This window comes from Streptomyces sp. NPDC059906 (assembly GCF_042730645.1).
Lineage (GTDB): Bacteria > Actinomycetota > Actinomycetes > Streptomycetales > Streptomycetaceae > Streptomyces > Streptomyces rubrogriseus.
The window spans coordinates 111,231-154,163 of the sequence record NZ_JBHWKU010000001.1; the positions used below are offsets into that span (position 1 = coordinate 111,231).

Genomic DNA, 42,933 nt, shown 5'->3' on the forward strand with positions numbered 1-42,933 from the left:
CCGTCCCGGCGGTGCCGTCCTTCGCGGCGCCGGCATCCAGTACCGCCCGGATCGCCGCACACAGGGCGTCGTCGTCGCGGACGGCTCGCCGGCCGTCGTGATGCACCGGGCGTTCGTCGGCGCCGAGGAGGGCGTGCAGGGCCGGTACGACCCGGGCGACGGACGCCGGGGCGGCGGCGCCCACTTCGGCGAGGAGACGCAAGGGGTCGAGGACCGTGGGGGCGGCGCTCCCGGGGGGCGGGCAGATCCGGACGAGTTCGGCCAGGGCCGGGACGACCTGCCGGGGGTCCGAGGTCAGCCGCCACAGGCTCCGGACCGCCCGCATCGCGTCGAAGCGGTTGTCGTGCGTGATCCGTGCCGTGGCGGTGGCACGCAGCCGGCCCGCGACGCGTTCCGCGACGGGAGGGTGCGTCGCGGCGACCTCGGCGAGCAGCTCCAGGGCTGCGACGCCTCCCGGGGTCTGGTAGACGTCCATCGCGCTGTGCGCCGTCAACTCCAGCAGCCCGGGCAGGACGTCGTCGGCGTCCCCCGTGACCCGCCACAGCGCCCGGGCCCGTTCCACGGCGCCGTTCGGCGCGTCCGACCAGCGAGCCGGCTTCCTGCTCAGCGCCGCGTGGAACATCTCGCGCAGCCGGCCGGCCCCCGGCGCCCCGACCTCTCCGCCGAGCGTGGCACACGCGTGGAGGAAGACGGACTCGGGGAGCCGAGGACCCGGTACCGGGAAGCCACCGCCGTTGGGAAGGCGCCGAAGCAGGGCGCGCACGGGCTCGTCGTCCCCGGTGATCACGAGGTGGTCGAACGGGCTGATGTGCGCCAGGTCCTTGGTGTGCGGGCCGGCCGGGAGTTCGACCCGTTCGCGCAGCCGTTCGCGGTGGGCCGCGGCGACGGCACCGCTCTCCGACCGGAGCAGGGCGTACGCGGCGATCATCAACGTCTCCTCGGCGTCGAGGAGTTCGATCATCCGTGGGACGATCCGGGCTCCGTCCCGATGCCATCGGCGCAGGACCGACCAGTACGGGTGCCATCGGTCCCCCGCCTTCTTCAGGTGGGCCAGCAGCGGGTCCAGGAGGGTGCCGCTGTGCGCGGCGAAGGAGGCGAGCGCCTCGGTGAAGCAGACGTCGTCGCGGTCGCTGCGGCCGTCGGCCGAACCCGTGGGGCGGTGAGCGAAACCGCCCTGGACGGCCAGCAGTTCGGTGAGATGCGGCACACAGCGGTCGTCGCCCATCCGGCTCAGCGCCCGCACGGCGTACTCCCGGGCGGGTCCGTGGGGCTCGTCCGCCGCCGTGAGGCGCGTGGCGACGAGGCCGGCCCAGGGACGCGCGGCGGTCCCGCACATGGCGAGAACCCGCAGCGCGAGGACACGGTTCTCCGGGCACCGGTCGTCCACGAGCCCGGCCACGGCGGGGAGAAGGGCGGGTACGGCGGACCGCCAGCGGGACATCAGGGACGCGGCGACCTCGAGGCCGCCTTCGCGCTCGGCGGGGCCGACGTGGTGCAGCAGCGTGTGGGCGAGGGCGAGCCGTCCGGGCAGGTCGGCTCCGAGCCGCCGGTCGGCCTCGGTGATGACGCCGACCCGCGAGGAGCGGTACTCCGCGGGCGGACAGTCCGACGTGGTCCGCGAGGCGAGCAGCGCGTCGGTGGTGACTCGGGCATAGCGGGGATCCGCGTACCCCGGCAGCGCTCGGCGCAGCGCCTCCACGGCTTCGAGCCGGACGTCGTGGCGGATCTCCTCGTCCCATGCGATCCAGGCGTCGACGTCCTCACAGACATCGGGTTCCTCGTCGTCCTTCCCGCTCACCGTCATACGGTGCCGCAGCCACGCGAGTGCCTCCTCGCGGTGCCCGGCCGCGTGGCGGGCGAGCTCTCCGACACCCAGCACCAGGCGCTGCGCCACCCACCGGACGGGTTCGTCGTCGAAACGGGTCGCGAACCGGGTGACCAGGGAGTCCGCGTGAGCGGCGGCCTGCGCGAGTGCGTCGACGGCGCCGGCCCGGACCATGTCGTCGTCGGCGTCGAGCAGCGGCAGCAGCCCTGCGGAGGCTCGCTCCCACGCGTCCGGCCACGTCGCGTCCACGGTGGGCCGCCACCTGCCTTCGAGCAACGGCTCGACCTTCGCGGTCGGGGCGGTGTTGCCCGTGCGGGCGACGCCGGCGATCGTCCGCAGAATCGCGAAACGCACCGTCACCTCCGCATCCCGGGCCGCCGCGACGAGGAACGGCAGCATCTCGGCCGCCGCCCCCCGCACCGAACTGCCGTCGCCGACGGCCACGTAGTGCAGCGTCTCGCAGGTTCTCCCGGCCGTGGCCGGATCGGCCGCCCAGAGCCCGTGCGGCATCTCGGGGCCGTACCGCTCACCGGTGTAGGGATCGACCACCTTCGACCAGTCGACCTGTGCGGCGAGCCGCGCCAGCCGTCGTGCCCTCGCGTCCCGCGCGGACATCACGCCGCGCCCGCCGCCCGCCGCTCGCCGTCCCCCGTCAGCTCGTCGGGTCGAGGCCCAGCAGGGGCAGAACAAGGGGGCGGTTGCCCCTGCGCTCGTCCCACGCTTCGTAGGCCAGACCCTGCGGGGAGGCGATCCGCAGGCCGTCGCGCAGTCCGGTCACCGTCATCCGCGCCAGCTCGCGGTAGGCGCCCGAAGGCGACGGCCACGCCACTCCGGCCTGCCAGTTGTGGCCGTAGACAGTGTCCTCGGGCAGCTCCCAGCCCGCCTCCGCGATCAGCCTGCTGCCCGTCTCCCCGGCGCGCAGCGCGGGGTCGAGACCGTGATCACCGACCAGCTCGGCCCGCAGGATCTCGTCGCTCTGCGCGAACTGCGCGTATCGGCCCGTCCGCCCGCCCTCCCGGATGATCAGTACCGATCCGGCGGCCAGCGTGGCCAGCTGTCGCGCGAGCCCTTCACCGAACCCGTCCCATGCCGTCACAGCAGCCCCTCCTCGTCCATGCGCAGCAACTCGTCGTCGAGGTGCAGCCGATGGTTGGTGACCAGCTCCAGGTACACCGAGTCCCCCGTGGACTCGAGGACCAGGGTGGTGTCGGAACCGGCCCAGTGGATCGCGGCGCTGCTGCCCGGCCTGCGCTCCGTCGGCTCACCCAGCGACGTGTGCAGCGCGGCGGCCATCCCGGCGAACGCGTCCACGGCCTGGTCCCACTTCTGCGCGTAGTCGGTCAGGCGCAGCCGGACGCGCTCGGCCATCCTCTGGTCCTGCGCGCGCGCCCGGCGGGACGAGACGGTGCGGACCCTCTCGAACCCGGTGTCGAGCAGGTCCCAACGCGGCCAGATCATCAGGGCCCGACGGGTGAACTGCGACGACCGCCTCGCACTCGGCGTGGCCCCCAGCTCCCACGTGCATTCCAACGACCGCAGTCGTGCGGCGAATTCGACGACCTCGGTATCACTCAACGCATGCCACGGCGCCATATCCCTCCGGGGGCGCGCCCTCACCGGACCCGTCCCCCGCCCCCTTCCTCCCCGCGCGGCAACCCCGCACCCGATCCGGATCAGCGCCGATCATGACACACCGGTCGCTTTGGCCTTCCGTTCCTGTGATCCTCGTCTCCGGTTGGGGATGGTGTGGACAGCCCGTCACCTGGGTGCGGTAGAAACATCCCCGCGAGCCGACCGGGCTCGTGGCGGTGGGGGGCGCCTGCGGGGTGTGACGTGCCGTGCTGTTCTACGACGTTCAGCGGGGGACCACGACATGCCGTATCCGCAGCCTTCTTCCGCGCGGGGACCGTCGTCCCCGCGCCGCCGTGCGCGCTGGGAGCGCTATCGGGTGACGGGACCGTTCTCTCCCGCCGATCTCGCGAAACTCTGGGGCCTGATGGCCGCCGTGGTGGGCGTCGCACTGCTCTGCGGCTGGGCGCTGGACATGAAGGGCGGCACGGTCGTCGTGCTGGCCGCGCCGTACGTCTTCCTGTGGTTCGACGAGCGGCGCGTCCTCTTCCGGTTCGACCCCTCCGGCGTGCGTATCGGCAACGTCCAGCTGCCGTGGGCCGACGTCACCGCCTTCGTCTACGCCGACTCACCCGATCTCGGGCCGCAGGTGCTCCTCGGCACGCGGCTGCGCGACGGCACGCCCGTACCCGCGGGGGCCGACGTGCGGCCGGCCGATCCCGCGATGCCCGCGCAGCTCCATGTGGCGGTGGAGCGGCGGAAGTTCGATCTCGCGAAGCTCACCGCGAAGGCACGGCGGTACGCGCCGCCGCAGGTGCGGATCGTCGACGCTGCGGCCGGGGCCTTCGGCGGGTCCGGGGCCGACCCGGTCGCGGCAGGCGATCCGCACCCGGGCACCGTCAACCCGTACCAGGGCGGGCAGCCGGCGGCCGGCCATCCGTACACGGGTGGTGGTCCGTACCCGACGGGCCGTCCCGTCGTCGGCGACCACGATGCGGCGGCGAACACCGCCCCGACCGCGCTGCCCGACGCGTACGGGCCTCGCTGGGGCATCGTCGTGGCCGCGGTGCTGACGTGCGTCGCGGTCGGGGCGGTGTTCGCCGCCGCACTGTCCCGGACGGCCATGGTCTTCCCGTACGTGGGTGCGGGTGCGACGGGCGGCATCGCACTGGGGACGGAGGACGTCCTCGCGCTGTCCGACCTCCCGCCCGGCGGTCCTCTGGTCGGGCTGGTGACCTGGCCGGCGCTGCTCTTCCTCCTGGCCGCACTCACCCTCGCCTGCCGCGCCCTCGGGCCGCACCTGCCCTCGGGCGCGCTCAGGACCGCGGGCCTCCTGTGCGCCGTCGCCTTTCCGCTGGTACTCCTCGCGAACGACGCCTTCGACGGTCATCCCCTCGGGAACTACGAGAGCGGCTGGTGGCTGCTGCACCTCGGCGCGTTCCCGGGGCTGGCGGCGTACGTCGCCATGGATCTGATACTCGCCCGGGGCGGGGGCCGCGCGGCCGGGCCCGACCGGCCCGGCCCGGGCAAGTCCGGCCCCCACCAGCCCGACACCCGCCCGTACTGACCACCACACCACCTCCAGGGGGAGCCTTGAACACCCGTACCGCATCCGCCGTACTCACCAACACCGTTGCCGTCGCCGTCGCCGCGCTCGCACTCACCGGGTGCTCCGGCGACACCCAGGAGCTGTCCTTCGGCGACAAGGCCGAGAAGGACAACCTGGAGGTCAGCGTGGTGCGCGTGGACGCCGGAACCTCGGGCGACTTGTCCGTGCTCGAGGACGCCGCCAAGTACCAGGGCCGTACGCCGTACTACGTCCACTACCGGGTGACCAAGACCGAGGCCGGGGAGGTCGACGGGCCCTCCTTCGACGTCACGGCGGACGGGGACCTGCTGACACGGCTGAACATCATGAGCGCCTTCCCGAAGCCGGTCGTGGGCGAGGACGGACAGCTCAGCTACGAGGAGGCGCCGAAATTCGACAAGTGCCTCGACGAGCACGACTCGGGCAAGTTCGAGAAGGCCGCCGCGGGCGAGAGCTACGAGGCCTGCGCCGTCTACCTCTCCGAGTCGGGCTCCGGTGCGGAGCCCGAGAAGGTCGAGTGGGTCAAGGGCGGCCTGCTGCGCAGCAGCGACGACGAGGCGTACGCCGTCTGGAAGTGAGCCCGCCGAGGAGGCGGGCCTTAGTACGGCTTGGTGCCCCGCCTCGTGCAGCAGGTTGGCCGAATCCCGCCACTCGGGCAACCGGCACCGGCAGTGATCACCTGGCGGTGGGTGCGGTCGACGAGACGACCGCTGTCGCACTCCGGCACGCTGCCGCCAGGGACGCCCTGGACGACTTCGTCGAGGACAGACGTGAATCCTGCGTCGCGGCGCAGAGCGGCCCGAGGGAATGTCCGTGCGGTCGTGATGAGCCTGCTCCGCGTGGTGGTGCCACGCGTCGCCGCGCCTTGGTGGAGGAGGTCAGGAGTAGAGGTAGAGGAGGGTCTGGCCGCCGCCGAGTCGTCTCCACGGCCCCGGCACGGACGCGCTCCGCGCGTCCAGGTCGTCGATCGCCCGTTGCCGGACCGGTGCGGGGCCCTTGCGGTACGAAGTGATCATCGCATCGACGATGGCGTCCCGTTCATGGGGAGGGGGATGGCGCAGATAGCCGTCGAAGCGGCTGTCCTTGAGGCGGGACACGGGTACGGGCGGGGCCTCGGGGCCCCGCCCCCGTCGGAACGGCGGCGGCTCAGGGCCACACCAGGCAGTACGGCTGGTGTCCCGCCTCGTGCAGGCGGTGGGAGAAGTCCTGCCACTCGTGGAGCAGCTGGTACACGTTGAACGCGTCCCGCGGGCCGCCGCGGTCCGGGACCGTGGACCATATGAAGGCCGCCGCGCCGACCGCCTCCTCGCCGATGCCGCGCAGGGGGTCGACCACGGTCATCGGGAGTTTGACGACCGCGTAGTCGGGGTGCAGGACGACCAGTTCCAGCGGGGGCACCTTGTGCAGGGGGACGCCCTCGATGCCGGTGAGGACCATGGCGGCCATGGTCTCCGGCTTGATCTTGGTGAACATGCCGTTCATCCCGAGCTCGTCGCCGCCCAGCTCCTCGGGGCGCATCGAGATCGGGACGCGGGCCGCGGTCGCGCCGTCGGGCGCGCCGAAGTACTTGTAGGTCACCCCCACCCGACCACCTTTCCCGCTCCCCGCCCCCAGCCGGTCGGCCCGCCGGTCGAGCCGGTCGGGCTCGCCCGGGGTGCCGTGTGTCTGACGTGCTTCGGACGCTTCCTCCGCCTCGCGTCGGTGCCTTCCCCGCCGGGCACGTCGAGGACCCAGGTCATCGGTCCCCTCGCCCAGTCCGCCACCGCGATGCATATCTCCACCCGACTGCTTTTCTAGGACGCGTGGCCCCCGCCGCGCAACCCGATCATCGTGTCAGTGACCTCCCCCACGGCCGCCCGCCGAAACGTGCGGTGGGACATATGCCCGCCGGACGGTCGGCAGCCCCGTCCGCGTCGCCCCGGTGAGCTGCGTGGATGAGTTCCAGTCTGGCAGACGGCACGGCACTGGGGGCGGTTGTCTACCCTTGACGAAGTCACCCTGGGCAACCAGCGGCCGAGCGGGACCCATGCCGGGTCCGATACGTCGGAGAAGGTCGAGAAGGTCGGAGAAGTCGCAGGTCATGAGCGAACTGGCATATCCATACGAAGCACCGGCCTCGCAGGCTCTGTTCGACCGCGCCGCGGCCGTCACGCCCGGCGGTGTGAACTCCCCGGTGCGCGCCTTCCGCGCCGTCGGCGGCACCCCCCGGTTCATGGTGTCCGGCACCGGGCCGTACCTGACCGACGCCGACGGGCGTGAGTACGTCGACCTCGTCTGCTCCTGGGGGCCGATGATCCTCGGGCACGCGCACCCCGAGGTGATCGCCGCCGTGCAGGAGGCCGTGGCGCGCGGCACGTCCTTCGGCACGCCCGCCGAGGGCGAGGTCGCGCTGGCCGAGGCGATGGTCGAGCGGGTCGCGCCGCTGGAGGAGGTCCGGCTCGTGTCGAGCGGGACCGAGGCCACGATGTCCGCCATCCGGCTCGCCCGCGGGTTCACGCAGCGCACCAAGGTGATCAAGTTCGCCGGGTGCTACCACGGTCACGTCGACTCGCTGCTCGCCGCCGCGGGCTCCGGCGTCGCCACCTTCGCGCTGCCCGACACCCCCGGCGTCACCGGTGCCCAGGCGAGCGACACGATCGTGCTGCCGTACAACGACCTCGACGCCGTGCACGCCGCCTTCGCCGCCCACCCCGGCGAGATCGCCTGCGTGATCACGGAGGCCTCGCCCGGCAACATGGGCGTCGTGCCGCCGCTGCCCGGGTTCAACCAGGGGCTCAAGGACGCCTGCGCCGCGGGCGGTGCGCTGTTCGTGTCGGACGAGGTCATGACCGGGTTCCGGACCAGCCGCGCCGGGTGGTACGGGGTGGAGGGGGTCGTTCCCGATCTCATGACCTTCGGGAAGGTGATGGGGGGTGGGTTCCCCGCCGCCGCGTTCGGGGGGCGGGCGGACGTCATGGCGCACCTCGCGCCGGCCGGGCCCGTCTACCAGGCCGGCACCCTCTCCGGGAACCCGGTCGCCACCGCCGCCGGGCTCGCCCAGCTGCGGCTCCTCGACGACGCGGCGTACGCCACCGTCGACGCCGTGTCCGCGCAGATCCAGTCACTCGTGACCGAGGCGCTCACCAAGGAGGGCGTCGCGCACACGCTCCAGAACGCCTCCAACATGTTCTCCGTGTTCTTCACCGACCGCCCGGTCGTCGACTACGAGGGCGCGAAGGCGCAGGAGTCCTTCCGGTTCACCGCCTTCTTCCACTCCCTCCTCGCGAACGGCGTCTACCTGCCGCCGTCCTCCTTCGAGTCCTGGTTCGTGTCCACCGCCCACGACGAGCGGGCCGTCCAGCGCATCGCCGACGCCCTCCCGGCGGCGGCCCGCGCGGCCGCGGAGGCGACGGCATGAGCAACGGCGACCACGAGAAGAACGAAGAGCTGACCGTCGTCCACGTCATGCGGCACGGCGAGGTCGAGAACCCCACCGGTGTCCTGTACGGACGGCTTCCCGGCTACCACCTCTCCGAGCTGGGCCGGCGGATGGCCGAGCGGGTCGCCGAGCACCTCGCGCCCCGCGACGTGACGTACGTCGTGGCCTCCCCGCTGGAGCGGGCGCAGGAGACGGCGACCCCGATCGCCAAGACGCACGGGCTCGACCTCGACACCGACGCCCGTCTCATCGAGGCGGAGAACGTCTTCCAGGGCAAGACCTTCGGCATCGGTGACGGCGCGCTGCGCAGGCCCGCCAACTGGAAGCACGTGGTCAACCCGTTCAAGCCGTCCTGGGGCGAGCCGTACGTCGACCAGGTCGTCCGGATGAAGGGCGCGATCGACGCCGCACGGGACCGGGCGCGCGGGCACGAGGCCGTGGTCGTCAGCCACCAGCTGCCGATCTGGATCCTGCGGTCGTACGTCGAGCGGCGGCGGCTGTGGCACGACCCGCGCAACCGGCAGTGCACGCTGGCGTCCCTGACCACGTTCACCTACCGGGGCGACCGGATCGTCTCCGTCGGCTACACCGAGCCCGCCCGCGACCTCGTCCCGGCCCACCTCCTCGCGGGAGCCAAGCCGGTGAAGGGGCAGGGGAAGGCGTACGGGGCCTGACGGTCGCGCCGGCTCCACTCCCGGCCCCAGCTCCACTCCCGGCCCCAGCCCCAGGCCCGGCCCCGGGCCCTTTCTGTGCGTCCGCTGTCCACTGTTACCCAACCCGCACAAATATCCGGAACCCGCTCGTTCGTCGCGTCCTCTCACCTAGTGACCACCAAGGACGCGACGAACGAGGTTGCGATGCGCACTTCCAACCGCACTCTCACCCGCAGGGGAATGCTCGGACTCGGCGCGGGGGCCGCGGCGGCGGTCGGGCTCGCGGGCTGCGGCACCGGTTCCCACCCCTCGTCGGACGGCTCGCACCAGGCCGGGGACGCCGGGAAACCGTCGCCCTCCGGCAGCGGCAAGGCCCCGGCGAAGCCCATCGGCGACGGCTCCACGTCGTACACCGGCAAGCAGCCGCACCAGCCGGACGCCCCCGTGCCGCTGGAACCGGGCCAGACGCCGCCGCAGTTCGTCGTCTTCTCCTGGGACGGCGCGGGCGAGGTCGGCAACGGGCTCTTCCCCCGCTTCCTGGACCTGGCCCAGGAGCACGGCGCGCACATGACGTTCTTCCTCTCGGGCCTGTACCTGCTGCCCGAGTCGAAGAAGCGCCTCTACGACCCGCCGAACAACCCGCGCGGCGCCTCCGACATCGGCTACCTCACCGACGAGCACATCAAGGCGACGCTCACCAACGTCCGCCGGGCGTGGCTCGACGGGCACGAGATCGGCACCCACTTCAACGGCCACTTCTGCGGGGGCGGCGGCAGCGTCGGCAACTGGACGTCCGCGCAGTGGCGCAGCGAGATCGACCAGGCGAAGTCCTTCGTCAAGGAGTGGAAGACCAACAGCGGCTGGACCGACCTGCCGTCCCTGCCCTTCGACTACGACAAGGAACTCGTCGGCGGCCGCACGCCCTGTCTGCTCGGCCAGGACAAGCTGCTGCCCACCGCCCGCGAGCTGGGCTGGCGCTACGACGCCTCCTCGCCCGGCGGCCGCCAGGTGTGGCCGGTGAAGAAGGACGGGATCTGGGACCTGCCGCTGCAGCAGATACCGTTCCCCGGCCACTCCTTCGAGGTCCTCTCGATGGACTACAACATCCTCGCCAACCAGTCGGTCAACTCCACCAAGGCGCCCGCGCACAACTACCCGGGCTGGCGCGAACAGGCCACGAAATCGTACATATCCGGCTTCAAGCGGGCGTACGAGTCGAACCGGGCGCCCTTCTTCATCGGCAACCACTTCGAGGAGTGGAACGGCGGCATCTACATGGACGCCGTGGAGAACGCCCTCAAGCACATCGCGCGGGAGAAGGAGAAGGGCGAGGACATCCGGCTGGTCTCCTTCCGCCAGTTCACCGACTGGCTGGACGTGCAGAAGCCCGAGGTGCTCGCCAGGCTGCGGACCGTCGAGGTGGGGCAGCAGCCGGCCGGGGGCTGGAACGCCTTCCTCAAGGACGCCTCCTCCCCGGGCTCGACACCCAGCGGGAACGCCGCCTGAAATGCGGGTTTCCGGCCGTGAGGGGGGTGCGCAAGATCCTCGGAACGGACATGCGAAACTTTTCACATGAGTGCCGCCAGCCGCGCCCCCCTGCGCTCGAACCGCTCGAACCGCACCACCGAGCGCACCGTCGAGCGCTTCACCGAGCGCACCGCCGACGCCCGCGCCCGCGTCCGTAGCCGGGCCGCCCGGGCCGCCGTCGGCGCGGCCGCCGCGGCGCTCCTCGTGTCCGCGTGCAGCTCCGGCGGCACCTCGGGCGGCGGCGGCCAGACCGGCTTCATCACCGGCTCCGACGGCATCGCCACCGCGAAGAAGGGCGAGCGCGCCGACGCCCCCGAGCTGTCCGGCGAGACCGTCGACGGGGGACAGGTCGACGTCGCCGACTACAAGGGCAAGGTCGTCGTCCTCAACGTCTGGGGCTCGTGGTGCCCGCCCTGCCGCGCCGAGGCCAAGAACTTCGAGAAGGTCTACCAGGACGTCAAGGACCAGGGCGTCCAGTTCGTCGGCATCAACACCCGCGACACCTCCACCGGCCCGGCCCGCGCCTTCGAGAAGGACTACGGCGTCACCTACCCGAGCCTGTACGACCCGGCGGGCAGACTGATGCTCCGCTTCGAGAAGGGCACCCTCAACCCGCAGGCCGTCCCCTCCACGCTCATCATCGACCGGGAGGGCAAGGTCGCCGCGCGCACCCTCCAGGCACTCAGCGAGGAGAAGCTGCGCAAGATGCTCGCCCCGTACCTCGCCGACGACTCGGCCGACTCCGGCAAGCCGGAGAAGTGACGTGTCCGCAGCGATCACCCTCGCGGCCGAGGGCTACAACGGCACGGTGCTGAACGGCGCCCTGCTCGTGGCCCTCCCCATCGCCCTGCTCGGCGGCCTGGTCTCCTTCTTCTCGCCCTGCGTCCTACCGCTCGTCCCCGGCTACCTCTCCTACGTGACCGGCGTCACCGGCACGGACCTCGGCGAGGCCCGGCGCGGCCGGATGGTCGCCGGAGCCTCCCTCTTCGTCCTCGGCTTCACCGCCGTCTTCGTCTCCAGCGGGGCGCTCTTCGGCTACTTCGGCTCCACGCTCCAGGAGGAACGCGGCACCCTGACCAAGGTGCTCGGCGTGCTCATGATCCTCATGGGCGTCTTCTTCGTCGGCCTCATGCCCTGGTTCACCCAGCGCGAGTTCCGCTTCCACAAGCGCCCCGTGACCGGCCTGGTCGGCGCGCCGCTGCTGGGCGCGCTGTTCGGCATCGGCTGGACGCCCTGCATCGGTCCGACCCTCGCGTCCGTCCTCGCGCTCTCCGCCGACCAGGGCACCGCAGGCCGCGGCGCCATACTGACCGTCGCGTACTGCGTCGGCCTCGGCGTGCCCTTCGTGCTCGCCGCGGTCGCCTTCCGCAAGGCGCTCGGCGCATTCGGCTGGATCAAGCGCCACTATGTCTGGGTGATGCGGATCGGCGGCGCCATGATGATCGCGACCGGCGTGCTGCTGCTGACCGGCGCGTGGGACAGCATCGTCCAGGACATGCAGACCTGGTCCAACGGCTTCACTGTGGGGATCTGACCGATGAGCAACACCACGACGGGCAAGACCCCGACGGACAAGTCGACCGACGAGGAACAGGACCTCGGCGCCGCCGGCTCCCAGCTGTCCACCGCCCCCAAGGAGGAGGCGCCCAGCCTCCCCTCCCTCGGCGTCATCGGCTGGGCCCGCTGGTTCTGGCGCCAGCTCACCTCCATGCGCGTCGCGCTGCTCCTGCTCCTGCTGCTGTCCCTGGGCGCGATCCCCGGGTCGCTGATCCCGCAGGACGGCGTCGACGCGATGAAGGTCGAGGAGTTCCGGGACAACCACGACATCCTGGGGCCGGTCTACGACAAGCTCGGCCTCTTCCACGTCTACAGCTCGGTGTGGTTCTCCGCGATCTACATCCTGCTGTTCGTCTCCCTCATCGGCTGCATCGTCCCGCGCACCTGGCAGTTCGTCGGCCAGCTCCGCGGACGTCCGCCGCGCGCGCCCCGGCGCCTGGACCGGCTGCCCGCCTACACCACCTGGCGCACCGGGGCCGAGCCCGAGGAGGTCCGCGAGGCCGCCCTGAAGCTGCTGAAGAAGCGCCGCTTCCGCGCGGACGCGGACGCCGCCGGTGACGCCGTCGCGGCCGAGAAGGGCTACCTGCGGGAGGTCGGCAACCTCGCCTTCCACATCGCGCTGATCGTGATGCTGATCGCCTTCGCCTGGGGCCAGCTGTTCAAGTACGAGGGCAACAAGCTGATCCTGGAGGGCGACGGCTTCTCCAACACGCTCACCCAGTACGACGACTTCAAGTCCGGGAACCTCTTCGACGCGGCCCACGACCTGGCCCCCTTCAGCTTCACCCTGAAGGACTTCCGCGGCACCTACGAGGCGACCGGCCCCAACCGCGGCACCCCGCGCGTCTACGAGGCCAAGGTCACCTACAGCGAGGGCGCCCACGGCGCCGAGAAGTCGAAGACCATCGAGGTCAACAAGCCGCTGGAGATCGACGGCTCCAAGGTCTACCTCGTCAGCCACGGCTACGCCCCCATCCTCACCGTCAAGGACGCCAAGGGCGACGTCGTGATGGACAAGCAGGCGGTGTCCCTGCTGCCGCTGGACGCCAACGTCACCTCCTCCGGCGCCGTCAAGGTCATGGACGGCTACCGCAACGCCAAGGGCGAGAAGGAGCAGCTCGGCTTCAACGCGTTCTTCCTGCCGACGTACGGCGGCAAGGGCAGCACGATGCTCTCCAGCTTCCCGGCGCTGATCAACCCGATGCTCGCGCTCTCCGCCTACCACGGGGACCTCGGCGTCGACGCGGGCATCCCGCAGAGCATCTACCAGCTCGACAAGACCAACCTGGAGGAGTTCAAGGGCTCCGACGGCAAGCTGTTCAAGCAGCAGCTCAAGGTCGGCGACACCATGACCCTTCCGAACGGCGCCGGCTCGGTCACCTTCAACGGCGTCCAGGAGTGGGCCGGCTTCCAGGTCACGCAGCAGCCCGGCAGCGGCTGGGCCCTCGGCGGCGCCGTCGTCGCCATCCTCGGCCTGGCCGGCTCGCTGTTCATCCAGCGCCGCCGGGTCTGGGTGCGGGCCGTCCGCGGCGCCGACGGCGTCACGGTCGTGGAGATGGCCGGCCTCGGCCGCAGCGAGTCCGCGAAGGTCCCGGAGGAACTGGGCGACCTCGCCGGCGCCCTGTACGACCGGGCAGCACCCGAAGCGTCCGCCACACCCGAAGCGTCCGCCACACCCGAAGCGTCCGAGGCACCCGAAGCGCCCGACGGGCCCGAGAACGACGACACCCCCGATTCCCCCGACACCCACGTCGTACCTGCCGAAGGGTCTGAGACGAAGTGACTCTCGCCGCCGCAACCGAGTTGGCCGCCGCGACCAACGAGAATCTCGCGAACGTCAGCAACACGCTGATCTACTCCTCGATGGCCGTCTACACGCTGGCCTTCTTCGCGTACATCGCCGAGTGGCTCTTCGGCAGCCGCAGCAAGGTCGGCCGTACCGCCGCCGCGCTCACCAGCGCCACGGCCGGTGCCAAGGCGAACGCCGCCGCCAGGTCCGGTCCGGCCGTCACCGTGAAGAAGGCCGGCGGCACCGCCGTACTGGAGCGCCCCGAGGTCGTCGTACGGACCGCGTCCGGCACCCGTGACGTGCCCGACGGCCCCGGCGCGCACGGCGGCACCGAGAAGGGCGACCTGTACGGGCGGGTCGCCATCTCGCTCACGGTCCTCGCCTTCGCCGTCGAGGCGGGCGGCGTCCTCACCCGCGCCCTGTCGGTGGAGCGGGCGCCGTGGGGCAACATGTACGAGTTCAACATCACGTTCACGACGGTCGCCGTCGGCGTGTACCTCGCGCTGCTCGCCCTGAAGAAGAACGTCCGCTGGCTGGGCCTGCCGCTGACCACCACGGTCCTGCTCGACCTCGGCCTCGCCGTCACGGTCCTCTACACCGCCAGCGACCAGCTCGTCCCGGCCCTGCACTCGTACTGGCTGTACATCCACGTCTCCACGGCGATCTTCTGCGGCGCGGTCTTCTACGTCGGCGCGGTCTCCACGATCCTGTACCTCTTCAAGGACAGCTTCGAGAACAAGCTCGCCTCCGGCGGCAAGCCCGGCCGCTTCGCCAGCTCCGTCCTGGACCGGCTGCCCGCCGCGGCCTCCCTCGACAAGTTCGCCTACCGCGTCAACGCCGCAGTCTTCCCGCTGTGGACGTTCACGATCATCGCGGGCGCGATCTGGGCGGGCGACGCCTGGGGTCGCTACTGGGGCTGGGACCCCAAGGAGACCTGGTCCTTCATCACCTGGGTCGCCTACGCCTGCTACCTGCACGCCCGCGCCACCGCCGGCTGGAAGGGCCGCAAGGCCGCCTACCTGGCCCTGGTCGCCTTCGGCTGCTGGCTGTTCAACTACTACGGCGTCAACATCTTCGTCTCCGGCAAGCACTCCTACGCCGACGTGGGCCTGGGCGCCCTCCAGTCGGTCGGCTTCTGAACAGGACACGGCGAAAGGCCGGTTCCCGTGACCCAGGTCACCGGGACCGGCCTTTCGTGTGTGCCGTCCGGCAACCGCGGGAGTCGTACGTCGACGGCGGCGACGGGCGCCTGCACGCGGGCGGCGTCTTGCTCACCGAGCGGTGGGCGGCGGGCCGAAGTCCCCGCGGGCGACGCCGGTGACGACGTCCCGCAGCCGCTCGACGTACAGCCGCAGGTTCTTGTGGGCGACGTCCGTGTCCGGGTAGCGGCTCGCGAACCACAGGCCCTCGGGGAGCCGGGTGACCCAGGCGCACACCTGGTCGCCGTAGGAGACCCGGAGCAGTGCGTACGCGGTCCGGTCCGGCCAGCTGTCGGCGCCGGGGACGCCGCGCGCGTCGACGTACGACACGATCGAGTACAGGTCGGGCGAGGTCGGCCGGAAGTCCGTGCCGAGCAGGCGCAGCACGCGGTCGATCGGCATCCGGGACAGCCGCCGGTTGGCCTGGAGTTCGGCGCGGACGGTGCCGAGGGCGCTGGGGAAGTCGTGGGCCCGGTCCACCGGGACCTCGATCGGGGCGCCGCCGACGTACCAGCCGACGGACTCCGTCCACTGGGACCGCGACCGGGTGTGGAAGGGCACGACCGTGCGGTAGACGGGCTCGCCGCCGATCTCGTGGACGATCAGCGCGGTCGCGGCCAGCACGCCGACCAGGCTGCCGCCGTAGGGACGGCAGTACGCCTCGAACGCGGCGGCGTCGGCCGCGTCCACCAACGGCTCGCGCAGCAGCCGCTGTTCGGGCAGCGGATCGCCGGTCCTGACGCCGAGGTCGACGGGGAAGGACGGCAGCCGCCCGTCGCAGCGCCGGATGAACTCCCGCCAGCGGGCCACGATGTCGTGGTCGCCGTCGATCCGGTCCGCGTCCGCCCGCTCGGCCTCGCAGAAGTCGACGTAGGAGCCGACCCGGGGCCGCGGCACGGTACGCCCGGCCGCACCGGCGGCGTACAGCTCGCCGACCTCGGCGGGGATGCGGTAGATGGAGTAGGCGTCGACGTTGCTGTGGTCGAAGGCCATGTAGACGCTGACGCCGTCGTCGCGGACGACCGCCGTGTAGATGAGGTTGGGCCAGCGCAGCGCGTCCGCGACCCGGTCGAAGCGGTCCTGGAGGTGCCGGGCGAGGTCGGCCGCGTCCGGGAAGTCGCCGACGTCCTCGCGGTGCAGGGCCACGGCGTCCGCGTCGAGCGTGAACCGGCGCATCGGGTCCCCGCCCTCGCCGCTCCACCGGAAACCGCTGCGCAGCGTCTCGTGCCGCAGCGTCCAGGCCCGCAACGCCTCCTGGAGCACGTCGAGATCGACCGGCCCCGGGATGTCGAAGGCGGCACCGAGCCAGGTCGGCACGAACAGGCCGTCCTCGCGCACCGACCGTGCCGTGCGGATGTGCGACTCCTGGATGTACGCGGGCGGGCGCGCGTCCTCGGGCAGCGCCGCCGCGATGTCGAGCGTCGCGGGACTGAGCGTCCACTCGACGAGGCGCCCGGGCCGGATCTCGCAGCGCTGGATGTCGGTCATTCGCACGAGGAGGTCTCCGTTCGCAGATGTACAGACCCGACCAAGGGAATGCCGTCTCCGCGGCCGCGCACCTGGTGTGTCGACACTGTTCAACGGAACGGATGGCCTCTCGAACGCCGATACGCACCCACCGCCCGGCCGCCCTTCACCCTTTCCCCGTGCACCCTTCACGCCTCGCCCGTCACTCCAGGTACGCGTGCAGGGCGCCCGCCCCCGCCAGCATCGAGCGCGTCCGCGCGGTGAGGGCCCGCCCGCGCGCCTCGACCGCCGCCCGCAGCGCCTCGCTGCTCCCCGCGCGCCGCAGGTCTTCCAGCACGGGCCGGATCTGCTCGAAGAGGTGGTGACTGCGGCGCAGGGTGCGCACCACCCGCGCGTCCCGTACGTCGGAGGGCCCGTACACCCGGTACCCGGTGCCGTGTTCCCGTCCGGGCACGAGCAGCCCCGCCGCCTCCCACACCCGCAGCGCGGAGGTCCGTACGCCGACCAGCGCGGCCACCTCGCCGATGCGCAGCCCGTGCGCTTCGTGTGCTTCGTGCGCTTCGTCGCCGGAACGGGGCGGTGGCGCGGCGGCATTCCGACCGGCCAGCGCCTCCAGCGCCTCACCGGCGGCCCGCAGTGCGACCCGCTCCTCGTGCAGCGCGGCGTGCGCGGCGTCCACCAGCGCGAGGGCGGCGGCCACGTCCCCGGCGTGCACCGCGCCCATCACCCGCGTCGCCGTGACCGCCCCGTACCCCGGCTGCAACGCCCGGTACGTCAGCAGCGCGTCCCGGTGCCGCTCGCCGAACACCCGGTACCCGGCGTCGGTGCGTCCGGCCGGGGGCAGGACACCGGCGTCCTCGTAATTGCGGACCTGCTGCGTCGAGAGCCCGACGGCCCGGGCCAGATCGACGGTACGCAGACGCCGCTCGCCGTTCTTCATCCGGCGCAGCCTATGCGGGGACGGTGGAGCCATAATGCGGGGCATGTCGCTTCAGGGGACGGACGCCTACCGGGACGCCGACGGCACCCTCCCGGCGCTGGTCGTCCGGGCCGTGGCGGCGGCACGTGCGCACGGTTTCCCCTACTCGTGCCGCCCCGAACAGGGCCGCCTGCTCCACCTGCTGGCCGCGGGAGCACCGCGGAGGATCGCCGAGACCGGCACGGGCTGCGGCGTGGGCCTGGCCTGGCTGGCCGCCGGCGCCCGCCCGGGGACCCGGCTGGTCGGTGTCGAGCGCGACGCGGAGCGGGTCCGCGTCGCCAGGCAGGTCTTCCACGACCACCCGGAGGCCGAGATCCTCCACGGAGACTGGCGGCGCGTCGAGGAACACGGCCCGTACGACCTGCTGGTGCTGGACGGCGGAGGCCAGGCGAAGGGCGACGGCGCCGCCGACCCGGTCCGTCTCCTGAACCCCGGCGGCACCCTGGTGGTCGACGACTTCACCCCCGCCACCACCTGGCCGCCGCTCTTCGAGAGCGCCCCCGACCACCCCCGGCTGCACTGGCTGGAGCACCCGGCCCTGCACACCACCGAACTCCGCCTCGCCCCGGACCTCGCCACCATCGTGGGCACCCGACTGCCGGACCGCCCCGCCACTCAGGCACGGCACTCCAGCACCGCGTAGTCGGCGAAGCAGCGCCGGTAGCGGGTGTGCCGGGTCTCCTGCGCGTGCCGGCGCTGCCACTCCTCGACATCCCCCGGGGCGGGGCACGGCCCCGACGTCGCACCGCAGTCGGCGTCGTCGCCGGACACGCAGTGCGCCTGGTACTCGGGCAGTGCCGACGGGTCCTGGACGATCGCGAACGGTACGAACCGGAAGAGCCGGTGGCCACGGTGCTCCCGCCGCCGGTGCCGGGCCAGCAGCACGTCGGCATCGGTCTCGGCGCTGCCGTCACCGGCGGCCCGTGCCTGCGCGCGCCGCTCGGCCAGCCCGGCGCAGGTGGCGCAGCCGGGGACCGGCTCGGGCGGCGGCCCCGCGTCGACCAGCGGCGTTGTCAACACCCCGTCGCGTGACCGGCCGTTGGCCGCGCGCACACCGGCGCTCAGCCGTTCCTCGGCCGTCGCCGCCCTGATCAGCGCGGGGTCCGCCTGCCATTCCCGGCCGCCGCCGACGGGGCGCAGCATCGCGCAGGGTCCCGCCATGCCTCGGTACTCACCGACCTTCCGGGTGCGGGGGTCGTAGACGAGTGTTCCCGGTTCCATCGTGCAACCTCCGTGACTGTGGGTGTATCGAGAGTCGCGCAGGGGAATCGTCGGTATCAACGCTCGACGCGTGACACACGTCCGCTGTCACGAAGGGGAGGGGAGGGCGGGGACCGTGGGGCGACGCAACGCCGGTGGCTCGGGCGCGAGTACGGCCGCCGTGTTCGGCGAGGTCCTGCGGCATTTCCGGGAGGCGGCGGGGCTCACCCAGGAGGGTCTCGCAGGCCGTATCCCCTGCGACCGGTCGCACATCGCCCGGGTGGAGGCGGGGACGCGGGTGCCGCAGGACACGTTCGCGAAGACGTGCGACGAGTTGCTGGGCACGGGTGGGGTGCTGGGGCGGTTGTGGGGGCGGATCGACTGGTATCCGGAGGTGGAGCATCCGGACTGGTTCCAGCGCCGGGCCGACATGGACGCGGAGGCGGTGACGCTGCGGGAGTATCAGGAGCGGGTCATTCCGGGGTTGTTGCAGACGGAGGAGTACGCATGCGCGTTGTTCTCGCGAGTGGTGGGCTCTGACGAAGCTGAGGAGCGTGTGCGGGCCCGCATGAGTCGTCAACAGCGGTTTCTTGACGCGGACGGCCCGTCGTACCACGTAGTGCTGGACGAGAGCTGCCTACGCAACGTCGTCGGTGGAGAGGCCGTGATGCGTGGGCAGTGTGCTCACCTGCTGAAGGTCGGGCACCGTCCCAACATCCGTGTCCAGATCGCTCCGGCGAGTCAGTCGAGGCTGGTGCGTCCCAACGCTTCCGTGTCGCTGATCGAACTGCCCGACGGGCACCGGTGGGTGTACTCGGAGTCGGTGGACCGAGGCCACTTCAACGACGATCCAGCCCTCTTCAGGCGTCACAGCCAGACGTATGATCTGCTCAGGGCGGATGCGCCATCGGCTCCTGAGTCTGCCGCTCTGATCAGTGACGCGTTGGAAAGGTACCAACAGGATGGACAGGCCCGAGTTCAGCGCAGAGTCCTGGATCAAGAGCAGCTACAGCGGCGACAACGGCGGCAACTGCGTGGAAATCGCCCCCGGTTTCCCCGGCGTCGTCCCGGTTCGGGACAGCAAGTGCCCTGAGGGCCCCGCCCTGTTCGTCACTCACGCGGCCTGGTCCGCGTTCGCCGCCGCCCTGCGGTGACTTCTGCCGGGACCCCACCCCACCCGCCCACGGCGTCGAGTCACTCGCCTGGGTGAACATCGACGGTTGCGCCGGATTCGAGTACCGCTAACTCCCTTACTCTCAGTGCATTAGCCGCTGATCGAGACTCTAAGGACGCAAGCTCTGTCCGTTAGGGCGAGATTGTCCTCTCTTAGGCAGAGCCGCGCAGCGACATTGGAGGGGGTGTTTCCTGTGCTGTCCGGTCGCAAGTATCGGCTTGAGCTGACGGCAGATCAGGCTGCGCAATGTCAGGAGTTCGCGGACGTGTGCAGATCGGTGTGGAACACCGGTCTGGAGCAGCGGCGAGAGTACCGGCGGCGGGGTGCGTGGATGAACTACGTTCCACAGTGCGCCGAGCTGGCCGATGCAAAGCGTGAGCACCCGTGGCTCAGGACTGCCCCCTCCCACGCATTGCAGCAGACCTTGAAGGACCTGGACCGGGCGTGCCGGGAGCACGGCACGTTCAGGGTTCGGTGGCGGTCCAAAGTCCGCTGGTCCCCGTCCTTCCGATTCCCCGACGCCAAGCAGATCAGCGTGGAGCGGCTGGGCCGAAAGTGGGGTCGGGTGAAGTTGCCGAAGCTGGGCTGGGTCCGGTTCCGCTGGTCACGCTCCATCGGGGGCGAGATCCGTTCCGTGACCGTGTCCCGGAAATCCGGGCACTGGTTTGTGTCGTTCCTCGTGGACGACCAGGCCGTCACCCCCGAGCAGCACGTCATGCCGAACACGGTCGTTGGGATCGACCGTGGTGTCAAGAGCGCTGCCGTCACCTCGGACGGCGACTTTCACGACCGGGCATTCATCACCGCCGGGGAATCGGCCAGGTGCCGGCGTCTGCAGCAGCGCCTCGCTCGGTCCAAGCGCGGCAGCGCCAACCGGGCCAAGACGATCACCGCGATCAACACCATCACGGGTCGGGTCACCGATCGGCGCGGGGACTTCTGCGCGCAAACCGCATCCCGGATCGTTGCGAAGAACGCCTTGGTGGTCCTTGAAGACTTACGGATCAAGAACATGTCCGCGTCCGCGTCCGGCACCGTCGCGGAGCCGGGCAGGAGGGTCCGGCAGAAGGCCGGGCTGAACCACGCCATCCTCGACAAGGGGTGGCATCGCCTCGAACTTGCCCTTACGAACGCGGCCCGGTACACCGGCAGCCGTGTGGTGAGGGTCAACCCGGCGTACACGTCGCAGCGCTGTTCCGCCTGCGGCTTCGTTACCGAACACAACCGAGAGAGCCAATCGGTGTTCCGGTGCAAAGCCACAGGCTGCGGGCATGCAGAGCACGCCGACGTCAACGCTGCCAAGAACCTTCGACATGCGGGCGGACAGCTCGTGTCAGCCTGTGGAGACCTCGGCACCAGCCGGTCTGTGAAGCAGGAACCCGTAAGCCGGGCGACCGGCTGAACCCCTCAAAGGGGAATCCCCGCCGTACAGGGGAGGAAGTCAAATATGTCAGCCCTCGTCGCGCCCCAACTGGCCCGTGGTGGTCGGCCCGCACAATATGCAGATGATCACCGGCGCGAGCGAAACCCGTGCCGACCTGATGCTGACCAGCCTGGGCCCTGTCCACCGCACTGCGGGACGTGGCCGAAGACATCGCCGACCCCATCGTCGAATTCACCGCACACGGTCTGGGCAACCGCCCGGCCAAGCATCTCTGGAGGAATCTGGTGGCCATATGGACCTCTCCTTCTACAAGTCGTACATCTCTGAAGAGATCCGGGACGAGGGCCGTGCTCAGGCCTGTGCCGAGGCGCTCCTGATCGTCCTGGAACAGCGTGGCCTCGCTGTCTCCGACGACGTACGCGGACGCATTACGGCCTGTGACGATCCCGCAGTCCTCCGGCGCTGGCTCGCCCGAGCCGTCACCGCGCCGACGGCCGAGGCGGTCTTCGAAGGCGAGTGACGCGGCGAGGCCCTGGGCCGTGGCGGGGGAAGCCACGGCCCAGGGCCGGTCTGTGGAGGCAGCGGCTGCTACCGGGCGTCTGCGACGCGGGAGGTGACGCTCTGGACGGTCTTGAGGGCGAGGTCGGGGCGGTCGGTGTGGATGTAGTGGCTGCTGCCCTTGGCCGTGGTGACCTTGCTGTCGGTGGACAGCTTCAGCCACTCCTGCTGGCCGTCGGCCCACATCTTCTCCAGGGCGGACTCGTACTCGGGGACAACGGAGTACTGGGACTCGTGCTTGAGGATCTCGACCGGGATGTCGCCGGCCGAGTGGACCGGGCCGTCGGCGATGACGAGCCGCTCCTGGTTCTGGCCCTCGTTGGTGGCGATCGCGCCGTCCCGGGCCTGGGCGGACGCGCCGGTGGCGTCGGCGGGGATGGTGCGCTTCATGTCGCGGGTGAGGTGGGGAATGGTGGCGTCGAGGAGGACCAGGCCCTTGACGCGGTCGGGGTGGTCGGGGGTGTAGCGGGCGGCGATGTAGCCGCCCAGGGAGTGGCCGGCCAGGACGACGGGGCGGTCGCCCGCGAGGTGGTCGAGGAGCTTGGTGAGCAGGACGCTGGTGTCGTTCACGGTCTGCAGCTCGTCCTTGGCGGGCTTGTCGCTCTTGCCCTCGCCGAGGCGGTCGTAGGAGCACACCCGGTCCGTCCTGCTCAGCGACTTCTGCAGGGCGGCCATGTTGTCCAGGCCCTCACCGCCGCCCGCCATCAGCATCACCAGCGGCCGGTCCGCGTCCGAGTGGCCGGAGCAGGAGACGTTGACCGAGTGGCCGTCGACGTCGAGCTTCTTCGTGCCGGTGAAGGAGGCTACCGCGGAAGCGGCGGTGTCCTTCGCGTCGGAGTCGTCCTTGCCGTACTCCTCGTTCAGCACGAGTCCCGCGCCGGCCACGGCGCAGACGACGGCGATCGCGGCGATCGTCTTGGCGAAGGTGCGGAACATGGGGGGCCTCCAGCAGACAAGGGTGGGGTAGGGACGCGGTGTTGGGGGGAGTTCTCTCGGTCGGCCTGTTGTGCTCGGGGTGTGCTCGGCGACTGAGGAAGACTCTATGGATCCACCGGCCCCGGATCGTCACCCCGCGGTGGACACCTGCCCGTAGCTCCCTCGGGGGACAGCCCCCACGGCCTCAGGCACCGCCCCGCGCGGGCCCTACGCCCCGTCCGCGCTGATCGCCCGCCAGATCCGCTCCGGCAGGACCCGCGCGGCCTCGTCCAGGTCGAGGTCCCGGACCCCGGACAGGCGGCGCCGGGCGACGGCCACGACCGGGCCCAGGACCAGGGTCTCCAGCAACGGCATGGGCAGCGGGGCCACTTCACCGGCGTCGATGCGGGGCTGCATCCACCGGGACATCGCCGAGACGGCCGGCTGCTGCGCGGCCCGCAGTTCCTGGCCCCGTGCCATCAGGCGCTGGTCGACGCGCGGGGAGTGCACGAGGAGCGCCGCGCCGGGGTGGTCGCGGACGAAGGCGAGATAGGCCCCGACCAGGGCCCGGATTCCCTCGCGGGCGGTCCGGGTACTGGTCAGCGCGGTGACCAGCTGCTCCAGCAGCCGCCCGGTCCAGCGTTCGGTGAGCGCCGTGAGCAGGCCGTCGAGGCTGCCGAAGTGGTGGTACAGGCTGCCGAGGCTGACCCCGCTGGTGCGGGTGACGGCGGTGACGGTGACGCCCTGTTCGCCCGACTCCGTGTAGAGACGGAGGGCGGCGTCCAGGAGGAGGTCGGAGGTGACCTCGCCGCGGTGTTGTTTGGGGCTCATGGGCAGGCGCGCTCTCGTCGGACGTCGTGCGGTGCGGTGCTGTGCTTCTCGGCTCCGTTCTAGAACTAATTTCTAGAAACTTCTTCCAATCCTATGCCTGTCTGTCTCAGACTGTCTCCTGTGGGACGCGCGTGTCCGCCCGGACTTCGGAGGGGAGCGGGCGGGCCGCGGGTCCCGGTCGTCGGGACAACGGGGAGACGGGGCAGACGTGTTGGAGCTGGGCGGCAGCGGGGCGGCACCACTGGAGGACTCGGACCCGCGGTGGATCGGACCGATCCCACTGATCGGGCGCCTCGGCGCGGGCGGCATGGGCCGGGTCTACCTCGGCGTCCACGAGGGCCGGTACGCGGCCGTCAAGCAACTCCTGCCCTCGGTCGTCGCCGAGGACGAGGACTTCCTGCGGCGCTTCGGGCACGAGCTGGACAACCTCGCCCGGCTGCCCGAGGAGGCGACCGCGCCGCTGCTGGCTGGGGACCGGGAGGCGCGGCCGCCGTGGTTCGCCACCGCGTACGTCCCGGGCCTGACCCTGACCGGGGCGCTGGAGGTCCATGGCGGCCCGCTGCCCGCGAGTGCGCTGTGGCTGCTGCTGCGGGAGGCCGCCAAGGGGCTGGCGGCGGTGCACGCCCTGGACATGGTGCACCGGGACCTGAAGCCGTCCAACGTGATGCTGACGCTGGAGGGGCTGACCCTCATCGACTTCGGGGTGGCCCGCGCAGCGGAGCAGAGCCAGTTGACGAGGACGGGCATGGTGGTGGGTACGCCCGCCTACATGTCGCCGGAACAGGCTTCCGGGAGACGGGCGTCCAGCGGTGCCGTCGATGTCTTCGCGCTGGGTTCGGTGATCGCGTACGCGGCGTCGGGGCGGCCGCCCTTCGGTGACGAGTCGGGGCACGCGGTGCTGTACCGGATCGTGCACGAGGAGCCGGATCTCGGGCCGCTGCGGGAGCTGGACGCGGAGTTGGCCGACGTGGTCGCGTCCTGCCTGGACAAGGACCACGAGGGCCGCCCCACCGCCGCCGAACTGCTCGCCGTCGCCGAACGGCACGGACCGTACGAGCCGCCGCTGTGGCCGGAGGCCGTCACCGGGCGACTGACCGAACGGGCCGCCTTCGTCGGCACGTTGCCGCGGGCGGCGGACCTTCCGGCGCCCGAGCCCGAGTCCCCGGTGTCCGGGGGCACGGGTCCGGTACGGCGTGCGGACCGGCGCCGTACCCGTGTCTTCCTCGGCGTCGTCCCGATCGTGGTGGCGACGGGGGCGGCCCTCGCCTTCCAGCTCCTGCCGTACGTCTCCGGCCCCGGCGAGGCGGAGGCGGGCACCGCTCCGTCCCCGACCGTCTCGGCGGCCCTGGACCCGACGGGTTCGCCCTCGGCGTCGGCGCAGGGCCGGCCGACCCCGAGCCCGTCACCGTCGAACAGCGAGACCGGCAAGGACGGAGAGGACGGCCACGGCGGCAAGGACGGCGGCGCGAGCGGCAAGGGCGCCGGAGACGGCGACAGCGGCGGGGGAGCGGACCGGACGAGCGGCGCGGGTTCGGGTTCGGGCTCGGGTGCGGGTGCGGGTACGGGTGACGGTGCCGGTGGCGGAGGCTCCGGCAGCGGCTCGGGGAACGGCTCGGGCAGCGGTTCCGGCAGCTCCGGAGACTCATCCGGTTCCGGCGGATCGTCCGGGGCGGGCGGCTCGTCGTCCGGGGACGGCTCCGGGGACGCCGATACGCCCGCTTCGGGCCCGTTCACTCTGAAGAACGGCGAGAACGGCAACTGCCTCACCCAGGTCTACGGCGCGGCCGACGACGGTTCCTGCGGGAGTTCGACCGCGACCTGGAGCTTCCGGAGCGCGGCGGACGGCGCGGTCAAGGTCGTCAACGCGTCCACGGGAGACTGCCTGGGCGCGAACATGATGGGCCAGGCCGTCTCCACCCGTGACTGCGGCTCCCTCGGAAGCGCCCACCTGTGGCGCACCGGCTCCGGCGGCACCCTGACGAACGTCTACAACGGCGGCTGCCTCGACCTCGCCTTCGGCGGCGGCGTCTCCTCGCAGCCCTGCCAGTCCGGAGCGGCCTCGCAAGCCTGGTCGCGCGGCTAGGGCAGGCCCTGGGCAGTGTCGTACACCGCGATCGCGGCCCGGACGAACGAGTGGACCAGCGGATTCGGGTCGGTCCGGGGCCAGGCCACCACCACGGGGCTCGGCGGCAGGCCCGTCAGCGGGACCACGGTGAGCCCCTCCGCGGGGACGTGGTCGGCGAGGGTCATGCCGACCGTGCCGTTCCACAGCACGACCTGCTGACACTCCCGTACGGTGCGCACCACCGGCCCCGGGCGCGGCTCCCCGCCGTTCCAGTACGCCTGCCACAGGGGGTCCGTGCCCGCCGGGAACCGGAACCAGCGGCGGTCGGCCAGTTCGGCCGGGGTCAGGCTCGGGCGGCCGGCCAGCGGATCGTCGGCGCGCAGCAGGGCGCCCACCGGGTCGGCGCGCAACGTGTGCGTGGTCAGGCCGGTCGGGTCGAAGGGGCCGCGGGTGAGGGCCACGTCGACCAGTCCGGCGTGCAGCCCGCAGGTCGGGTCGGTCAGGTCCGTCTCGCGGACGGTGACCTCGACCTGCGGGTGGCGCCGGCGGTAGGCGTCGGCCAGCCGGACCACGTCCGGGTCGGTGCTGTCGCCGAGGATGCCGACGGTGAGGGTCGCGGCGCCGGCCGCGCCTGCCACGCGCGCGCGTACCCGGTCGGCCCGGTCGAGCAGGGCGCGCGCCTCGTCGAGCAGCACCGCACCGGCCGCGGTGAGGGTGACGCCGGTGGGGGTGCGGTGGAACAGCGTGGCGCCGAGTTCCGTCTCCAGCGCCCTGATCGCCCGGCTCAGCGGCGGCTGGCTCATGTGCAGCCGGACGGCCGCCCGGCCGAAGTGGAGTTCCTCGGCGACCGCCACGAAGTAGCGCAGCGTCCGTAGCTCCATCCGGTCCACACGGTCCATATGGTCCATCCTGCGACGATACCCGCGCGGTATCGGGTGCGCGGAACAGGTCTTGGACGCCCCCGGCCCCCCGGCGGTGCAATCGAGGCATGACCGAAGAACCGCAGAACAGTGAGCCGCGCACCGATGTCGCCGTCTCCGTGGTCGGCCCGGACGACGGGGAGACCATCCTCCTGGGCACCACCCGTATGCGCGTCCTCGAAGACGGCAGCCACACCGGCCACCGCCTCGGCATGGCCGAGTCCGTACTCGCCCCGCACACCCCCGGACCGCCCCAGCACCGCCACGCCCGGCACGACGAGGGCTTCTACGTCATCTCCGGCACGGTCAGGTTCACCGTGGGCGACGAGGACATCGACGCGACGGCGGGCACCCTCGTGATGGTCCCGCCCGGCGCGCCGCACACCTTCGCCAACGCCACCGGCGAACCGGCCCGCATGCTCAGCACCTTCACCCCGGACCTGTACGTCCAGTACTTCCGCGACCTGGAGGAGCTGTACGCCGACGGCCGCGCCCCGAGCCGGCGGGACAGCCTGCGGGCGATGAGCCGCTACGCGACCGAGCCCGCCACCGACTTCGCCCCGCCCCGGGGGGCCGAGTCGTGAACGTCGCGTACTGGATCGTCGCCGGACTCCTCGCCGCCTTCTACCTCTACGGGGGTGCGGTGAAGGTGGTGCGCAGCCAGGAGGCGCTGCGGCCGATGATGTCCTGGGTGGACAGCACACCGATGCCCGCCGTCCGCGCCATCGGACTGGTCGAGGTGCTCGGCGCGGCCGGACTGGTCCTGCCGCCGCTGACCGGCGTCGCGCCCTGGCTCGCCCCGGCCGCGGCCGTCGGGTTCGTCGTCCTGCAGATCGGCGCGACCCGGGTCCATCTGCGTATGGGGGACCGCCAGGTCGCCCTCAACCTCACCCTTCTGGCCACCGCCGCCGTCACCGTCTGGCTCGCCACGACCTGGCTGTGACCGGCCTGGCTGTGACCGGCCTGGCGTCCGCCGTCAGTCGCGCAGCGGCGGGGTGGTCCGGGCCGCGTCCATGAGCCGGCCCGCGAGGTCCGCGACGAGGCCGCGCAGCTCGTCCGGCCGCTCGACGACGAACGGACGGTCCAGCGACGCGAGCACACCCGGCACCCAGTCGAGCCGCTCGGCCCGGATCTCGACCCGGCACCATGCCCCGGCGCCGTCCCCGCCCTCCCCGCCGTCCTCCCCGCCGTCGTCCGCGGCCACGACCGCCACGCTGCCCGGCAGCCGGGCGCGGATCTCCTCCGCCGCCCCCCGGACCCGCACCGTGACCTCGTGCCGGTAGGGCGCGGTGGCCAGCGCCGTCAGCACGCGCTCCGCCGGGCCGGGTCCCGGCGGCGGTTCGAAGGTGCCGGGCAGGACCCGCGCGCCGTGGATGCGGTCGAGGCGGAACGTCCGGTCCGCCCCGACCGAGAGGTCCCGGCCCGTCACGTACCACCGGCCCGCGTGCGCGACCAGCCCGTACGGGTACACGGTCCGTTCACCGCCCCCACCGCCCCCACCGCTCCCACCGCTTCCACCACGCCCGCCGGTGTACCGGATCGCCAGCGGCCGGTGATGGCGCACCGCGTCGGCGACCGGGAGCAGCACGGCGGCCTCCGGGGCGGCGGACTCGGCCGGCGCGGTCGTGAAGGTGAGGGAGTCGAGCACCGCGTCCAGGCGCCGGCGCAGCCGCTCCGGCAGCACCCGCCGGACCTTCGCCGCCGCCGTCTCGCCCGCCGTGCCCGCCGCCGCCGTGATCCCCGTCCGCCGGCCCGCGACCAGGCCAAGGAGTACGGCCAGCGCCTCGTCGTCGGTCAGCATCAGCGGGGGCATGCGGTGGCCGGGGGCGAGCCGGTAGCCGCCGTAGCGGCCGCGCACCGACTCCACCGGGACGTCGAGGTCGACGAGGTGGTCGACGTACCGGCGCACCGTGCGCTCGCCGACGCCGAGCCGGCCGGAGAGTTCCGCCACGGTGCGCACTCCGCCCGACTGGAGCAGTTCGAGCAGGGTGAGGACGCGGGACACGGGACGTGACATGCCCGTAAGTCTGCCGCCGATACCGGCCGGATTGTGACCGGTATCGCTCCTAGCGTGGGGGCCGTAAGCACTGATCGGCCGATCGGCCCCCAGGAGGCACCCTCATGAACCTCGTCTCGCTCCGCGTCATCACGGACGACGTCGCCCGTCTCGTCGGCTTCTACGAGCGCGCCACCGGCCTGCGCGCGACCTGGGCCACCGAGGACTTCGCGGAACTGCGCACCCCGTCCGGGACGCTCGCGATCGGCAGCACCCGCACCGTGCCGCTCTTCGCCCCCGGCTCCGCCCGCCCGGCCGACAACCGCAGCGTGATCGTCGAGTTCCTCGTCGACGACGTGGACGCCGTGCACCGGAACCTGACCGGCTTCGTGGACGAGTTCGTCAGGGAGCCCACCACCATGCCCTGGGGCAACCGCGCGCTCCTCTTCCGCGACCCCGACGGCAACCTGGTCAACTTCTTCACCCCGGTCACCCCGGCCGCCGTCGAGAAGTTCGCCGACGTCGCCCGCTGACGGCCCCCCTATGCTGGACCAGCCCGCAGGGGCGAGGAACCGCACGCCGGGAGGGATCTGTGTCAGCGCTGGAGCCGGACGACCCGCGCTCCGTCGGGGAGTACCGGCTGCTGGGCCGGCTGGGTGCGGGCGGCATGGGCCGGGTCTTCCTCGGCCGGTCCCCGGGCGGGCGGCTCGTCGCCGTCAAGGTGGTGCACGCCGAGCTGCTGCGCCGACCCGAGTTCCGCGACCGCTTCCGGCGCGAGGTCCAGGCGGCCAGGATGGTCAGCGGCGCCTTCACCGCCCCCGTCGTCGACGCCGACCCGGACGCGCCGCTGCCCTGGTTGGTCACCAGCTACATCGCCGGTCCTTCGCTGGAACAGGCGGTGGCCGAGCGGGGTCCGTTCGACCCGCAGGCCGTGCTCACGCTGGCCGCGGGGCTCGCCGAGGCGCTGGTGTCGATCCACGCCGCGCACCTCGTCCACCGCGACCTCAAGCCCTCCAACGTGCTGCTCGCCGAGGACGGGCCGCGCGTCATCGACTTCGGCATCGTCCGCAGCGTCGACGCCGACTCCCTCACCGGCAGCGGGCACATGGCGGGCTCCCCGGGCTTCATGTCCCCGGAGCAGGTCAACGGGGACGAGGTCACCTGGGCCAGCGACGTGTTCTGCCTCGGCGCGGTGCTGGCCTTCGCGGCGACCGGCACCAACCCGTTCGGCGCCGGGCCGACACCCGCGCTGCTCTACCGCGTCGTGCACAACGCCCCGGACGTCGACGCCGTCGCCGACCCTGCCCTGCGCTCCCTGATCGCCGACTGCCTCGCCAAGGACCCGGCCCAGCGCCCCGCCCCGCGCGAGATCCTCGCCCGCATCGGCCCGCTGGGCGGCGAGAGCGCGACGGCCCTGCCGCACGCCCAGCAGTGGACGCCGGCCGCCCGTCCGACCCGCGCGGACGCCGTGCCCACCCAGATCGTCCCGCCGGTCGCGGCACCCCCGGCGCATCAGCACACCCGCGTCGACACCGCACCTCCGCAGGCGTACCCGCAGGCGTACCCGTCGGCGTACCCGTCGGCAACCGCACCGGCGGACGTACGCCCGACGGCGACCGGGGACCGCGGCCGCCGGAGCCGACGGGCCTTCCTGCTCTCCGGCGCGGGCGCGCTCGCCGCCCTCGGCGTGGGGACCGGATTCTGGCTCAACCGCCCGGCGGACCCGGACCCGGACCCGGGCCCGGCGGACGGTTCCGCGCCCGCGCCTTCGCCGTCGGCCTCGTCCGCGCCCTCCCCGCCCCCGGGCCTGGTCGGACTCTGGCCCCTCGACGAGGCCTCCGGCCAGGTCGCGCGGGACACCGCGGGCGGGCACGACGGCACCGTGACCGGCGTCGCCTGGCAGGGCGCCGGGGAAGGTGCCGCCTTCGACGGGACCGGCAGCCAGATCGTGACCGCCGGTCCGGTGCTGCGGACCGGCGCGGGCCACAGCTTCACCGTCGCCGCCTGGGTCCGCCTCTCCGCCGTGCCGGGCTTCTTCGCCACCGCCGTCAGCCAGGACAGCGCCGACGCCAGCGGCTTCTACCTTCAGTACTCCAGCGAGGACCAGGGCTGGGCCTTCGCCCGGCCCGGTCTGCGCGCCGTCGGCCGCACCGCGCCCGCCGCGCACGTCTGGACCCACCTGACCGGCGTCTGCGACGGCCCGGCCCGCAAGCTGCGCCTGTACGTCAACGGCGTCCAGGAGGCGGTCGTCGAGGACACCGGCCCCGCCCCCGCCACGGGCCCCTTCGTCATCGGCCGCGCCTCCTTCGACGGGCAGCCCCGGGACTTCTTCCCCGGCGCCATCCGCGACGTACGGGCCTTCGACCGGGCGCTGGCCCCGGCGCGGATCGCACACCTTGTGTGACGGTCCTGATGAACTCTCACCACCGTTCCACAACCCCGTAGTTGGGGCGCTCGTGCTAAAGATGTAGCTTCCAGGAGTGGCCGCGGCACCCGCACGGAGCACGCGGCGCCGGCGAACGGGGAGAGAGTTGAGCGGGGAAGCCGGATCCGGCCTCACGGGCAGTGGTGCCGAGCCGTTGGAGGACGACGACCCGCGCCGGATCGGACCGATCCCGCTGCTGGGCCGGCTCGGGGCCGGCGGCATGGGCCGCGTCTACCTCGGCGTCCACGAGGGCCGGTACGCGGCCGTCAAGCAGGTGCTGCCGTCGGTCGCCGGGGAGGACAAGGACTTCCTGCGCCGCTTCGGGCACGAGCTGGACAATCTCGCCCGGCTGCCCGAGGAGGCGACCGCGCCGCTGCTCGCCGGGGACCGGGAGGCCCGGCCGCCGTGGTTCGCCACCGCCTACGTCCCCGGCCTCACCCTGCGCGAGGCCGTCGACCTGCACGGGCCCCTGCCCGCCGAGGCGCTGTGGCTCGTCCTGCGGGAGGCCGCCACGGGCCTCGCGGCGGTGCACGCGCTGGACATGGTCCACCGGGACCTCAAGCCGTCCAACGTCATGCTGACCCTCGACGGCCTCACCCTCATCGACTTCGGCGTCGCCCGGGCCGCCGACCAGAGCCAGTTGACCAGGACCGGCATGGTCGTGGGCACGCCCGCCTACATGTCGCCCGAGCAGGCCTCCGGGAAGCGGGCGTCCAGCGGCGTCGTCGACGTCTTCGCGCTGGGCTCGGTGATCGCGTACGCGGCCTCCGGCCGCCCGCCCTTCGGTGACGAGTCCGGGCACGCCGTGCTCTACCGCATCGTGCACGAGGAGCCCGACCTCCAGCCGCTGCGCGACCTGGACCCCGAACTCGCCGACGTCGTCGCGTCCTGCCTGGACAAGGACCACGAGGGCCGGCCCACCGCCGCCGAACTCGTCGAACGCGCCGCGGCGCACGGCCCGTCGGCCGCCGCGCCGTGGCCGCGGGACATCACCGAGCGGCTGTCCGAGCGGGCCGCCTTCGCCGCCCGGGCCCCGGAACCCGCACAACTGCCGGAGGCGGACGCGCCCGCGTCGGATGAGCCGGGTGAGAAGGACGAGAAGGGCGAGAAGGGCGAGAAGGACGAGAAGGGCGAGGCGGCGGCGGACGAGGCGGCCGCGGACGAGGCCGTGCCCGCCGCGCCGTCCGTCCCCGTGGTCACCGGCGGCGCGCCGGAGAAGCGTGAACGACGGGCCCATACGCGGGTGCTGGCGTTCGTGATCCCGGTCGCCGTGACCGGGGCGACGCTCGGGTTCACACTGCTGCCGTACGTGATGGACGACGCGGACCGGGACGGGAACGCGGCCGCGCCGCCCGCGGCCACCACGACCGCCACCCCTGGTCCGGCCGGCTCCGCCACCGGCTCGACCGGCCCGAGCGCCGCCGCCTCCCGCAGTCCCGACGGTGGGAAGAAGGACGACCGGGACAAGGGCGACGACAAGGGCCAGGGCAAGGGCGAGGAGAGCGGGAAGGGCGGCGGGAGCGGGGACGCGGCCGCTGCGGCTCAGGGGGCGTCCGGCGGCGGTTCGGACTCCGGCGGCGCCTCCGGCTCGGGGGGATCCTCCGGCGCGGGAGGGTCGTCCGACGCGGGCGGCTCGTCCGACTCGGACACGTCCGCCGGCTCCGGAAGCGGGTCGGGGGAGAGCGGGTCCGGCGACGACGGCTCGGACGACGGAGGGTCCGCGTCGGGCACCTTCACGCTGAAGAACGGATCGAGCGGGAAGTGCATGTACGTCGGCACCCCCATCGACGACGGCACCTGCTCGGGCGACAACGCCGTCTTCCGCTTCCAGAGCACCTCGGGCGGGGCCTTCAGGATCCTCAACGTGGGCACGGCCCAGTGCATCCACTCCAGGAGCGCGAACGCCTGGCTCGTCAAGGACACCTGCGGCTCGTTCGGAGGAGAGTGGCAGGAGGGGGCGAACGGCTCGCTCAGGAACCTCAACACCGGTGGCTGCCTCGACCTCAACCGCCGGGCGTCCAGGATCGGCCTGACGACCACCACGTGCACCGGCTCCGCTTCCCAGCGCTGGACCAGGGCCTAGTCCTAGTCCTAGTCCTAGTCCTTGTCCTTGTCCCCGTCCTTCTCGTCGTCCTTCTCCAGGGACTTCAGGAAGTCGGGGTTGTCGTCGGGCGCCACCCACTGCCGCCGCCCGCCGCCGCCCTGCCGGGGCGAGGAGCCGGCCGGCTGCCGCTTCTTCCCGGCGATGATCCAGGAGATCGAGCCGACCAGCGGGAAGAGCAGCACGAGGATCGCCCACAGCGGCTTGGGCATGTGGCGGATGTCCGCGTCCTTCGTGCTGATGCAGTCGATGAACGCGTAGACGCTCAGGGCCAGTGGTACGAGGAACATCAGCACCCGGAGCATGGGCTTCTCCAGCTCAAGCGAGGGGTGGGGACGCGTCACGGCCCCCAGGTACAGGGCCAGGGTAGCCGCTCGGGGATACTGGACGGCATGGCTTACGACGATCTTCGCTCCCTGCTCAGGACGCTGGAGCGCGAGGGCGACCTCAAGCGCATCAAGGCCGAGGTGGATCCGTACCTGGAGGTCGGGGAGATCGTCGACCGGGTGAACAAGGCGGGCGGCCCCGCGTTGCTCTTCGAGAACGTGAAGGGCTCCGACATGCCCCTCGCGATGAACGTCTTCGGCACCGACCGCCGCCTGCTCAAGGCCCTCGGCCTCAAGTCGTACTCCGACATCTCGGACAAGATCGGCGGGCTGCTCCGCCCCGAGCTGCCCCAGGGCTTCGTCGGCATGCGCGAGGCCTTCGGGAAGCTCGGCACGATGACGCACGTACCGCCGAAGAAGGTGAAGCCGGGCAGCGCGCCCGTCCAGGAGGTCGTCCTCACCGGCGACGACGTGGACCTGGAGCGCCTCCCCGCCCTCTTCACCTGGCCGGACGACGGAGGCTCCTTCTTCAACCTGGGCCTGACCCACACCAAGGACCCGGAGACCGGCATCCGGAACCTGGGCCTGTACCGCCTCCAGCGCCACGACAGGCGCACCATCGGCATGCACTGGCAGATCCACAAGGACAGCCGCAACCACTACCAGGTCGCCGCCCGCCGCGGTGAGCGGCTGCCGGTCGCCATCGCCTTCGGCTGCCCGCCCGCCGTGACCTACGCCTCCACGGCCCCGCTCCCCGGCGACATCGACGAGTACCTCTTCGCCGGGTTCCTCCAGGGCAAGCGGGTCGAGATGGTCGACTGCAAGACGGTCCCGCTCCAGGTCCCCGCGCACGCGGAGGTCGTCATCGAGGGCTGGCTGGAGCCCGGCGAGATGCTCCCCGAGGGCCCCTTCGGCGACCACACCGGCTTCTACACCCCGCAGGAGCCCTTCCCCGCCCTGAAGATCGACTGCGTGACGATGCGCAAGCGCCCGCTGCTCCAGTCCATCGTGGTCGGCCGCCCCCCGACGGAGGACGGCCCGCTGGGCCGGGCGACGGAGCGCTTCTTCCTGCCCCTGTTGAAGATCATCGTCCCGGACATCGTGGACTACCACCTCCCCGAGGCCGGCGGCTTCCACAACTGCGCGATCGTCTCGATCGACAAGAAGTACCCCAAGCACGCCCAGAAGGTGATGCACGCCATCTGGGGCGCCCACATGATGTCCCTGACCAAGCTGATCGTGGTCGTCGACTCCGACTGCGACGTCCACGACCTGCACGAGGTCGCCTGGCGGGCCCTCGGCAACACCGACTACGGCCGCGACCTCACCGTCGTCGAAGGCCCGGTCGACCACCTCGACCACGCCTCCTACCAGCAGTTCTGGGGCGGCAAGGCGGGCATCGACGCGACGAAGAAGCTGCCCGAGGAGGGGTACACCCGCGACGGGGGCTGGCCGGACATGGTGCTGTCCGACCCGGATACGGCGGCGAAGGTCGACCGCCGCTGGAAGGAGTACGGACTGTGACGTCGGCTTCCGCCGCCCTGCCGCAGCAGCCGGGGCGCACCAAAGCGTTCCTGCGCCTGGTGATGATCGAGCACTCGGTCTTCGCGCTGCCCTTCGCCTACATCGCCGCGCTGACCGCGATGTTCCTGTGGGACGAGAACATCCACTGGGGCCGACTGCTCCTGGTCACCGTCGCCATGGTGGGCCTGCGCACCTTCGCGATGGCGGTCAACCGGATCATCGACCGCGAGATCGACGCCCGCAACCCGCGCACCGCCCACCGCGAGCTGGTCACCGGCGCCATGTCGGTCAAGCACGCCTGGACCGGCGCGCTGATCGCCCTGGTCGTCTTCCTCGGCGCGGCGGCCCTGCTCAACCCGCTCTGCCTGGCCCTGGCCCCCGTCGCGGTGATCCCGATGGTGGTCTACCCGTACGGCAAGCGGTTCACGAACTTCCCGCAGGCCATCCTCGGTCTCGCGCAGGCCATGGGGCCCATCGGCGGCTGGCTGGCGATCACCGGCGAGTGGTCCTGGGAGGCGGTGATCCTCGGTCTCGCGGTCGGCATCTGGATCGGCGGCTTCGACCTGATCTACGCCTGCCAGGACGTCGAGACCGACCGGCAGGTCGGCGTGAAGTCCGTCCCGGCCCGCTTCGGCGTCCCGGCCGCCATCTGGGGCGCCCGCGCCTGCCATACGGTCACCACGGCCCTGTTCGCCTGGTACGCCGTCGCCACCGACGCCGGCGTCTTCTTCTGGCTCGGCCTGCTGATCGTCGCGGGCGCGTTCCTCTACGAGCACACCATCGTCCGCCCCACCGACCTGAGCCGCCTCAACAGGGCGTTCTTCTCGGTCAACGGATTCATCGGCATCGCCCTCTTCGTGTGCGCGCTGCTGGATCTGCTCGTACGGGGCCTCACGGTCTGAAAAGCATGAGCCTGCGACTAGGCTCGGCATCATGAAGCCAGGACAGACGCAGCGCGTGCCTTGGATCGTGGGGGTGTCCGGGGCCTCCGGCACCCCGTACGCCGCCGCCGTGCTGCGTGCGCTGCTCGCCGCCGGCGAGAGCGTCGACCTGGTGGTCAGCCGGGCCTCGCGGCTCACCCTGCTCGACGAGACCGGCATCTCCTTCCGCGACGCCCACTGGCAGCAGGACCTGCGAGAGTGGCTGGCCCGCGGAGCCGACGGAAAGCCGGACACGTTCGACGCGGACGTGTCGGGCGTACGGCACTGGAGCGCGGGCGACCTCGCGGCCGGGCCGTCCTCGGGGTCGTACCCGACGAAGGGCATGCTGATCGTGCCCGCGTCCACGGCCTGCGTGGCCGGTGTCGCGCTCGGGCTGTCCAAGGACCTGCTCCAGCGCGCCGCGAGCGTGACCCTCAAGGAGCGCCGCAGGCTGGTCGTGGCCGTACGGGAGACCCCGCTGGACGGCAGGACGCTGCGGCACCTGGTGACCCTGGACGACGCCGGCGCGAGCGTGGTGCCCGCCTCCCCGGCCTTCTACGCGGGGGCGACGCACATCCAGGACCTGGTGGACTTCGTCGCCGGACGCGTCCTCGACGCGGCGGGCGTCGGGCACGACCTGTACCGCCGCTGGCGCGGCGACCTCGGCGGGGCCCGCCCCACCGGCTGAGCGGCGCCGCGCCATGACCTCCCCCCACACGTTTGTTACCCACATCTTCAGAACTCTTCAGTGGAAGGCTTCGATCGCATGGACGCGGTGGACAGGCAGCTCATCCAGGCCCTGAGAGAGAACGGCCGGGCCTCCTACGCGGAGCTGGGGCGCCTCGTCGGACTCTCCGGACCCAGCGTCACCGACCGCATCAACCGGCTGGAGGCGGCCGGTGTCATCACCGGCTACCGGGCCACCGTCGACGCCGCCTCGCTCGGCCTCGGCGTCACCGCCCTGATCGGCGTCTCGCTCTCCGACGCCGCCGACCACGAGGACGTGGCGCAGCGCCTCAAGGAGCTGCGGGAGATCGAGGACTGCTGGTTCATCGCCGGCGACGACTCCTACATGCTCAAGGTGCGCGCCGCCGACGTGGACGGCCTGGAGAGCATCATCCGGCGGCTGTCGGGCACCAAGGGCGTGTCCCGGACCCGCACCACCATCGTTCTCTCCACCAAGTGGGAGAACCGGGTGGGCGAGCTGCCCGAAGAGGTCCAGTAACCGGACCCCGACGGCCGGGGCGTACGGTTTACCCGTCGGTCTCAGAAAGAGGTATCGCATGGACGCCGGGCTCAAGCGCGAGCTGGAGCAGAAGGTCCGCTCCGGTGAGCGGCTGACCCGCGAGGACGGCATCGCGCTGTACGAGTCGGACGATCTCGCCTGGCTCGGCGGCCTCGCGCACGAGGTGCGGACGCGGAAGAACGGCGACGTCGTCCACTTCAACGTCAACCGCCACCTCAACATGACCAACGTGTGCACCGCCTCCTGCGCGTACTGCTCCTTCCAGCGCAAGCCGGGGGAGAAGGACGCGTACACGATGCGCATCGAGGAGGCGGTGAAGCTCGCCAAGGCGATGGAGGGCGAGAACCTCACCGAGCTGCACATCGTCAACGGCCTGCACCCCAACCTGCCGTGGCGCTACTACCCGCGCTCGCTCAGGGAGCTGAAGGCCGCGCTGCCGGAGGTGTCCCTCAAGGCGTTCACGGCCACCGAGATCCACCACTTCGAGACCATCTCCGGGATGTCCGCCTCCGACATCCTGGACGAGCTGATCGACGCCGGTCTGGAGTCCCTCACCGGCGGCGGCGCGGAGATCTTCGACTGGGAGGTGCGGCAGCACATCGTCGACCACCGCACCCACTGGGAGGACTGGTCCCGCATCCACCGCCTGGCCCACGAGAAGGGCCTGAAGACCCCGTGCACCATGCTCTACGGCCACATCGAGGAGCCCCGCCACCGCGTGGACCACGTGCTGCGCCTGCGTGAGCTGCAGGACGAGACGGGCGGCTTCCAGGTCTTCATCCCGCTGCGCTACCAGCACGACTTCGTGGACATGAAGGACGGCAAGGTCAGGAACCGCCTCCAGGCGCGGACGCAGATGGCGACCGGCGCGGAGGCCCTGAAGACCTTCGCGGTCTCCCGCCTCCTCTTCGACAACGTCCCGCACGTCAAGGTCTTCTGGGTCATGCACGGCGTCCAGACCGCCCAGCTCGCCCTCCAGCACGGCGCGGACGACATGGACGGCTCGGTCGTCGAGTACAAGATCACGCACGACGCGGACGACTTCGGCACGCCGAACAAGCTGACGCGGGAGGACCTGCTGGACCTCATCCGCGACGCCGGGTTCCGGCCGGTCGAGCGGAACACGCGGTACGAGATCCTCCGGGAGTACGAGGGTTCCGACCCGGCGCGTCGGGAGTCGCCGCAGCCGATGCGGGTGTGAATTTCCGGTTGTTCTTCGGGCGCGGGTGAGTGGGGGCTGGTCGCGCAGTTCCCCGCGCCCCTGAGGGCATGCACTCACGCCGCCTGAACAGGCGCCGGGGACCGTCCCTACCCAGGGGCGCGGGGAACTGCGCGACCAGCCACGAACCACCCGCACCCGGAATCGCATCCGAACCGCCCCCGGCGGGTACCCGCACCCCATGGCCGCCGAGGACGACTACACCGCAGAACCCTTCGTTCCCACACGCGGCGGCCTCCCCGCCCTGCGCGCGGCGGCAGCCGAATGCCGGGGCTGCCCCCTGCACCGGGACGCCACCCAGACCGTCTTCGGCGCCGGCAAGGCGTCCGCCCGCGTCATGCTCGTCGGCGAGCAGCCCGGCGACCAGGAGGACCGGCAGGGCAAACCCTTCGTCGGCCCCGCCGGGCACCTCCTGGACCGGGCGCTGGCGGAAGCCGGTCTCGACCCGGCGGACGCGTACGTCACCAACGCCGTCAAGCACTTCAAGTTCACCCGGGCCGAGCCCCGCAAGCGCCGTATCCACAAGGCGCCCACCCTGCGCGAGACGGCGGCCTGCGGCCCCTGGCTGGCCGCCGAGCTGGACCGCGTGGAGCCCGAGCTGATCGTGGTGCTGGGCGCCACCGCGGGCAAGGCGCTGCTGGGCTCGTCCTTCCGGGTCACTCGGGTGCGCGGCACGGTGCTGGAGGAGGAGATCCACGGGCGTCCGGAACGGCTGGTGCCGACCGTGCACCCCTCGGCGGTGCTGCGGGCCGAGGACCGGGAGGCGGCCTACCGGGGTCTGCTCTCGGACCTGAAAGTCGCCGCACGAGCACTTGCGTAATAGCTACTATGGCGGGGTGTCCCTTACTTTCACTTTCGATCCGGCCGTCACCCCCGACCTCCGCGACGGCGTCCTCGACCTGTGGACCGACGTCTCCAACGCCGGCGGCTCCGTCGGCTTCGTGCCGCCGGTGACGCGCGAGGACGTCCGCCCCGAGCTGCTCAAGCACCTGACGGGCATGGCCGAAGGGCGTACCCGCCTCCTCGTCGGACACGACGAGGAGGGCCGGGTGGCCGCCACCGCGTTCCTCGCCCTGAACACGCACCGGCTGATGCGGCACTGGCTCTGGCTCTACACGGTCATGGTCCACCCGCGCCACCAGGGCCGGGGCTACGGCCGGGACCTGATGGCCGCCGCCGCGGACGCCGCCCGCACCTGCGACGGCATCGAGGCGATACGCCTCACCTGCCGCGGCGGGCTCGGCCTGGAGCGGTTCTACGAGTCCTGCGGTTACAAGGAGGTCGGCCGGGTCCCCGGCGCGATCCGGGTCGCCCCCGGCGACGACCGGGACGACGTCTTCATGCTGCTGCCCCTGGCCTGACCCCTGGCCTGACCCCTGGCCCGACTCCTGGCCCGACCCCGGCCGTCGCCCGGCCGACCCCCCTGCAAGATCGACGGCCCGGCATGTTTCACTGGACAGTGCCTCTTTGTGCCAGAAACGGAAGAGTGGATTGAGATGCTCCGCTACACGCTGATGCGCCTCGGGATCTTCGCAGGCTGCCTCGTGGTCGTCTGGGGGCTCGTCTACGCCGGAGTGTTCCCGCGCGGCCTCGGCGACTCCAACGGCATGTGGATCCTCCTGCTCTCCCTGCTGATCTCCGCCCCCATCAGCTACGTCGCGCTGCGCAAGGAGCGGGACCGGGCCTCGGTCCAGGTCGTGGGCCGGGTGGACCGCATGAAGGCCAACCTGGAGGCCAACCGCGGCCAGGAGGACGGCGCCGACGACACGGCGCGGGCACAGGGGCAGACCTCGTAACGTCCGTCACGCACGCGCGTACGCTCACGCCCGCCCCGGCTTCCGAAAACACCGGAAACCGGGGCGCTTTGCGTTTTGCGGGCAGTAGGGCACTCCTGCCTCTCAAAGTATGGCTTTGAGTGTCTCAAAGCATGGGTGTTAAAGTCGTGTGCATGAAGCAAGCAGCCGCGCCCACCACACCACAGCGCCTCGCGCTCGTGGCGCGCCTGCACGTGGACCTCTGCCGGTGCGCGTCCGCGAACTGTCGCCCCTGACGTTCCCCCCTCACCAGTCGTCCCCACGTCAGCTCAGCGCGTCCCATCCCGCGTCCCGTCCCCCTACGGAGCATGTCCGTGTCTTCACCCTCTTCTTTCACGAAGTACCTCAAGGTGCCCTTCTGGGCCCAGATACTCGCCGGTCTCGTCCTCGGCGTCCTGCTGGGCTGGCTGGCTCGCAGCCAGGACATATCGTGGCTGGTCACCACCCTGGAGAAGGTCGGTGACACCTTCATCGGCCTGCTGAAGCTGGCCGTCGCGCCGCTGGTCTTCTTCGCGATCCTCGTCTCGATCACCAACCTGCGGAAGGTCAACAACGCGGCCCGCCTGGCGTCCCGCACCCTCCTCTGGTTCATGATCACTTCGCTGATCGCGGTGGCCATCGGCCTCGTCATCGGCCTGGTCACCAACCCCGGCGCCGGTACCGGCCTCACCCCGGCCGACGGCGCCAAGCCCGAGCACACCGGTTCCTGGATCGACTTCCTGACCGGCATCGTGCCGACCGACGTCATCACGCCGTTCACCGAGCTGAACGTGCTCCAGATCGTCTTCATGGCCGCCGTCGCCGGTATCGCCGCCCTCCAGCTCGGCGAGAAGGCCCAGCCGATCCTGAACCTGAGCGAGTCGGTCCTCGAACTCCTCCAGAAGGCCCTGTGGTGGGTCATCCGCCTCGCCCCGCTCGGCACCGTCGGCCTCATCGGCAACGCCATCGCCACCTACGGCTGGGACCTCATCGGCAAGTACGCCACCTTCACCGCCGACATCTACGTCGGCTGCGCCCTCGTGATGTTCGTGGTCTACCCGACGCTGCTCGCCACCGTCGCCAAGGCCAGCCCGCTCCAGTTCTTCAAGGGCGCCTGGCCCGCCATCCAGCTGGCCTTCGTCTCCCGCTCCTCGGTCGGCACCATGCCGCTGACCCAGAAGGTCACCGAGCGCCTCGGCGTCCCGAAGGAGTACGCGTCCTTCGCCGTGCCGTTCGGCGCGACGACCAAGATGGACGGCTGCGCCGCGATCTACCCGGCGATCGCCGCGATCTTCGTCGCGCAGATCTTCGACATCCAGCTCGGGGTCGGCGACTACCTGCTGATCGCGTTCGTCTCGGTGGTCGGCTCCGCCGCCACGGCCGGCCTCACCGGCGCCACGGTCATGCTGACCCTGACCCTCTCCACCCTGGGCCTGCCCATGGAGGGCGTCGGCCTCCTCCTCGCCATCGACCCGATCCTGGACATGATGAGGACCGCGACCAATGTCGCGGGCCAGGCCCTCGTACCCGTCATCGTCTCGGCCCGCGAGGGGCTGCTCGACCGCAAGGCGTACGACGAGGCGCACGCCTCGCCGATCGACGAGCCGGAGCGGGAGAAGCAGGCGTCGGAGCCGGTTCCGGTCGCCGCCTGACCGTCCCGTCCGGGGCGCTGACGTCCTGAACACCGCCGCACGGACCGTACGCTGATTCGCATGGGTGCAGGGAAGACCAAGCGGATGCCGCGTGCGGTCCGTGAGCAGCAGATGCTGGACGCCGCCGTGAGCGTCTTCGGCCGGCGCGGGTACATGGCGGCGTCGATGGACGAGATCGCCGAACTGGCGGGCGTCTCCAAGCCGCTGGTCTATCTGTACCTGAACTCGAAGGACGACCTCTTCAGCGCCTGCGTCGACCGCGAGGCCCGCGCCCTCACCGAGGCGGTGCGGGCCGGCGTGCGTCCGGGGCTGTCCGCCGACGGGCAACTCTGGTCCGGGCTGCGGGCGTTCTTCACGCACACCGCGCGGCACCCGGACGCCTGGCGGGTGCTGCACCTGCACGCCCGTACGCACGGAGAGCGGTTCGCCGCCGAGGTCGCGGCGATGCGCGAGGAGATCGTCGCCTTCGTGACGCAGCTGATCGCCGCCGCCGCGCGCGACGCGCACCGGGACCCGCACCTGGCCGAGGGCGAGGTCGCCGGGCTGGCCGAGGCGCTGGTCGGGGCCGCGGAGTCGCTCGCCGACTGGGCGGGCGCCACCGAGGGCGTCACCGCGAAGCAGGCGGCGGCGACCCTGATGAACTTCGCCTGGGCCGGCCTGGGCGACCTGATGGCGGGACGGCCGTGGTCCGCACCGGAGGGGCCGGGGCCGGAGGAGCCCGAGCCGGAGGAGCCGGGGCCGGAGGAGCCGGGGCCGGAGGAGCCCGAGCCGGAGGAGCCGGGGCCGGGGGAGTCCGGACCCGGGGAGTCCGGACCGGGCGAGCCCGTGCCGGTGGTGGAGTCCGTGCCGGTGGTTCAGGCCGTCGGGTAGGGTCCGATCTCGCCGGAGAGGTGCAGTCGCCGTTCCCCGTCGCCGCCGTGACGGGGGAGCCCGGATCCGGGGAGTCCGGACCGGGCCCGGGCCGGTGGTGGAGTCCGTGCCGGTGGTTCAGGCCGTCGGGTAGGGTCCGGCCTCGCTGGAGAGGTGCAGTCGCCGTTCCCCGTCGCCGCCGTGACGGGGGAGCCCGGATCCGGGGAGTCCGGACCGGGCCCGGGCCGGTGGTGGAGTCCGTGC

Annotated in this window: 42 protein-coding genes and 2 pseudogenes (1 of these 44 cut by a window edge); 31 read left to right on the forward strand and 13 right to left on the reverse strand. The window is 71.9% G+C overall.

All coding sequences use genetic code 11. The annotated features are described in order from the left end of the window. The 3 genes in view from ACFV9J_RS00540 to ACFV9J_RS00550 are tightly spaced (at most 37 nt apart) and all read right to left on the reverse strand, a layout consistent with a single transcriptional unit that may run on beyond the window. Positions 1–2,440: the 5' portion of a hypothetical protein gene (locus ACFV9J_RS00540; protein ID WP_385347756.1), read on the reverse strand. The gene continues 26 nt to the left of window position 1, outside the view; the window shows 2,440 of its 2,466 coding nt (coding positions 1–2,440); the start codon lies at positions 2,438–2,440; the stop codon falls past the left edge of the window. Between the two features lie 37 nt (positions 2,441–2,477). Next, positions 2,478–2,921 (reverse strand): hypothetical protein, encoded by a 444-nt coding sequence (locus ACFV9J_RS00545; RefSeq protein ID WP_385347759.1) that lies wholly within the window; start codon positions 2,919–2,921, stop codon positions 2,478–2,480. Further along, positions 2,918–3,283: a DUF6301 family protein gene (locus ACFV9J_RS00550; protein ID WP_385347761.1), complete on the reverse strand. Its 366-nt coding sequence runs from the start codon at positions 3,281–3,283 to the stop codon at positions 2,918–2,920. Before ACFV9J_RS00550 ends, ACFV9J_RS00545 begins: the two co-directional genes overlap by 4 nt. A gap of 490 nt (positions 3,284–3,773) precedes the next feature. On the opposite strand from ACFV9J_RS00550, the gene ACFV9J_RS00555 reads away from it, so the two are divergent. Both ACFV9J_RS00555 and ACFV9J_RS00560 read left to right on the forward strand, forming a co-directional pair. After that, a complete protein-coding gene (locus ACFV9J_RS00555) occupies positions 3,774–4,961 on the forward strand; it encodes a hypothetical protein (protein WP_385347764.1) in 1,188 nt (395 codons plus the stop codon). Positions 4,962–4,987: 26 nt separating this feature from the next. Then, positions 4,988–5,560, forward strand: a complete 573-nt coding sequence (locus ACFV9J_RS00560) for a hypothetical protein (RefSeq protein WP_385347766.1) — start codon at positions 4,988–4,990, stop codon at positions 5,558–5,560. 300 nt (positions 5,561–5,860) lie between these two features. Here ACFV9J_RS00560 and ACFV9J_RS00565 read toward each other — a convergent pair whose 3' ends face one another. Both ACFV9J_RS00565 and ACFV9J_RS00570 read right to left on the reverse strand, forming a co-directional pair. Further along, complete coding sequence (locus ACFV9J_RS00565) at positions 5,861–6,079, reverse strand: hypothetical protein (RefSeq protein ID WP_385347768.1); 219 nt, start codon at positions 6,077–6,079, stop codon at positions 5,861–5,863. A gap of 49 nt (positions 6,080–6,128) precedes the next feature. Beyond that, on the reverse strand, positions 6,129–6,566 hold the full coding sequence (locus ACFV9J_RS00570; protein ID WP_003974483.1) for a hypothetical protein: 438 nt from the start codon (positions 6,564–6,566) through the stop codon (positions 6,129–6,131). A gap of 496 nt (positions 6,567–7,062) precedes the next feature. Here ACFV9J_RS00570 and hemL point away from each other — a divergent pair, with 496 nt between their 5' ends. The 7 genes from hemL to ccsB all read left to right on the forward strand — a co-directional run bounded on the left by hemL (position 7,063) and on the right by ccsB (position 15,065). Then, positions 7,063–8,379, forward strand: coding sequence for a glutamate-1-semialdehyde 2,1-aminomutase (hemL, locus tag ACFV9J_RS00575; protein ID WP_385347771.1), 1,317 nt, complete (start codon positions 7,063–7,065; stop codon positions 8,377–8,379). Next, positions 8,376–9,074: a histidine phosphatase family protein gene (locus tag ACFV9J_RS00580; RefSeq protein ID WP_385347773.1), complete on the forward strand. Its 699-nt coding sequence runs from the start codon at positions 8,376–8,378 to the stop codon at positions 9,072–9,074. The genes hemL and ACFV9J_RS00580 overlap by 4 nt, the downstream gene beginning before the upstream one ends. A 183-nt stretch (positions 9,075–9,257) precedes the next feature. After that, positions 9,258–10,559, forward strand: a complete 1,302-nt coding sequence (locus ACFV9J_RS00585) for a hypothetical protein (RefSeq protein WP_385347775.1) — start codon at positions 9,258–9,260, stop codon at positions 10,557–10,559. 66 nt (positions 10,560–10,625) lie between these two features. Continuing rightward, positions 10,626–11,342, forward strand: coding sequence for a TlpA family protein disulfide reductase (locus tag ACFV9J_RS00590; RefSeq protein WP_385347777.1), 717 nt, complete (start codon positions 10,626–10,628; stop codon positions 11,340–11,342). A gap of 1 nt (position 11,343) precedes the next feature. Further along, positions 11,344–12,114, forward strand: coding sequence for a cytochrome c biogenesis CcdA family protein (locus ACFV9J_RS00595; protein ID WP_127893924.1), 771 nt, complete (start codon positions 11,344–11,346; stop codon positions 12,112–12,114). Positions 12,115–12,117: 3 nt separating this feature from the next. Continuing rightward, positions 12,118–13,920 (forward strand): cytochrome c biogenesis protein ResB, encoded by a 1,803-nt coding sequence (locus tag ACFV9J_RS00600; RefSeq protein WP_385347780.1) that lies wholly within the window; start codon positions 12,118–12,120, stop codon positions 13,918–13,920. Continuing rightward, the gene (gene ccsB / locus ACFV9J_RS00605; protein ID WP_385347782.1) at positions 13,917–15,065 is read left to right on the forward strand and encodes a c-type cytochrome biogenesis protein CcsB; all 1,149 of its coding nucleotides are present in this window, start codon (positions 13,917–13,919) and stop codon (positions 15,063–15,065) included. The genes ACFV9J_RS00600 and ccsB overlap by 4 nt, the downstream gene beginning before the upstream one ends. A 132-nt stretch (positions 15,066–15,197) precedes the next feature. Here the strand turns inward: ccsB and ACFV9J_RS00610 are convergent, their stop codons facing one another. Beyond that, positions 15,198–16,619, reverse strand: coding sequence for a condensation domain-containing protein (locus ACFV9J_RS00610; RefSeq protein ID WP_385347785.1), 1,422 nt, complete (start codon positions 16,617–16,619; stop codon positions 15,198–15,200). A gap of 175 nt (positions 16,620–16,794) precedes the next feature. After that, the gene (locus tag ACFV9J_RS00615; protein ID WP_385347788.1) at positions 16,795–17,532 is read right to left on the reverse strand and encodes a TioE family transcriptional regulator; all 738 of its coding nucleotides are present in this window, start codon (positions 17,530–17,532) and stop codon (positions 16,795–16,797) included. A 43-nt stretch (positions 17,533–17,575) separates the two neighbouring features. Here ACFV9J_RS00615 and ACFV9J_RS00620 point away from each other — a divergent pair, with 43 nt between their 5' ends. Beyond that, entirely contained in the window at positions 17,576–18,214 is a 639-nt protein-coding gene (locus ACFV9J_RS00620) for an O-methyltransferase (protein WP_385347791.1), read from the forward strand. On the opposite strand, the gene ACFV9J_RS00625 is transcribed toward ACFV9J_RS00620, so the two are convergent. Then, a complete protein-coding gene (locus tag ACFV9J_RS00625; protein WP_385347794.1) occupies positions 18,187–18,792 on the reverse strand; it encodes a hypothetical protein in 606 nt (201 codons plus the stop codon). The genes ACFV9J_RS00620 and ACFV9J_RS00625 overlap by 28 nt on opposite strands. Positions 18,793–18,907: 115 nt before the next feature. On the opposite strand from ACFV9J_RS00625, the gene ACFV9J_RS00630 reads away from it, so the two are divergent. The 4 genes and pseudogenes from ACFV9J_RS00630 to ACFV9J_RS00645 form a co-directional block, all read left to right on the forward strand. Continuing rightward, positions 18,908–19,864, forward strand: a complete 957-nt coding sequence (locus ACFV9J_RS00630) for a Scr1 family TA system antitoxin-like transcriptional regulator (RefSeq protein ID WP_385347797.1) — start codon at positions 18,908–18,910, stop codon at positions 19,862–19,864. Further along, the gene (locus ACFV9J_RS00635) at positions 19,812–19,925 is read left to right on the forward strand and encodes a DUF397 domain-containing protein (protein ID WP_385348828.1); all 114 of its coding nucleotides are present in this window, start codon (positions 19,812–19,814) and stop codon (positions 19,923–19,925) included. Before ACFV9J_RS00630 ends, ACFV9J_RS00635 begins: the two co-directional genes overlap by 53 nt. Before the next feature lie 204 nt (positions 19,926–20,129). Further along, positions 20,130–21,347: an RNA-guided endonuclease InsQ/TnpB family protein gene (locus ACFV9J_RS00640; protein ID WP_385347800.1), complete on the forward strand. Its 1,218-nt coding sequence runs from the start codon at positions 20,130–20,132 to the stop codon at positions 21,345–21,347. Between the two features lie 73 nt (positions 21,348–21,420). Then, positions 21,421–21,849, forward strand: a pseudogene (locus ACFV9J_RS00645) (hypothetical protein); the annotation flags it as partial. A gap of 68 nt (positions 21,850–21,917) precedes the next feature. On the opposite strand, the gene ACFV9J_RS00650 reads toward ACFV9J_RS00645, so the two are convergent. Together ACFV9J_RS00650 and ACFV9J_RS00655 are read right to left on the reverse strand one after the other, a co-directional pair. Next, a complete protein-coding gene (locus ACFV9J_RS00650) occupies positions 21,918–22,823 on the reverse strand; it encodes an alpha/beta fold hydrolase (RefSeq protein WP_385347803.1) in 906 nt (301 codons plus the stop codon). 207 nt (positions 22,824–23,030) lie between these two features. Then, positions 23,031–23,633 (reverse strand): TetR/AcrR family transcriptional regulator, encoded by a 603-nt coding sequence (locus ACFV9J_RS00655; RefSeq protein WP_385347806.1) that lies wholly within the window; start codon positions 23,631–23,633, stop codon positions 23,031–23,033. A gap of 208 nt (positions 23,634–23,841) precedes the next feature. On the opposite strand from ACFV9J_RS00655, the gene ACFV9J_RS00660 reads away from it, so the two are divergent. Continuing rightward, positions 23,842–25,716, forward strand: a complete 1,875-nt coding sequence (locus ACFV9J_RS00660; protein WP_385347809.1) for a protein kinase — start codon at positions 23,842–23,844, stop codon at positions 25,714–25,716. Here the strand turns inward: ACFV9J_RS00660 and ACFV9J_RS00665 are convergent. After that, entirely contained in the window at positions 25,713–26,579 is an 867-nt protein-coding gene (locus ACFV9J_RS00665) for a LysR substrate-binding domain-containing protein (protein ID WP_385348831.1), read from the reverse strand. The genes ACFV9J_RS00660 and ACFV9J_RS00665 overlap by 4 nt on opposite strands. Positions 26,580–26,686: 107 nt before the next feature. Between ACFV9J_RS00665 and ACFV9J_RS00670 the strand changes: the two genes are divergently transcribed. Beyond that, positions 26,687–27,202, forward strand: a complete 516-nt coding sequence (locus tag ACFV9J_RS00670) for a cupin domain-containing protein (protein WP_385347811.1) — start codon at positions 26,687–26,689, stop codon at positions 27,200–27,202. After that, positions 27,199–27,561 (forward strand): DoxX family protein, encoded by a 363-nt coding sequence (locus ACFV9J_RS00675; protein WP_385347813.1) that lies wholly within the window; start codon positions 27,199–27,201, stop codon positions 27,559–27,561. Before ACFV9J_RS00670 ends, ACFV9J_RS00675 begins: the two co-directional genes overlap by 4 nt. 33 nt (positions 27,562–27,594) lie before the next feature. Here the strand turns inward: ACFV9J_RS00675 and ACFV9J_RS00680 are convergent, their stop codons facing one another. Beyond that, positions 27,595–28,635, reverse strand: coding sequence for a helix-turn-helix transcriptional regulator (locus ACFV9J_RS00680; RefSeq protein ID WP_385347816.1), 1,041 nt, complete (start codon positions 28,633–28,635; stop codon positions 27,595–27,597). Between the two features lie 104 nt (positions 28,636–28,739). Between ACFV9J_RS00680 and ACFV9J_RS00685 the strand changes: the two genes are divergently transcribed. The 3 genes from ACFV9J_RS00685 to ACFV9J_RS00695 all read left to right on the forward strand — a co-directional run bounded on the left by ACFV9J_RS00685 (position 28,740) and on the right by ACFV9J_RS00695 (position 33,122). Beyond that, the gene (locus ACFV9J_RS00685) at positions 28,740–29,147 is read left to right on the forward strand and encodes a VOC family protein (RefSeq protein WP_385347818.1); all 408 of its coding nucleotides are present in this window, start codon (positions 28,740–28,742) and stop codon (positions 29,145–29,147) included. A 59-nt stretch (positions 29,148–29,206) separates the two neighbouring features. Continuing rightward, a complete protein-coding gene (locus ACFV9J_RS00690; protein ID WP_385347821.1) occupies positions 29,207–31,018 on the forward strand; it encodes a LamG-like jellyroll fold domain-containing protein in 1,812 nt (603 codons plus the stop codon). A gap of 127 nt (positions 31,019–31,145) precedes the next feature. Continuing rightward, on the forward strand, positions 31,146–33,122 hold the full coding sequence (locus ACFV9J_RS00695) for a serine/threonine protein kinase (RefSeq protein ID WP_385347824.1): 1,977 nt from the start codon (positions 31,146–31,148) through the stop codon (positions 33,120–33,122). A gap of 14 nt (positions 33,123–33,136) precedes the next feature. Here the strand turns inward: ACFV9J_RS00695 and ACFV9J_RS00700 are convergent, their stop codons facing one another. Continuing rightward, the gene (locus tag ACFV9J_RS00700) at positions 33,137–33,445 is read right to left on the reverse strand and encodes a PLD nuclease N-terminal domain-containing protein (protein ID WP_385348834.1); all 309 of its coding nucleotides are present in this window, start codon (positions 33,443–33,445) and stop codon (positions 33,137–33,139) included. A gap of 87 nt (positions 33,446–33,532) precedes the next feature. Between ACFV9J_RS00700 and ACFV9J_RS00705 the strand changes: the two genes are divergently transcribed. The 11 genes and pseudogenes from ACFV9J_RS00705 to ACFV9J_RS00755 all read left to right on the forward strand — a co-directional run. Further along, on the forward strand, positions 33,533–34,990 hold the full coding sequence (locus ACFV9J_RS00705; protein WP_385347826.1) for a menaquinone biosynthesis decarboxylase: 1,458 nt from the start codon (positions 33,533–33,535) through the stop codon (positions 34,988–34,990). Beyond that, complete coding sequence (gene mqnP / locus ACFV9J_RS00710) at positions 34,987–35,892, forward strand: menaquinone biosynthesis prenyltransferase MqnP (protein WP_385347829.1); 906 nt, start codon at positions 34,987–34,989, stop codon at positions 35,890–35,892. Before ACFV9J_RS00705 ends, mqnP begins: the two co-directional genes overlap by 4 nt. A gap of 55 nt (positions 35,893–35,947) precedes the next feature. Further along, positions 35,948–36,598 carry a UbiX family flavin prenyltransferase gene (locus ACFV9J_RS00715; protein WP_385348837.1) on the forward strand — a complete coding sequence of 217 codons (651 nt, stop codon included), beginning with the start codon at positions 35,948–35,950 and terminating at the stop codon, positions 36,596–36,598. Positions 36,599–36,676: 78 nt separating this feature from the next. Beyond that, the gene (locus tag ACFV9J_RS00720; protein ID WP_007443788.1) at positions 36,677–37,135 is read left to right on the forward strand and encodes an Lrp/AsnC family transcriptional regulator; all 459 of its coding nucleotides are present in this window, start codon (positions 36,677–36,679) and stop codon (positions 37,133–37,135) included. A 58-nt stretch (positions 37,136–37,193) separates the two neighbouring features. After that, entirely contained in the window at positions 37,194–38,357 is a 1,164-nt protein-coding gene (gene mqnE, locus ACFV9J_RS00725) for an aminofutalosine synthase MqnE (protein WP_385347832.1), read from the forward strand. Between the two features lie 127 nt (positions 38,358–38,484). Next, positions 38,485–39,195 carry a UdgX family uracil-DNA binding protein gene (locus tag ACFV9J_RS00730; RefSeq protein ID WP_385348840.1) on the forward strand — a complete coding sequence of 237 codons (711 nt, stop codon included), beginning with the start codon at positions 38,485–38,487 and terminating at the stop codon, positions 39,193–39,195. A 16-nt stretch (positions 39,196–39,211) separates the two neighbouring features. Beyond that, positions 39,212–39,736, forward strand: coding sequence for a GNAT family N-acetyltransferase (locus ACFV9J_RS00735; protein WP_385347835.1), 525 nt, complete (start codon positions 39,212–39,214; stop codon positions 39,734–39,736). A gap of 135 nt (positions 39,737–39,871) precedes the next feature. Beyond that, on the forward strand, positions 39,872–40,171 hold the full coding sequence (locus ACFV9J_RS00740; protein WP_003974452.1) for a DUF4229 domain-containing protein: 300 nt from the start codon (positions 39,872–39,874) through the stop codon (positions 40,169–40,171). A 152-nt stretch (positions 40,172–40,323) separates the two neighbouring features. Then, positions 40,324–40,425: a putative leader peptide gene (locus tag ACFV9J_RS00745; protein ID WP_309546884.1), complete on the forward strand. Its 102-nt coding sequence runs from the start codon at positions 40,324–40,326 to the stop codon at positions 40,423–40,425. A gap of 72 nt (positions 40,426–40,497) precedes the next feature. Beyond that, positions 40,498–41,820 carry a dicarboxylate/amino acid:cation symporter gene (locus tag ACFV9J_RS00750; RefSeq protein ID WP_385347840.1) on the forward strand — a complete coding sequence of 441 codons (1,323 nt, stop codon included), beginning with the start codon at positions 40,498–40,500 and terminating at the stop codon, positions 41,818–41,820. 60 nt (positions 41,821–41,880) lie between these two features. Continuing rightward, positions 41,881–42,519 (forward strand): annotated as a pseudogene (locus ACFV9J_RS00755) (TetR/AcrR family transcriptional regulator); the annotation flags it as partial. Between the last annotated feature and the right edge of the window lie 414 nt (positions 42,520–42,933).

What these genes read in the sequence shown, in the direction of transcription:
- ACFV9J_RS00550 (WP_385347761.1), bottom strand. Translation starts at nt 3,283, where the DNA reads ATGATCTGGCCGCGTTGGGACCTGCTCGACACCGGGTTCGAGAGGGTC.
- hemL (WP_385347771.1), top strand. Translation starts at nt 7,063, where the DNA reads ATGAGCGAACTGGCATATCCATACGAAGCACCGGCCTCGCAGGCTCTG.
- ACFV9J_RS00580 (WP_385347773.1), top strand. Translation starts at nt 8,376, where the DNA reads ATGAGCAACGGCGACCACGAGAAGAACGAAGAGCTGACCGTCGTCCAC.
- ACFV9J_RS00585 (WP_385347775.1), top strand. Translation starts at nt 9,258, where the DNA reads ATGCGCACTTCCAACCGCACTCTCACCCGCAGGGGAATGCTCGGACTC.
- ACFV9J_RS00590 (WP_385347777.1), top strand. Translation starts at nt 10,626, where the DNA reads ATGAGTGCCGCCAGCCGCGCCCCCCTGCGCTCGAACCGCTCGAACCGC.
- ACFV9J_RS00600 (WP_385347780.1), top strand. Translation starts at nt 12,118, where the DNA reads ATGAGCAACACCACGACGGGCAAGACCCCGACGGACAAGTCGACCGAC.
- ACFV9J_RS00615 (WP_385347788.1), bottom strand. Translation starts at nt 17,532, where the DNA reads ATGAAGAACGGCGAGCGGCGTCTGCGTACCGTCGATCTGGCCCGGGCC.
- ACFV9J_RS00620 (WP_385347791.1), top strand. Translation starts at nt 17,576, where the DNA reads ATGTCGCTTCAGGGGACGGACGCCTACCGGGACGCCGACGGCACCCTC.
- ACFV9J_RS00625 (WP_385347794.1), bottom strand. Translation starts at nt 18,792, where the DNA reads ATGGAACCGGGAACACTCGTCTACGACCCCCGCACCCGGAAGGTCGGT.
- ACFV9J_RS00650 (WP_385347803.1), bottom strand. Translation starts at nt 22,823, where the DNA reads ATGTTCCGCACCTTCGCCAAGACGATCGCCGCGATCGCCGTCGTCTGC.
- ACFV9J_RS00655 (WP_385347806.1), bottom strand. Translation starts at nt 23,633, where the DNA reads ATGAGCCCCAAACAACACCGCGGCGAGGTCACCTCCGACCTCCTCCTG.
- ACFV9J_RS00665 (WP_385348831.1), bottom strand. Translation starts at nt 26,579, where the DNA reads ATGGAGCTACGGACGCTGCGCTACTTCGTGGCGGTCGCCGAGGAACTC.
- ACFV9J_RS00670 (WP_385347811.1), top strand. Translation starts at nt 26,687, where the DNA reads ATGACCGAAGAACCGCAGAACAGTGAGCCGCGCACCGATGTCGCCGTC.
- ACFV9J_RS00680 (WP_385347816.1), bottom strand. Translation starts at nt 28,635, where the DNA reads ATGTCACGTCCCGTGTCCCGCGTCCTCACCCTGCTCGAACTGCTCCAG.
- ACFV9J_RS00685 (WP_385347818.1), top strand. Translation starts at nt 28,740, where the DNA reads ATGAACCTCGTCTCGCTCCGCGTCATCACGGACGACGTCGCCCGTCTC.
- ACFV9J_RS00700 (WP_385348834.1), bottom strand. Translation starts at nt 33,445, where the DNA reads ATGCTCCGGGTGCTGATGTTCCTCGTACCACTGGCCCTGAGCGTCTAC.
- ACFV9J_RS00705 (WP_385347826.1), top strand. Translation starts at nt 33,533, where the DNA reads ATGGCTTACGACGATCTTCGCTCCCTGCTCAGGACGCTGGAGCGCGAG.
- ACFV9J_RS00720 (WP_007443788.1), top strand. Translation starts at nt 36,677, where the DNA reads ATGGACGCGGTGGACAGGCAGCTCATCCAGGCCCTGAGAGAGAACGGC.
- mqnE (WP_385347832.1), top strand. Translation starts at nt 37,194, where the DNA reads ATGGACGCCGGGCTCAAGCGCGAGCTGGAGCAGAAGGTCCGCTCCGGT.
- ACFV9J_RS00740 (WP_003974452.1), top strand. Translation starts at nt 39,872, where the DNA reads ATGCTCCGCTACACGCTGATGCGCCTCGGGATCTTCGCAGGCTGCCTC.
- ACFV9J_RS00745 (WP_309546884.1), top strand. Translation starts at nt 40,324, where the DNA reads ATGAAGCAAGCAGCCGCGCCCACCACACCACAGCGCCTCGCGCTCGTG.
- ACFV9J_RS00750 (WP_385347840.1), top strand. Translation starts at nt 40,498, where the DNA reads ATGTCCGTGTCTTCACCCTCTTCTTTCACGAAGTACCTCAAGGTGCCC.